The following is a 57671-nucleotide window of genomic DNA, read 5'->3' as shown; positions in this document are numbered from 1 at the left end:
AAGAAGGTGTCTATTATCCTTCCCATGAAGCTGTTGATTTTTATCATCATTATAAAGAAGATATTAAATTATTTGCTGAAATGGGCTTTAAATGCTTTAGAATGTCGATCGCTTGGTCAAGGATTTTTCCTAATGCTGATGATCGTGTAGCAAATGAAGAAGGCCTTCAATTCTATGACAACGTCTTTTCAGAATTGAAAAAATATAATATTGAACCTGTTGTAACGATTTCTCACTATGAAGCACCGTTTGCTTTAACTGAAAAATATAATGGCTGGGTATCTAGAGAGGTCATTGACCATTATGTGAAATATTGCAATACACTTTTCACACGTTATAAGGATGTAGTCAAGTATTGGATTACTTTTAATGAAATTAATAGTTTAATGGTTCCTGCTGGAGCATTTTTAGCTGGGGCATTATTAATAGATGACAGTGGGGCTTTTAATAATACAACTATTGATAGTTCCCAAATGCGATTCCAGGCCTTGCACCATCAATTGGTTGCTAGTGCAAAAGCAGTCGACTTGGCTCATAAAATAAATCCTAACTTTAAGGTTGGGTGTATGATTAATTACAGCTTGGGTTATGCAAGCACATGTAATCCTAAAGACATTGTCAAAGCTCAAAAGCATGACCAAATTAATAATATGATTTGTGGCGATGTCCATGTTCGTGGGGAGTATCCAGCTTTCACTAAACGTTATTTTGAGGAGAACAACATTAAAATTGAAACGGCTGAAGCAGATCAAGAAACACTAAAAAATGGCTGCGTGGACTTCTATACGTTCAGTTATTATAAGTCTCATGTAGTTGGGACGCGTCCCGAGGGTGATGAAACACAAGGTAATGTATTTGGTGGGTTTAAAAACCCTTATTTAAAGGCTACTGATTGGGGATGGCAAATCGATCCTGAAGGGCTACGATATGTACTTAATCATGTTTATGATCGTTATAAAATCCCAATGATGGTTGTTGAAAATGGCTTAGGTGCGGTTGATGTAGTGGAAAAGGATGGCACAATAAACGATGATTACAGAATAGAATATCTTAAAGGTCATATCGAGCAAATGAAGGAAGCCGTATATGATGGTGTAGAACTCATAGGATACACGCCATGGGGGTGTATTGATATAGTGAGTGCATCAACAGGAGAAATGAAGAAACGTTATGGTTTTATCTATGTCGATAAAGATAATGATGGCAAAGGTACTTTAAATAGATGGAAAAAGAAAAGCTTTGGCTGGTATCAGAAAGTGATAGCAACAAATGGAGAAGAATTGTAATCAATTTTTATCACAGATAACCGTCCGTCAAACATCCACCTCAGAATAGAGAGTAGGGCAAATCTATTTAGATGGGAGCTAACGGACGCTAGTGTCCTGATCCATTCAACTAACCATCGGTGGGCGAAGAACGAGAACGCTCACTGATGGTTAGTTTCGTTTTATCATGACTGTGCCCTAATCGCTACATAATTTGCTCTAAGCTAACCTCAGCTTCTGTCAGAAGAGAGGTTTGAGTGTGTCTTAACGACTATGAAATTAGTTGCGTTGATAGATGTCGTAGCTGCAAGGAATGACTACTTCAATAAAACGGGAACCTATATTCCTATTTGTTCGGACGGTGGGATCGTTCATGACTATCATATTACGCTGGCGTTAGCTATGGGAGCAGATTTTGTGATGATGGGGCGGTACTTTGCCCGATTTGATGAAAGTCCCACTCAAAAATTGAAAATTGGAAATAATTATGTGAAAGGATATTGGGCTGAAGGTTCTACCAGAGCTAGAAACTGGCAACGTTATGATATGGGAGGATCAAAGTCACTAGCATTTGAAGAAGGTGTAGACTCTTATGTCCCATACGCAGGTGGACTGCGCGAAAACCTTAATAATACTTTAAGTAAAATTAAATCAACAATGTGTACCTGTGGAAGTTCGATCATATCAGAGTTCCAGAATAAAGCAAGAATCACCCTTATATCATCTACTAGTTTAGTTGAAGGTGGGGCGCATGATGTCATAGTTAAAGAGAATAAATATCCAGGAGAGTAGTATGTGAGAACGACTTCACGGTAAATGCAAGTTAAACAAGGTGTCTGAGTTAGTGTCACCAACTCTTTACTCAATCGTTGATAGGCCATCGTCAAGTTCCGTTTTATTGAAAAATCGGTGATTTGTCTTTCATTTAATCATATAAAGAAGGACTCTCCAAATGGACAGTCCTTTAATGTTTTACGTTACTTACAAGTTTACCCTTTTATCAATGATGATTAGAGCTGCAATAATAAGGATAGAGATTACTGTTTTCAAGCCATCTTGCTTTGTTATTATCGCTGTGGAAGTAATCGGCAAAGATCCAGTGAAGCCACGTGCTGTCATAGCTTCATACATATGTTCAGAGCGTTCAAACGCCTTAACGAGAAGTGCGGCCATTAATTGACCATAAATCTTTAAGCTTTTGAAGCGAATCCCGCCATGGAACAAGCGCGATTTAATTGCTGTTAACATCCGCTGAACATCATCGAGAAGCAGAAAAACATACCGATAAGATAAGACTAAGATGGTGATTAGTGTTGGTGGAATATGGAATCCTAATAAACCACTCATTAATTGATCGAGCGTCTGCGTTTCTAAAATAATTGTCAAGACCGTCATCGATGTAAAAGCTTTTAATAAAAGTATTAACGCAAATATCGATTGTTGGTGTTGGAACGACCAAAACAACGGTACAGTCATTAATAAGAGAAAGGGACTGATAATTAAATACCTTTGAAGTAGTAGCTTTATAGGGATGTTCATTAAAAACAGTGTGGTTAATGCAAGTAAATAAGCAATGAAGATGGAAACGATATGTGTTAAACTTATCGCGGTAAATGTATAACTGATTGCAGCGATTAATTTAGAACGAGATTCCCAGCGTGTTGCCCAATCTGGAACGGAACTCCTTTTGTTCGCTTTAATGAGCATTGTTTGATTAATCAGTAGATGAATTTAAGTTTCTTTTGACAGCGACAAGGGTGATGGTTGAGCCAATCAATAAACCTACAATAAGCATGCCAATTAAAGCCCAAATGCTAGTGTCGATCTGTTCATCTTCATTGATGTCTAAAAGTAATGTTGAGGTGTGACTGATGCGGTCATAGTCGTCCTCATCAAGCACTCCTGCTTCTTCTAACACGACATTAGCTTTAATTAACCATTCGCCTGCTGAATCTAGTTCAATAGTAAAGTTACCATTTTGATCGGTTACTTCTTCTATCACTTCGTCTTCTGGTCCATAGGCCATTATGGTTGCTTCCTCTATAGCATGCTTATCAAGCTCGACGATCCCCTCTAATTTTCCAGAAGACAAGCTTGATAAATCAGTGGTTGGCACGATTTCTAAAGCTAAGCCAACAGGTGAATCGGCATGGGCCTCTCCATCACCAACAATGTGCACGGTTTTGGCCATATGACTGCTTAATTGTGTGAAATCTTGATCATCGGGTGAATATGTACCTAAAGCACGTTCTGCCCAAAAGATATATTCACCCTGATCTTGGATCGGCACGATCGCTCTTGCGTAAACACCGGCAGCTTCAAGATCCAGCTGATCCTGATTCCCATCTGGATAACGCACATATAATCGATAATCTTCGGGCTCTGATTCACTTACATTATCTCGAATATGTCCCCATTTAATATCGACTCTTAGTTCTTGACTGTCAGAAAGTTCTTTGACTTGAATAAATAACTCATGCGCAAATAAGGTAGGCGTTGTTATCAGAAAAAAAATAGCAAATACAAACAAACTAATTAAAACTTTTTTCATTGTTAGTCTCTCCTCTTTTTTCATTGTTTTTTTCTTTGGCTTCTTTATATTGATGTCGAAAACTAAAGAATGTGGCGATAAAAGTGAAGCAAGAAATACCAATCATGATCCGGATAAAAGCAGGGATTTCTTTTACTATATGTGTATCCTTTTCCATGGTTGAGGCACGGTGACCGAAGTTATCTTCAGCAATGAAACGGTGAATAGTGAGCGCGGGGTCATAAGTTAATTGCCCGTTTTTGTCTACCTGCTCTTCAAAGATTAGTTGTCCAGATTCATCAAAGGCTGATACTGTTGCATCGCTTGCCGTCGTTCCATCATCAAAGTAAACACCAAGTTGTCCTTTTTTTTCTATTTCTATCATTAAACGATGGGCTTTGATTGTTTCCATGTTATAAAGAAAGCCACTTATAAAGAAGGAAATGACGACAATAATATAAGTTGTTTTTTTAATAGTTCCCATCTTATTTCTCCTCTTTCATTAAATGCTTAACAAGCTGTGGTCTAATTAGTGAAAGATGTTTGATCGCAAAACCGGTCAGCACCCCTTCAATCAATGCCAGAGGGAGATATGCCATCCATACGAGTTGAATAACAGAAAAGGCTTGGTCATGGTAATAAGAACTAGTACTTATTAAAAGCAAGCAAAGTAAACCCACTCCAATTAAAACAGCGAGGCTACCAGACATCATACCTTTCCAAAATAGTGTTAGTGATTTCCTGTTGATAAACATATAGTGAACGAGCAATGCTGGGATGGACATTAATAACGTATTTGCCCCAAATGTGGTGATGCCTCCATGTTGAAACAATAGGGCTTGTAAGAGTAAAGCAACCAAAATAGCTAATGGTGCGCGCCTGCCTAATATTAAACCGATAAAGCCGCCTAATAATGGATGGATCGATGTGGGTCCAATTGGTATGTTGATTAATGATGCTACAAAAAAGCCACCAGCTAATAGACTAATTTTAGGGATTTCTTCTTCTTTGGTCCCTTTTAATGCATAAACAAAGATTCCAACAGCCCCAATTGTTGTCGTGATAGCAACAGGGAGACTTAATACACCATCGGCAACATGCATAAAAAACCCCCATTCTTGTAAATAGTCGATTTTTAATGTGTCATCTTAAAGAAATTAAAAAGCCGAGCTAACTAACTATATTAAAGAAAAAGGCAAAATATGAATCTTATTATAAAAATTTAACGAATGAACAATCACTTGATAAAAAGTGGTTAGCTACAGGTAGATAGATGTACTAAAGGGCTTAAAGTCGCTTTTTTGGTAATAGACCTGCCTGATGACCTTTATTAAAAATCGTAGGCGAGGACTTAATTTAAGATAAGTCCTCGCCTACTCGTTACTATAGAATATAAATTTTCAACTTATTGATAAAATGATCGATAAGATTCAAGCCGCTGTTCACTAACAGAGGTGTGTAACCACCCTTTTGGGTGTGTCCTTTTATAATCTTCTGATGGATAATGCATAATTTTTAATTTCTGATAAGCAACGCTATCTTCTGGAACATAAGCACAAATATTTCCCTTTGAAAGCGAGCGCTGTTGCCTAGCATTTTGAGTATCATCAGCTGTTCTCCAATTGCCTTGTTGTGGCACCATAGGATATGGATAAGGAAATGTCGGATGATGCGGCGTATATGCAGAATAATAATGCATTTGTTTTCCTCCTTACGATAATCACTTCTTTATAAGTGTATTCAAGCTACTCTAATTTGCTATTAACAATTAGACAATTTGAATGGCTGAAGGGGATGCACAAATCATTGGATAACGAATAAAATGCTGTATGGTTAAATCTATGACTAGGGTGATGTATATGATTCCAACTCATATTAACAACATTTTTGCCATTCGAATAAATAGTGCTGCCAATAACTCCGCGATGAACTATGGTAATTCAGCGCAAAAAGGTCATCAATCAAACATGAAATTAAATGTTGGCTACTGGCAACCAGGTGATGCTAATTTCAGTCCGTTACAGTTTAATAACTCTAACATTTCAAACGATCCAGATGTCCTTGATCAACCACAAGCCCAAATATGATCGATCTCAGTACCATAATTAGCAGGAGTACTTTTCTCTTGCTAATTATAGATCATAAAATGGAAGATATTTGATTGAATAAGAGGTAAGTGGAAAACAAGGAGGCAATAGAATGAGCCATACAAATAATATTTTTGGTATCCGAATTAATACAATTATGAACAATGGCTCGGTTAATTTTGGGAATGTATGGCACACGAAACATCAATCAAACGTTAAAATGAATGTGGGTTATTTGCATTCTGGTGATGCCATTGATAGTCCCTTACAATTTAATAATAAAAATTATGCCTATGACCCTGACATCGTTGATCAGTCTCAACAACAAATCTAAGCAGAAAGGCTGTCAGCTATGGATTTTAAAATTAATATAAGGAACATCAATGTGAGTTCAATTAGTACATTAGGTTCGATGAATATTGGTAAAATTTTTTTTGCTCATAATAGGTCTCAACTCATGAGACTACCTAAAGAACACTATCAAGAAGAGGAAATAGAAGAAAATGATTAAGCCTATTGAAATTAATGCTATGTACAAAAAATAGTTAAAAAGAGGTGGCCCTATGTATTATAAATGGTATAATGATCATCCATATTATAAGAACCCTCAATTGATTTATGGCGCCAAGGGTTTACCTTCTTATCATCCAATCGGGCAATTATCTTCACACCCGAGTCAAGGAAAGAATACGCATGCGAATGAAGTAGGGTATCAAACCTTATTAGCCCACCTAAATAAAATTTATCAAGAAATCAATGCTTTAAAAGAAGATAATAAGCAGTTGAAAGATGAACTTGCTAACAAAAAGACCATTAATGTAGAAAATATTACAAATAAGATTCAAGATTTAAATGTAGAAAATTTATCAGGCTCTTTACTGGTTGGTTTAAGTGCGTTAAGTGATGCAGAAGAATTGCAAAAATTCTTAGATGATAATGAAGCTGTTTTTTTAAACGATATTAATGCTGAGCAAGTGGCCAATAACCAGATGAAACAACATCAGGCAGAAGACATCGTTACTAATGATGATGAATCATGAGCTTGGCTATCTGTTTTTAATAAATATATTTCTCGTTACCCTTTAAGTATTTAAATAAAAACCGATAGGCCTCCTGTTCATTAATCGGTAATTTGTCATTAAGATTTGGGATCATTTTAAACGTTCTTGCGATAATGGGGAGATGTAATTTGGCTTTTTTTATGTAGGCTTCATTTATCAATAAGTCAGTTCCTCCAATGGCTAATAATTTTCCTTCTGTGAGTAAAATAACGATATCAGCCCAAGAGGCGGCGAAATTCACATCATGCGTCGATAATAAAATTGTTTTACCCATATAATTTAAGCCCTGAAGCAGACCAGCTATTTGATCTTGGCCAACAGGATCTAAAAATGCCATGGGCTCATCGAGAATGATTATGTCAGGTCTCATTGCTAAAATACCAGCAATGGCGACTCTCTTCTTCTCTCCATAGCTTAATTGATAGGGTGGTGTATCTTTATATTCTAGCATGCCAACATTACCCAAGGCTGCATGGCAGACAGCCTCTATTTCCCCTTGATCAAGTTGTAAGTTTCGCGGACCAAAAGTAACATCGTCCCAGACTGTCGCAGAAAAGACTTGATCATCAGGATCTTGAAATACTAATCCGACTTTTTTTCGAATCGCTTTTGCACTTTTTCGGGTAAGTGATTGTCCCATAATGCTAATCTCACCATGATCAGGCAACTTTAATCCGTTTAAATGATGTAAAAAGGTAGATTTACCCGCCCCGTTTGGTCCTAATAGTGCTACTTTCGCCCCGATTGGAATCGTTAAGCTTAGGTCTTTAAGAGCCGCTACACCATTTTCATAACAATAAGTCACATCGGATAGTTCGATGGCATACACGTTTTTCATCTCCCAGCTAGCTTATATGAAAGGCGTCCATATTTTGAGGACGCCTTTCATATAAGTTTATCACAGCTAACCGTTCGTAAAACCTCACCTCAAAATAGAGAGTAGAGCAAATCAATTGAGAGGGGTTATAACGGACGCTAATGTTCGGATCCACTCAACGAACCTGCAATCAATGGGAGAACAACGAAAATACCCACTGATTGAAGGTTCGTTTCATTTATACGATTATGATTAATTAAATTGTTTTCCGATCTTTCCTTCTCTAACCATTGTTGCTAAAACATCTGCAATCACACGTGTGCCTAATAATGCGGTTTGATCACTAACATCATAAGGTGGAGATACTTCAACAAGTTCCATTCCACACACACCTTGACTTGCAACACGGTCAATAAATTGGAGGCCTTCGCGTGGTAAGAACCCCCCTGGTTCTGGCCAGCCCGTACCGGGAACAAATCCACTATCGAATGAATCGATGTCAACACTTAAATAAACCGCTTTAGCCCCATGCCAAGCTTTTTCTAGGGCAATATCCGCAACTTGATCAATGCCTAGTCTTTCTATATCATCCATTGTGATAACGGTAGTATCAAATTTTCGAACGTTTTTGACCGCTTCTCTTGGTACTTGCCAACCGCCAATTCCAACTTGAACAAGGTTCGATGGTGGTGCATTTGGAATATTAGTGGCATGGAACCAAGGCGTTGTATGCATGCGTTCGTCCATATCTTTTTCTTGGAGATCTAAGTGGCGATCCATATGGATGATACCTACTTTGCCATCAACATGGTCAGCTATTGCTCTTAAACAAGGATAGCCAATTGAATGGTCACCTCCGAGCATAACGGGGAGCGTCCCTTGTGAGAAAACGTGGGATACTGCGCGATAAATTTGGTCAAAGCTTTTTTCAATATTAGCAATGGTGAAAATATCACCAACATCGCACATTTTCAATGATTCTTGTAAATCAACCCCTTTTTCATAACTATAAGGGGTATATAATTTTGATATCCGTCTCATTGCTTCAGGACCAAATCGCGTCCCAGCCCGGTAAGTGGTACCGATATCAAACGGAACACCGATAAAGGCAACATCAAACTCACCAACATGGCGCACATCTTCTAAAAAGGGTGTTCTTAAAAAAGTGGGAATCCCACCTTGAGGTGGTCTCCCTTCTCTAGAGAAGGTGGAAATGGTACGATCTCCAATTGATGGTGCCCCTTCTAGACCATATTTGAGTGAGCGCTCTATTTCTTTTTCTCGCTCGATTTCAGGGATTTTTGCCTCTTGTTCGGCATTTTCAATTCCCAATAAATCAGTGGTACGGTCACTTTCTAATGCTTTTTTTTGCCGATAACTTAAACCGTGATTATCAAAGAAACCCAACGAAACACCTCCTGATCGCTATAATCTAAATGTGGGCGTTCTCATTCGATTCATTATATTCAAGAAATTAAAGATCATGACTGGTATCTTTATTTTCTTCAAAATTTTTTATTGCTAATTTTTGTCGTGTTTCCTTTGATCGAATAAGTCTATGCAACCACACATATAAATAACCATCTTGATAAGCCGCTTCAATTTTGTCATGATGGGCAGGGTAGGGTAACTGAACTTTCCGGATAATTGGTCCTTGATAAAGTTCCATGTGAATCGGACTCAAGCCTTTATGATCAACGCTCACAGTACCGATGATTTCCAATGTTTTATCATAAACATCAATCTCAACATCTTCTAGGTTTAAACCGGGCGCCCGAAAAATACAAAGAAGTTGATTGTTGGACTCACAAATATTAACCTTTACGCTTGAACCATTGTTTTTGATTCGTTTCGGCTGATCAGTTTGATTTTCATTACTATTTGCTTCCTCTTCAATAAAGTCAAAGCTCGAAAAGAAATCTTCACCAAGAAAATTGGGGATTTTATCATGCCATTTTTTTGGCCAATATTTATTCAATATTCACTTCCCCTTTCCTCTCATTTATATTTAGTTTAATAAAAAAAGCAGATTTTGTGCTTGTCTTTGTCTGGGTGTTTTAGCATATAAAGTATGAATGGAACTGTTTTCTAGGAAATAGAGAAAGGAGTATCGTTGAGCTATGAAGGCAAAGCTTGATCAATTTGAAAGTCGCCTCATTCAAGTAGAGAAGCTGGTTAAAAAACTTGAAGAAGACTATCAAGTGATGGAATCAAATAAATCATTCGATTTAGCACGACAGCGGTCGACCCCAAATACGGATAAGATCAGTTATTTACAAGAAGTGAATGAGCACATGTTTCAGCAAAATAAAAGATTGCGTCTCTTTATCGAACAGTGTATTGATAAAGGCACAGTTCCCGAAAAAGCAACATATTATCAAGCATTAAAACCAGACGATAATGGAAAGTGTTAACTTTATGAAAATTTTTTAATCTATATCGTTAATCAAGGAGAGACAAGGTGGCTCAATTACTCAAAAAGAACAGAAAGAAAGTTATCAGGACATGTGTTTATGCAGCTTAACACTTCCAACGCAAAATAGAGCACGTTGACGAGTGCAAGTGCTCTGATTTGTATGTGTTTATGCTAATGTTCAAGAACCCTTAAGTAAACCACTAGCTTTGATGTTTAGGCCATTGTTGGATGGATATCATAATTGCATCGTGTATTTGATCGCCTTCCCAATAATTTTAGCTGGGTTGTCCTCGTTAATGACAATCGGATCATAGCTAGGATTATCCGGAACGAGAATTAATGTATCACCTTGCTTTTTTACACGCTTCAGCGTAGCTTCCGTTGCGCCATTAACAAGTACCGCAGCAACTTCACCACTTTCAACTTCAGGTTGTTCTCGAATCAAAACCACAGATCCGTGTGGAATGGTAGGTGACATGGATTCGCCAGCTGCCTCTAAGCAGATCAAATGACCGCTGGGCAACGTGTCAGGGGACTCATAATAATAGCCTTTTATATTCTCTTCAGCCGTAATTGGATCACCACACGCAATGGTACCAAGAATCGGGATCGCTACACTTTGTGCTGCAATCGGTGTAAGGTTATCTGGTAGGTCTTCTGTCAATTCGCTTCTCGTTGTTCCAAAATAATCTGCAAGACGTTGTAATTTGTCTGGTCTAGGGTACGTTTTTCCTTTGATCCAGTTAGAAACGGTCATTTCCGGTATATCTAAATCTCTAGCCATCATTGTTTGTGTGATCCCTTTTCGTGCTAATTGTTGCTTGAGTTGCTGTGCTAAAGTTTGTTTTAAGTCACTCATTTTTATCGCTCCTTTCCCTTTAATGGTACCTTTTTAAGTTAGTTTTGTAAAGTGATTATACCTTTAAAAAGTATGAATATGGGTTGACAGTACCTTTTTTAGGTATTATATTATAAAATATAGAGAAAACACAAAGAATATATATTTTTTTAATTTAAAGTACCTTTTAAAGGTACTTAATAATCCATGAAGGAGATTGGTATCGTGTATGACATTAAAGTAACAAAAGAAACATTTAAAAAAGTAGAGGCTGAATGGCGAAATTACCAGCAGACGCTAAGGGAAATTAAGCGATTAGAAGAGACTATTATCAATCCATATCAAGAAACGTGGCAACGCGATGATAATATTGGAGGTGGACATGCTAATATTATTCGTGATCCAACGCAGACGACAGCCCTGCAATTAGCGAAGCACAAACAGTTAGATTATTTAAAGCAAATTGTTCAAGCTATTGATACGGTTTATGAAAAGTTACCAGCCGAATATCAAGCATTAGTTAAAGTGAGATACTGGTCAAATCATAAATATACGTGGGATGCCATTGCTGATCAATGTTTTATTAGTAAACGACAAGCAATGCGTTGGCGAGATGAAATTATTCATGTCACGATTGAAGTGTTAGGTTGGAGATAGGCAATGTCACTCCCATGTCATTTTTTTAATCAAAAACCGTGCTATTATGGTAGTGTAGAAAATTAGAGCATAGCAACTGAAGGACGAGCAGTTGCTTTGTTTTATTTTTATCACAGATAATCGTCCGTAAATCGCCTGCTTCAAACTAGAGGGCATCGATTAAACTACTAAGGTGGGGCTAATTCCTGATTCACTCAACGCCCACCGATTGAAGTTTCGTTTTATACGTGAATCGATTTCATCATGCGGTAGTGTGTATAAAAATTTAGCAAAGAAGCAACGGTGAAAAGTGCAGTGAAATAGGCTAAGTCAATTAAATCAATTTTTGCGTTAAAACGGAGATAGCATACAGCTGAATCTTCGTTTTTTTGATGGCGATAAATTGAAGCCTTGACCTCAACACGTCAATAAAAGGTTGCACCAACAAACAAGGAGGTAGTGCTATGAATTATTCTCGATCACCAACGTATTGACCGATTAAAAACAATTGAAATCAATTACTTAAAAAATATTAGGGAGGAAATTAAAAATGTCAGAAACAGCTATTCAATCAGTATTGGAAGGAAAAAATAAAATTTTATTATTTAGAAAGTTAGCAGATCAGGAGAATCAAGCGGCCAAGCTTGTTTTTCAAACAAGCCATACCTTTAGCTATAGTCGTGAACTTGAGACGATTATTACGAAAGATGGCACCATTGTTAAACCAGGAGAACTAGAGTCTGAAGTTAGTATTGAAGCGATTCAAACGAAGAAAGATCCACTTGCAGCGATGTTAAGAGAGGCTGTAATTAAAGGAGAAAAGCTAGAAATCTGGGAAGTGACTGTTGATCAAGAACTAAAAAATGATGAAGAGAAGTACCCGGCTATTTATGCACAAGGTTACCTTGGTTCATGGGAAGATGTCTCTAGTGCGGAAGAGGATGCAACGATTTCAAGTACATTTACCGTTGAGATGGAGCCTCAATTCGGCTTTGCAACCTTAACAGAGGAACAAGAAGAAGCGATCCAATACTTGTTTAAAGACACGGTTGCAGAAGGTGAGGAAGGAAATGAGGGGGCATAATCGCCTTCTCCTTTTTCTTTACACGATTAATGAGAAATAAATGTCTTATCGCAAACGGATGAGGATGGAAAGCTACAAATTTGGTTATTAAAAATAGGAGGTTATGAAATGAAGTTTTATATTAAGGATAGAGAAGTTGAATTAAAGTTTGGATTAAAATTTTGCCGTGAGCTTGATCAAGTGTATAAAGTCGATTATCAAGGCCTCGAATTTGGGATGGGTGTTAACTTAGCTTATATGAATTTACAACAGGCTAATCCAGTAGCATTAACAGAGGTGATTAAAGCAACTACCGCCCACCTAGGTTTTGCAATGCATGAGATTGATCAGGCTATTGAAACGTATGCAGAAAAAGAAGGCGATTTAAGCAAACTATTTGAACAGATCGAAACTGAAATGGGGAAGTCAGCGACGGTCATTCACACGATCAAAACATTCAATCAACAGGCAAAAGCGAGCGAAAGTTAAACCAAGCGGTTGAAACCTATGAATCGATTATTCTCAATTGCTTTCGCTATTTGAATTGTCAATCGTTACGTGAGATTGAGTTGATGACTTTATATGAATATAAGATGAGAATGCGTGCCTTTCGATTACAACGTATCGATGATGAATATGATATGCATCTGCAAGCATGGCTCCATCAACAAGTGAAAGCAACTAAAGAAAAAGGAAAACGGCAAGTGCCAGTTTTTCAGAGTTTTAAACAATTTTATGACTATGACAAGCGAATTAAGGAAATAGAAAGGCCAATTCAAAAGAAAGTTAGTCTATCAACTAAACAAAAAAACATGGCAAAGGCAGCTTATGTTGCTAATTTAGGAAGGGAGGTTTAAATGTGTCAGAAGCTAATGATATTACGATTTTTTTACAAAGTACAGCTGGTGAAATAAAAAGTGTTATTGGTGTGATCGAAAAACAATTATCAAATAACCCGTTTACCGAACTAGCAGAGTCGGTTAATGAAATTGCCAAAGGCTTTGATAAATCAGCTGAACAGATTAATGGCTTTGCAGATCAAACCAAAGAATCTTTCAAAAAAATTTGGGAATCTGTTCAAGAGCTAAATAAAGCTTTTACCATTTGGGATAAGTTGATTGCCGCCAATAAATTTGTTATTTTCGCCACAGTATTGGCTACATTAGCAATGCTTTTCGTTGAGCTTTATCAAAATTCAGAGACCTTTCAAAATATTGTTAATCGTGTTTTTGAAGCTGTTCGGGATTTCGTTGTGCCAATTGTAGAGGAAATTGCTGATGTGGTTACGAATGTGTGGACGTTTATTACGGATTGGTGGGAAGAACATGGTCAAGTACTTCTTGAAAAAGCGCAAACCATCTTTGAATCGATCTGGGAAACGATTCAAGAAGCTATGAATCATGTTTGGGAGATTATCGAAACGGTTCTAGGAAAGGTGATCACGTTTATTCAAGAACAATTAGAAAAGATTCAGACGTTTTGGTTAGAACATGGTGAGACGATTATGGATGCCGTTGAAAACATCTTTAGTTTTATCTACGGTATTATAGAGACCGTTATGGATAAGGTGCAGGATATTATTGCATATGTCTTACCGATTATCCAAAACATCTTTGAACGCGTAATGCCAATTGTTAAACATATTATCGAAAAAACATGGGAGAGAATTCAGATTGTTATTGAAACGGTCATTAATGTCATTTTAGGCATTATTGAATTTTTTGCTTCCATGTTCACTGGTGATTTTGAAGGGATGAAAGAAGCGGTATTGAAGATCTGGAATTCCATTTGGGATGGTATTAAAGGCTTAGTGGACAATGCTTGGCAGACGGTCAAACCAGCTTTTACAGCGCTTTGGGATTCGATTAGTGGTTGGTTTACTGATCTATTTAACGATGCACTGGATTGGGGCGGCGATTTAATAAAAGGGTTCTGGGAAGGTATTAAAGGAATGGGAAGCTGGCTTTCGAGTAAGGTAGGAAATCTCATCTCTAAAGTGGTACCGGGACCGATTAAATCAGTATTAGGCATTGCCAGCCCGTCGAAGTTGATGAAAGAGTATGGTAGATATACAGGGCAAGGGTTGGAAATCGGCTTAAATCATTCACGGACGAAATTACGTCGTGCCTCTGAGGCAATGGCTCGTGTAATCGAACGCCCTATTTCAGATCTCGATGTAGCCGGTCAAGTAAATCATATTCATCGTGATTCCCAACTTTTTAGAAATCAAAGGCATCAGCATCAATTATCTAGTCAGAAACAATCTGCATTTATTAATGTCTCAATTGGAAACCAAGAATTCCGTCGCTTTGTTGAAGATATTAATCATGAACAAGATCGTATCCATCGGACAGAAAAATCATTTGCTTAGGAGGTGAGCGATATGTATCAATTTGTGGATACAACAGCAGGGAGCACATCGAGTGCTTCCTTATCATTAAATACGATGTTTAATGGTCATAATTTAGATCAATTATTAACAGACGATCAAGGTAGTTTTACAACGTTAACCGTAACGGGGCGTAGTCAAAGCGAACAATTAATTGAAACGATAAACATCATGGGGATGGATGGTTTACTAGAACAAGATCATCCTGATTTGACACATCGTCAAATTGAAGTCAAATACAAAATAACGGATAAAAGTAGTGCTGGACTTAGACAGCGTTTATCACGTTTAAATTATTTATTGGAAGGATCAAAAAAGCAGTTACAGTTTACTGATGAGGCTTTTCTATTTTATGCAACCATGCAAAGTCATATTTTACCGGAAGAAGAGAGCAATACGCTTATCGCAAGTATTGTTTTCCTATGTTCCGATCCTTATAAATATGGTGAGGAGAAAGAATCGGTTTTTTCGTCTAATACGCTCAAGGTGAACAATGAGGGAACGGCAACTGCTTATCCCACTTTTGAATTCGAGGTGCTAGCGCCGATTACTTTTGCGATGGTACAGAACCATTTAAACGAATATTTATTATTGGGTTATCCTGTTGATGAGGATGAAGGAACCATTGTGGATACTCGACAAACGATATTAGATGAGCGTGGTGAAGGCCTATCGAAATGGAACGATTCACCAACCGAAGTGGATCCTATTTCAGGTCATATATCGGAAGGGAGTTTTGCTTATGATGGGACTGGAATCATTGTTGCAGACTATGGAACCCCCTCTAGCGATTCAGATGTGAATGGTTATGGACCAGCAATTATTAAGGAATTACCAGAGCCTGTCCAAGACTTTGAGTTAACCGCTGTTTTCGATACACGTACAAATTTGGCCGAGGAAAACTTTAGAATTGAGATCCATCTGTTTGATGAAGGGTTAAATAATTTAGGTAAAATTGGTGTTCGTGACGGTAATCGAGACTTTCATAACCGCCGTGGCCTTGGCCGTGTAGGACATTATGTTGACGGAACAACGCGATATTTAGTAGGGTCTGGAAACTTTAATTACAATGATTTAGGGCGATCGTCAATGTTCTTTGTCCGCTGGCGTCGTGAAGGCAATCAAACAACGATGTATTTTGCTGAAGTGGTTAATGGTGTGCATGATAGTAACACATTAATTGAACGCCGTTTTATCGATATCGACAATGAATGGATCGGTGCTGTAAAATACGCACAAATTTATATCCGATCATGGCGTGATCGAAGAGCCCCTTACTTAGCCAGGGTCAATCGCTTAAAGATAGAAAAATTAGCGCAATCGACTGAAAATCAGATCCCTTATATGGCTTATCCGGGGGATATCATCACGTTTGATACAAAAAATCAAGAGATGCTCTTAAATGGTGCAGATGTAACGGCACTTAAAGACTTTGGTGCCCATTATTTCACCCTTAAAACAGGAGAAAATGAACTTATCCTGCACCCAGAAGAGCATTTTAATACAACTGTACGTTATCAAGAGCGCTTTAAATAGGAGGTGATAAAATGATACATGTTTTAAATGGACAGACAAATGTTATTTTAGACACAATTGATCAAGGAAGTGTTTTGCAGAATGAACATAGACGTTCACTCAAAGACTACCTAGAAACGTTTGAATTTACTGCTTTAGCTGATAAAAAGTTTGCTGAATATTTAACTGAACGAAACCGTATGATCATTCCTGCTGAAGAACAAGGCTACACTGAATTTATTATTGATGAAGTCGTTAAAACACGTGGCCCGAATGGTTTGGAAGTGCGGGTCTTAGCACTAGCTAGCTATTTAGAATTAAGAAAAGCTGCTGTTGTCGAACCACAAACATTAACAGGATACACACCGACAACAGCGGTGAGCTTTGCTACTAATGGTACAGAATGGCGTCCGGGAAGAATGGACAGTAATGCTACCGCTACGTTTAACATTGACAGCTATACCAATCCGTTTGCTTTTCTAAAACGTGCCGCAAACGAATTTGGTCTCGAGTTAAGCTTTAGAACAGAAACGGAAGGTGGCCGTATTGTTGGTCGTTATGTTGACTTATTAGAACGCGTCGGTGACTGGAAGGGCCGAGAAATCACGTTTGGTAAAGACTTAGAGGGGATTGTGCGTAAGGAAGATGTCAGTCAAGTCTACACCGCATTATTATGCTTAGGTCCGGAAAATGAAGATGGTGAACGTCTTGAAACCTTAGTGGAGAATGCTGACGCCTTACAAAGGTGGGGCAGACCAGATCCAGTGACAGGTGAATTAAAACATTTAGTCGATGTCTTTGAACCACAGTCAAACCAATCAGAGTTGACGTTAGAACAATTAGCGCAATATGGTCGCACAGAACTTGATAAACGTATTCATGCGTTTATTACCTATGAATGCGACATTGTTGATCTTGAAAACGTCCCTGACATGCAAAACAAGCAAATTCGATTCGGGGATACCATTCGCATCAAGGACCAAAAATTTAGTCCGCCATTGTATATTGAAGCACGTGTTTTTGAACAGCGCCGCGATATTTTTAATAAGTCAAATAAGCACATTGAGCTAGGGGACTTTATTGAGTTTACCGAGGAAGAGGTAACGAATATTTGGCGACAGTTGCAAGCACAAATCAATGCTAGAATTAGCTTTAATGAGTTGCAAGAATACACGTACAACAAAGAAGAAATTGAGGAACGTGATTTAACTGCTTACAACAACTCAACAAGCTATGCAGACACAGCGGTTGAAAACGTCGAGATAGACGATAGCAACTTTAAAGATGACACACCGCAAATACCACAAAATGTTGAAGCGGAGGGCTTTTTTAAGGTTATAGCGGTTAAGTGGTCTTATAACAATTCGTCAACGATTGCTGCATATGAAGTATATGCGTCACAAACGCCGGGATTTACGCCCGCCCTTAGCAATATGGTTTGGAGTGGTAAGGCCGGAAGTGTTATGTTTGAAGCGGAAACGAACGAAATGTGGTTTTTCAGAGTTAGGGCAGTTAATACAAGAGGAACTGCATCAGGATACTCGGTAGAGGTAAGTGCAGAGACCGTCAGAGTGCGGGATATTGACGTTGAAATGGGTGCTATTAATGCTGAAAAACTGGCTGACCTTGCTGTTACGGCTGGAAAACTAGCGGACGGCTCAGTTATTAAAGATAAATTAGCTGATAACGCAGTAGACGAGGAAAAACTAGCTAACGACTCTATATCTGCCATTAAAATTCAAAATGGCGCGATCAATAATGCTAAGTTAGATGACCTAGCGGTAACAGCTGAAAAGCTTGCAGAAGGTTCAGTTGAGACAGAAAAAATTGAAAATTACGCCATTACAAGTGCTAAAATCGCAGAGTTAGCAGTTGGTACAGCCGCTATACAAAACGGCGCTATAACTAACGCTAAAATTGATAATCTTGATGCCGAAAAAATAACGTCAGGTATTATTGCTACTGAGCGTATACAGATCGGTAGCGGGGTACAGTTTGATGATGGGTACGATCCGACTAAGATTGAGTTTGGTGGAAGAAATCTACTGTTAAACTCTACATTTAATGATGGGCGTAGCAATTGGCGACAAACTATACTGACTGAATGGTCAGTGATTCCACCTGAGGACGATAAGCCCAACAGCCATATATTACATGTCGAAAATTCTGTTGATCGCGCAACACCAATACGCAACGAAAAAGTAACAAAAGGTCAAGGATCGGGAACAAGACAATATATAGTCAGTTTTGATTTTAAAGTAGATTCCATTCCGGAATCTAGTCACACTGTAGTAACAATGAGACATTGGGATAACCCAGATCAGGACGGAGGTAATGGATCGGGGTCAGGGTTAACTTTTGTTGATACTGGCACTGGTAATATTACTTTTGCCAATATTAATACTAAATATAATATACAACCTGGCGTGTGGCAACATTGCGAATTCCTTCTTAATGAGAGTATTGGTAATAACTATTTTACATTTTGCTTTTACGTCCACGGGAGTCATGGTCACTATAAAATGCGCGAAATACAATTGGAGGAGGGCAACAAGTCCACAGATTGGTCGCCTGCACCAGAAGATCATCAAGCTTACGCAGACAATGCCCCGTTGAAATTGTGGGGCTACGAAGATACAACGTATATTGACGGAGGAAATATTTACGCTAACACTATTACAGCTAACGAGATAGCGACAGGTACTATAACGGCTGAGAGTGGGATAATAGCAGAGCTAGCAGTCGGAAATGCGGCTATCCAAAGTGGCGCTATTACTAACGCTAAAATTGCTAAGGCTGCAATCACAGAAGCTAAGATAGATGATTTAGCGGTTACTGATGCCAAGATTGCCAGTGTTACAGCAGATAAAATAGATGCGGCTAATCTTTCGGCAATCAGTGCTAATTTAGGTACAATAACGGCGGGTGATATAACTGGTGTTAATATAAATGGATCAACAATAACCCAAAAAGGCGAAGAAAACGATATCGTGCTAAACAATGAAGGCTTTTTTGTAATAAATAGAGATACTGGAATAGAAAGAATCTCAATAGAGACATTTTTCGAAGAAACAGACTTTGAAACCATAGCTCCATCACTTATCACTTTTGAAAAAGGATCTTCTCATGAGTTTGCAGTTGGAACTGGTGGTCCCGGAACAGGGTTGCCTGATTGGCACGTGGGGTTTAGCTGGGGAAGTAGTTGGGCGTGGGACAACGGAATATCCGAAATTGTTGGGGGGAACACTTTGCGGATCCATGCAAACGATACCTACTTTCCGGACGGTCAAATACATGTTGAAAGCGGATTGACGTTGCCAAACGCAGCTGCAGGTGCAGGTCGAGATAATGGTTTGATGTTTGGTGGATACAACGGGAATATCATTTCTATATATCGAAATGATTGGGTGTTTTATGGAAATCGGACAAATGGCTCCCCTTTTCATGTAAGGTCGCATGATTCGGGTAGTTCCTTTAGAAGTGACTTGTGGGTAGACCAAAGAGGCTACTTATACTCTCCAGCAACTTGGAATTTAACATCTAGTAATGCAACCAATGTGAGGATTTCTTTTGCTAGTAGTTCAAGTGAAGCTAGATTCTACCGAGTTACATCAGCCAAAAAATATAAAACAGAAATTGAATTAGCTAACGTAGACCCTTATAAAATATTGGAAATAAAACCTAAATCATGGTATGACAAAGGAGAGATCGAACGTAATGATAACAGTATAGATGGGCTTAAACGCTATTATGGAATTATTGCAGATGACTTTGAAGATGTAGGTTTACCTGAGTATGTGGACTACATTGGCGGGGAGATAGAAAATATTGTAGAACGGGCTTGGACGCTTTTGATTCCTATCGTTAAAGACCTAAAAGAAAAAGTAGATGATTTAGACACAAAAATAAAAAAATTGGAGGCTAAAGTATGAATCAAGATATTAATAAAATTATGGATGTTGTATCGATGGAATGGTCGAATCAATTAGCACAGGCAAATAAAAAAATTGCTGTGTTGGTAGAAGAAAACGAGCGATTAAAACAAGAGAATCAACAATCAAGTAATCAAGATCAACCAGTCGAATAGGCTTGTTTTTTTCATTAAAATGGATAAAATTTTAGCAAAACGACAGGAAGCAATGAAGTTAAACTATGTTGGTCCCAAGTTTAAGAAAAAACTAACTTATTTGCTATAGAACAAACGAATAGGGATTTTTGTAATGTCGTTGATTGCATGTTATCAGAGATAACCGTCCATAATACGCTCGCCTCAAAATAGAGAGTAGAGCTCATCTATTTAGACGGAAACTAATATCCTGATCCACGCAAAACCATCAGTGAGCGGGTAAGATCGTAGACAAAGAACGCCACGTCCTGTGGCAACGTCTGCATGACCTACACCCTGTAGGCCCACGCTCGCTGATTGAAGTTTCGGTTTATTCCAAATCTATTAAAGAAATAATCGCTAAGTGTTTAATGATACGGGTTGCTCTGGTGAACCGGTATCATTTCCTTATTTTAAAGGAGGGGAGGTATAGATGGGTGAGCGTGGTCAATGGTATACCAATAAGGAGTTGTTTGAACAGCTTAACCAGGTTCAAGTAGATTTTAATGAATTGCGCTTAGAAATGCGTGAAACGCGAAAGATGATTAACAAATATAATGGCTTGCGTGAGAAGCTAGGCTTTGTAGAAGAGAAGATTAATAAAATCGAAGCGAAGCGTGAGGGCAAGCAATTATTAGGTCAAACGATTCGTGAGTGGGGTGGTTGGCTGTTTGCTTTAATTACGTTAATTATTTTGATTTATCGGGGGTGAATAGATGTTAAATATCAAAGGTGTCAATAAACAAACGTGGGGGCGAATGATCGCCCTTTTTTTAATGTTGTTAAATCAGCTAGGTCTTTCTTTTTTTGACTTTAAACTTTTGCCTTTTACGGATGATGATATTTATCAAGGGGTATCTGTGTTGATTTCAATTATCGTGACCGTTTGGGCAAGTTGGAAGAATAATAGTTTCACTTTAGAAGCGCAACATGCAGACCAACACTTAAAAGGAGGTAAACAGGATGGTAAAAATATATCTTGATCCAGGTCATGGCGGGACCGATCCAGGGGCGGTTGCGGATGGTTTGCAGGAGAAAGATCTGGTATTAGATATTGCTCATGAAATAAATCGGTTATTACGTCGCTATCAAGGGGTAGATGTCCGAATGAGTCGTACCAGTGACCGAACAGTTCGTTTGCAGCAGCGGACGGATGACGCTAATCAGTGGGGTGCTGACTATTTTTTGAGTATTCATATTAACGCTGGTGGGGGAACGGGCTATGAAGATTTTATTTATAACCAACTCTCATCTGGATCTGATACCTCGGCAATGCGTGATGTGATGCATCAAAGTATCGTTGAGCGGATTGGCATGCGGAATCGAGGGAAAAAGACAGCTAACTTTCATGTGTTAAGGGCGTCACGTATGCCGGCGCTTTTAACGGAAAATGGCTTTATTGATCATGCAGATGATGCGGTTAACATGCGTGATCAAACGTGGATTAGACAAGTTGCTCAAGGACACGTCAATGGCTTAGTAGGTTTATTTCAACTCGAGCAACGACAGCAATCAGAAGCTAGTGAAGATGAAAAAACACGAACTTACCAAGGTAACAGTATTGTTGATTATTTGAATGCAATGGGAAAAGATCATTCATATCAAAATCGTAAAAAGTTGGCGGAAACGCATGGTATCACGAATTATCAAGGAACGGCTGAGCAAAATTTGTCGCTACTGAATAAGTTGCGTGATAATAATCAATCACAACAACCTGTATTATCATCAGATGCCACTGGTGATCTCGATACAACAAGTGTGGTTGATTATTTAAAAAGTATGGGTGAAGATGCTAGTTTTGCTCATCGAAAAGACTTGGCACAACAATTTGGCATTGCAAATTATCGTGGGACGGCTAGTCAAAACACGGAATTGTTGGCAAAGCTAAGACGTCAACAATGAGGAATAAGAGTGGAACCATTCTATATGTATACAAAGAGTGGTTCCTTCTATTATAATTGATAATGATATTCAATATCAATTATAATAGAAGGAAAGGAACATAATGATGATCAATAATAAACAGTTTCCAAAGCACAATTTTAATTGGAGTGCCGTCGGTTTTGTATTACATGATATTGAACAAAAGCAAGCAGGTGCTGTCGCGCATCGTTTAGCGACACAATATCAATTTATTATGATTAGAAGTGGAAAGGCACTTGTGCAAATTGACCAGCACGATATCCATTTAGCCACTGAGGGCATCTGCTTTATTCACCCGAATCAAGTGTATCAAATAACGTCAATTGACGACGATGTGTTTAATTATACAAAGATAAGCTTTCAGATCATTAATATCGATCAATCAGAGTATGTCCTTCCATATCAAGACTTTCCTCTCCAAGGCAGTTATTATTTAAACGATTCACAGAAAGTATTAAAACGCATCGATCAACTAGTCACACTTTCTAATCACGAGTGTTCACTTGATCAATTTAAAAAGCGATTAGTGTTTGAACAAATCATCGCATTATGTACTGATCAAGAGCAATCATTAGAAAATAAACGAACGGATCAATTGCTAGCAGAGACTAAGCATTACATTGATACGCATTTTGATCAACCGCTTTCTATGGCTTATTTAGCAAAAAAGACCGGATTGAGCCAGGCTTATTTTGCAGAAATGTTTAAAAAGGTTTATGGACAGAATGTGAGCGATTATATAACAAGGAAAAAAACGAATAAAACAAAACAGTTGTTAATTCAGACAGAAGATAAATTACGCTCGATTGCTAATCAAGTCGGCTACTCAGATGAATTCTATTTAAGTAAAAAATTTAAGCAAATCGTTGGGGTGTCTCCTTCTTTATATCGCAAGCAAAGAAAGCGGAAAATTGCTGCTTACGACTTATCATCAACGGGACATCTGTTGGCGTTAAATATTTATCCGTATGCAGCCCCGATTCATCCAAAGTGGACAGCATACTATTATCAAAAATACCGTTACGATATTCCCGTCCACTTAAGTGCATTTCAAATTAATAAAGATAGGTGGCATAATCTCCAACTGTTAAAAGCGAGTAAGCCAGACTTGATCATATGTAAAAGTGGACAAGCACCAGAAGAAATTGACCAACTATTAGCTATTGCCCCTGTGTTCTTTTATGATCAATCGCTATCTTGTATAGATCAAATAAGGGTGATTGCACAATACTTAGGTGAGGAACAAGAATATAGTGACTGGTTAATTCGCTATCAAGACGATCTTTACCATAGTAAACAAGCATTGCCTAATGATGTGAAACGAAGACGCTTTTTACCATTACGATTTTATAAAGGCACCTTGTACTTAGATTATTCGGCAACCATGCGGGAGCTTATTTTTGATCAACTATCATTTCAAACGGCTATGGCATTACCTATGGCAAATCAACAACCGCTTTCTTTAGAAAAACTATTAAACTTAAATCCAGATTGGATTTTATTAAATATTTGTCAAGAAACAGAGACGCTTGCGCAGTGGGCAGCTATGGAAGAGACATTGGTGTGGCAGGGATTAAAAGCGGTGCGCTATCAACAAGTCTTTCATATTGCTTCCGATCCTTGGCGTGAGTGTTCAGCTTATGCCTATCAACGTGTTTTAGCAGAATTAACAGCAAGATTCGAGAGTTTGTCAAAATAAAAACCTCAAATTCTACATGGACGAGATGTATAATGATCTTTATCATTGAAAATGAGAATCAATATCAACAATAAGTGGAAAGGAAGAAAACAATGATAAAAAAAAGATTAATCAAATATAGCCTATGGGCTTTCGTTTTTGCTCTATTGGTTGCATGTGGAGACCAAGATCAAGAAGAGGATCTAGAGGTTACAGCTGATCCAGAGCAAGAAGTCGTAGCAGACGATGATCAGGTCGAAGAAACATTAACGGAAGTGACTTATCTAGGAGAAACGTACCCTGTTGATGGTTTGATAGAGAGTCTTGTCATTACAGGAAGTATGGAGGCAATGGAAGATGCCTTATTACTCGAGGTCGAGCCAACAGGTGCGATTACGGTAGGTGGAGCATTTCCAGACTTGTATCAGTCAATCACAACACATGCTGAAGCTATCGGAGAAAAACAACAACCAAATGTTGAGACGATTTTACAACTTGATCCGGATTTAATTCTGAGTACTGCTAAATTCCCAGAGGATGTAGCAACAGACTTAGACAAAGTGGCAACAACGATTCCGGTTTCTCATATTGCGTCAAATTGGCAGGAAAACTTAAAATTACTGGCAGCGGTAACTGGTAAAACGAGTGAAGCAGAGTCTATCTTGGAAGATTATGCTCAAGATCTAGAAAGTGTGAAAGCGGATATAGCGGATGAATTGGCTGAAGAAGTGCTTGTAATGGTGCGGATTCGTAATGGCAATATTATGATTTATCCAGAGGATGTTTATTTTAACGATCTATTATATGATGATCTTGGCCTCGAAGCGCCTGAAGCCATTCAAGCTGCGGAAGCACAAGAAGTGATCTCACTAGAGATGTTTAGCGACCTTAACCCTGATTATGTATTCGTACAGATGGAAAAAAGCCAAAATCAAGATCAGCCAGACGTCATTGAAGAATTAGAAAATAACCCGATTTGGCAAAGTATTGAAGCGGTAAAAAATGATCAGGTTTATTTAAATAGCGTTGATCCACTTCTCGAAGGTGGAACCGCTTATAGTCGTATCACTTTTCTAGATGTAATTAATGAAAAAATAGTTGGAAATTAATCGAGACAAGGTTGAGTAATATGAAAAAGAAACGTACCATCCCTGTGCTAATCCTTATGGCCTCACCAATAATTATGATCATGGTAACCCTTTTATCTATTATCTATGGTGCGAAAGAAATTAGTTTAACCACGGTTGAACAAGCATTTTTTGCATTTGACGCAGAAAATGTTGATCATCAGATTATTTGGCATTCTCGGATGCCTAGAGCAATAGGATCATTGTTGATCGGTGGATTTTTAGCTATATCTGGTGCAATGATGCAGGGGGTAACAAGAAATTATCTTGCATCCCCTTCGATTATGGCTGTTACAGATGGATCTGTGTTTGCAATTACTTTAGCGATGATCTTCATTCCACAAACATCCTCGCTCCAGATGATTGGTTACTCATTAGTAGGCTCAGCTTTATCTGTCTTACTTGTTATCGGGCTTGCTTCGCGCCTGCTTAATGGTTTTTCTCCTGTTCAATTAGCGATTATTGGGACAGTAGTAGGGACCTTTTTAAGTAGCGTCTCTGCAGGGCTTGCTACTTACTTTCATATTTCACAAGATATTAGTTTTTGGTACAATGCACGGTTGCATCAACTGGACCCTGCTTTAATGAAATGGGCTATTCTATTTGGGGTGATCGGGATTGGCTTAGCTCTGGTGCTTTCCAGTGGAATCACCATTCTATCATTAGGAGAAGAGGTAGCTATTGGTTTAGGTCAAAAGACAGCGTATATCAAATGGCTTGCTATGTTGGCTGTTATTATATTGACAGGCATTTCTGCTGCGTTAGTTGGTCATATTGCATTTATTGGCCTAATCATTCCGCACCTGACGCGTTTTTTAGTTGGCAGTAATTATCGCTGGATCATCCCTTGTGCTGGTGTGATTGGGGCCATATTCTTAACCCTATCTGATCTGTTAAGTCGATTTATTAACTACCCGTTTGAAACGCCAATCAGTGTCGTCACATCACTAATCGGTGTGCCCTTTTTCCTCTACTTAATTCGAACACGGGGAGGAAAAGCAAGTGTCTAGTCAAAAACATAGCAGATTTTGGATAACATGTTTAGTGAGCTTTTTGTTGTTGATGATGATCGTATTTACCAGTTTAACACAAGGTAGTTTTCAAATATCAGTAAGTGAAGTGGTCAATACCCTTTTAGGGTTTGAAAATGATCCAGCCTTTAAATTGGTTGTCTTTGACTTTCGTTTGCCTCGAATTGTCGTTGCGATACTTGTTGGTTTTGGTCTAGGTGTTAGTGGAAACGTCCTTCAAGGTATGGCAAGAAATGAAATAGCAGATCCGGGTATTTTAGGAATTAATACAGGAGCAAGCGCAGCAATCATTTTGTTTATGTTTTTCTTTCAAGGCCAATTAACAGACGTTGGCTGGTCTGGAGCAATCATGATGCCACTATTCGGATGGGTGGGGGGGTTATTTACCGCCCTGTTTATTTACTTTTTTTCTCGAAAGCAAGGTCAACTTGATCCGCAACGGTTAATTTTAGTTGGAATAGCGATTAGTGCTGGACTCAGCGCGCTTATCTTGTTTGTTTCATTGAAAATGGCGCCACAAGATTTTGAAATGGCCACCATTTGGATCCGCGGAAGTGTGTCCAATGCCAATTGGCTTAATATTGCAATGATTCTACCATGGCTTATTTGCTGTGTTCCGCTTATTTTTCATAAGGCTACTGTGCTTGATTTGTTACAGTTAGGTGAAGAAAAAGCAATGGGATTAGGTGTCGCAGTGGAAAAAGAAAAGATCATCTTACTGTTAAGTAGTATCGGTGTCATAAGTGCTTCGGTTTCAATCTCTGGGAGTTTAGTATTTGTTGGCTTAATTGCACCACATATTAGTCGACAATTAATCGGTCGTCATCATCGATACAGTTTGCCAGTCAGTGGTTTGATGGGCATGTTGTTAGTTGTAGCAGCAGATCTGATTGCTAAAGTCATTTTTGCTCCAGCTGAACTTCCTGTTGGTATTGTTATTTCAATTATTGGCGTCCCATTTTTTATGTATTTATTATTTAAAAACTTTAACAAATCGTAGGTCGCGGAGGTGGAATTCATGGAAGACAGTTATACGATACCACATACTAAGCAGTTTACTTTAAGATCACAAACTAAGGAAAACTATCAGATCTTTATTTCGGTTCCAATTAGTGAGCCACCTGAAGACGGTTATCCGGTCTTGTATGTATTAGATGGTAATGCTTTTTTTGGCACCGTAGTGGAGGCTGTAAATGTTCAATCAAGAAAACCTGATAAGACAGGCGTCTGTCCGATCGTGGTTGTAGGGATTGGTTATCAAACCGATCAACCGTTCTCAGATCAACGGTTTTATGACTACACATTAGATGAGCATAATCAGTTTATGGCTAATCGTCCTGATGGGTCTCCGTGGCCGAAACAAGGTGGAGCACGTTTATTCTTAGATTTTATTGAACAGGAACTAAAACCAACCATTCAAGAAAGGTATTTTATCAACCTAAAACGTCAAACACTCTTCGGACATTCTTTAGGTGGATTATTTACATTATACGCATTGCTATCGATGTCGAGCACATTCAGTTATTTTGTCGCCGGCAGTCCGTCCATTCATTGGAATAACACCTCACTAGCAAACTATGAGCAACAATTTCAAGGACAAGATGAGCAACTTTTAATAACGGTAGGCGGACGAGAGCGAGAGCATCCAAGTGGGATGGTGGAGCATGCTGTTGCAATGGCTGAACAGTTACAAGACAAATTAGGTGTACATAGCTTTTTTAAACAGTTTGCAGGTGAGGGACATGCTTCTGTAGTGCTACCTCTTGTCAATGATGTATTACGTTTAGCCTCATCTTAGCTAGATTAATTTGTCACAATTCTGTCAAAAAGCTATACAATCATCGTTGAAAATAGTATGGTGAATATATCTATATTTTGGAGGCTGATGACAGTGACACAACATCAAAAAGTACTGTTCAATCAATTAGAGTCTTATCGGCATGATCTATTAGCAGTTGTGGAAGGCTTATCTAATCAACAGGCAAATATCATACCGCAAGGCTTTCATAATAATATACGGTGGAACTTAGGGCATGTGTATTTAGATCAGTTTCTTTGGATTGAAACATTAACAAAAGAAAGAACAGCAGTACCCGAACATTTTGCTCAATGGTTTGGCTTTGGTACTTCTCCAAAGGATTTTACTGAAGAGACACCAAGCTTTGAAGAACTGAAGCATTTATTAAAAACACAACCGTCATTTATAAAGAATACCTATCAATCACGTTTAGATGAAGTATTTGAACCGGTTGAGATGGGTATGCGAACGATTGAAGATGTCTTGGTACGGACGATTTTTCATGAAGGCATGCATGTCCAAGCGATTATGGATTTGCGAAAATTTATCACGGATAATCGCCCGTAAACCGCTTATCTTAAAATAGAGAGCAGAGGTAAATTTATAAAGGTGGACGAAATGTCGTGATTCGCTCAACGAACCTGCAATCAGTGGGCAAAGAACGAAAAGCCTCGCTAATTGCAGGTTTGCTTTATATAAGTCGGTATATGGTAAAACAAACAAAAGTGATAAGTAAAAGCTACAGTAAACCTTTAATTTATAACGTGAAATAAAGAAATTCTGTGGAATTTTAGGCTATTTGTGACAATTTGTTTACAATTAGATGATTAGCACATGTCAATTGGTGACATGTGCTTTTCTATTTCAACCAATCAAGGGTATACTGGGGAAAATATGCAGGGGGGATGAGTCATGAACATTGAAAGCTATCTTCAATATGATGCTGTTGGATTAGCCGAATTAGTCCGCAATAATCAAGTAACACCGAAGGAATTGCTCGATCTGGCTTTTGCGCGACTTGAACAAACCAATCCTACTTTAAATGCTGTTATACGGACACGCGAAGAAAGCGTTTATCAAGAGGCGAGTACATTAGAAAATAGCGGACAAGCGCTGTACGGTGTACCGATGTTATTAAAAGATATCTCACAAGCGATTGAGGGTGAGGTACTAAGTTCGGGATCAAAGTTATTAACTCAAAATATAGCCAAGCAGGATTCGCATTTCGTTGCAAAACTTCGTCAGGCAGGTTGTTTATTTCTAGGTCATACCAACACACCAGAATTCGGTTTGAAAAATATAACGGAACCCGCTTACTATGGAGCTACACGAAATCCATGGCATTCGGCATATTCACCCGGCGGATCGAGCGGAGGTGCAGCCGCCATGGTTGCTGCAGGCGTTGTCCCTGTTGCTGGAGCAAGTGATGGTGGAGGATCGATTCGAATACCAGCTGGTTTTACCGGCTTAATGGGTCTTAAGCCAACACGTGGTCGAACACCAGTTGGACCAGGTATCGGTCGACAATGGCAAGGCGCATCGATTGACTTTGTCCTTAGTCGTTCTGTTCGCGATAGTGCAACGTTCCTTGATTTGTTACAAACTGTTCAGCCTGAAGCTGCTTTTCAAACGCCTTTGTATCCGGGACGTTATCATGACATTGTCGAAAAACCTTATGATCAAAAATATCGAATTGCCTATTCCACAGCATCTCCTGTTCGAACAACGGTAAGTAATGATGCTAAACAAGCTGTTCAGCGCATGGTTAACTGGTTAGAAGACCAAGGTCACTCGGTAGAAGAAATGGAAGCACCAGTCAATGGCATCAATCTAATGAAGCACTACTATGTCATGAATAGTGGGGAGATCAATCGCGTGATTGAGCAGTTGGAGCGCCATTCAGGAAGGTCACTAACACCAGATGATGTTGATATTTTTACGTGGGTGCTACATATAGCAGGAAAAAATATCTCTGCAGCAGCATATAGCGAAAGCTTAAATGGTTGGGATCAGGCCGCAGCTCAAATGGCAGGCTTTCACGATCAGTATGACTTTTATTTAACGCCAACCAATGCAAGTGAACCACCGAAAATAGGCGAGTTAACACCATCTGAACTTCAAGTAAAAGAGTTGCTAAAGGTTGATCATTTGTCAACAACTGAACAACAACAGCTTATTTATGATATGTTTTTGCCGAGCTTAACTTACACCCCTTTTACTCAATTAGCTAATCTTACTGGTCAGCCGGCAATGAGTGTACCGACCCATCTCAGTAACCAAGGCTTGCCAATGGGTGTTCAATTTGTTGCATCAAAAGGAAGAGAAGATCTGCTGTTAAGTCTGGCGAGCTTAATTGAGCGCTCAAATCTCTGGGTGGATCATAAAGTTGTAAGCAAAGCTATGCGAATATAAACAATTAAAGCCGAACGTATTCATGTATTAGCTTATTAAGGGAATACGTTCGGTTTTTCTAACATGTTTGATAAGCATAGTATTGTCAAGAAAGAAATTATATTTATCACAAAAACCGTCTGTAAAACACCCGCCTCAAAATAGAGAGCAGGGCTCATCTATTTAGGTGGGAGATATAACGCATGCTTATCACGCAACGACTGTCAGTTGGAGAAGGTTCGTTTCATCCTAAAAAAAGGATAAAAAAACACTTTACAGGCGATGAGATAAATGGTTTAATGTAGGTGATGTTGTCTCGCTATATTTTTTTAACATAAAATGAAAGCGCTTGCGCTGAACGAGGACAGAACTGTGTTGTCTAAAGGATAATAATCAATAATACAACACAAATGATTTTAACAACACTTCACTTTAATAGATGGAGGTGAAATCACTAAGCGCAAGCGTATTGCACAAAACAAATAATGCTACAGTCAAAACAAATAACAAAGTCATAATGTTCTCATATTTTAAAAAAGGAGTGCAACTGATGAAGAAAAATTTAAAGTTACTGTTTTGTCTTGGTGTTATCTTTGTTTTTTTAGGTTATGGATGGCGTATGTCTGCACCTATTCTTGCACAAGCTGAAACAAGTGTTGAACCTAAAGCGATTGAAGCTAATCAATTGATGGATACAGACGATAGTGCTATTTTTCATGCTTGGAATTGGTCTTTTGATACCATTAGAGCCCACTTAGCGGACATTGCCGATGCTGGGTTTAATCGGATCCAAACGTCGCCAATTCAAGCTAATAAAGAACCGTTAAGAGCTGGTAGTCAATGGTGGATTCTTTATCAACCGATTAATTTTCAGATTGGTAATACACAATTAGGGGACAGAGCAGCATTTAGACAGCTGTGTGAAGCTGCGGAATCATATGGTATTGATATTATTGTTGACGTTATCCCAAATCACATGGCTAACGCTGGTGGTGGATCTCTGCAGTATACACCAAGTCCAAATGTCGATCCGGTTATTTTGAATAACGCTGATTTTTGGCGGGAGCCAAGAGGGGTAGAAGATTGGAATAATCGTTATCAAGTGACGCATTGGGGGATTGGGTTGCCTGATCTAAATACAGCCAATCAAGAATTACAAGACATGGTCATTGACTTCTTAAATGATGCAATTGAATTAGGGGCAGCTGGTTTTCGCTTTGATGCAGCGAAGCATATTGAATTACCGGATGATCAAGTAGGATCGAACTTCTGGCCTCGTGTACTTGGGAGGCTGAATAATAGGGAAGAGCTTTTTATTTATGGAGAAGTCCTTCAAGGTGGAGCTGATCGATTCTCAAGCTATGCCGAATATATGGATGTTACTCCTTCCCACTATGGTGATCGGGTAAGACATGCAGTTGGTTTTAATAGTAATCCAAATGTTCGTGACATGCAGCATTACGGTGTGAGTGTCGATCCGGGTAAATTGGTTACGTGGGTTGAATCTCACGATACCTATGCTAATGATTCAGAAGAATCTACGGCGATGACTGAGTGGCAACTGAGAATGGGGTGGGCACTGATTGCAAGTCGTGCTGAATCAACGCCACTTTATTTTAATCGTCCGGCAGGAAGTGGTAAGTTTGCTAATCAGCTAGGTCAAGCGGGAAATGATTGGTGGAAACATCGGGATGTTGTTGCTGTTAATCATTTTCGCCAGGCTATGGCAGGTACAGATGAGTATTTAAGGCCAGTGAGTAATGCCATTATGCTTATTGAGCGTGGACAAGCAGGTATGACCATTGTTAATCTTGGCGATCGGACGCAATTAAATACTTCAACTAATTTAGCAGATGGCACTTATATCAATCAAGCGAGTGGTAATGAAAGCTTTACTGTCTCGAACGGCAGAATTACTGGAACGATAGGTAGTAGAAGTATTGCTGTTTTACATGATGGTCAGGATAATGGGGGCAGCGACCCAGGCAATGAACTTGTCCCCGTTACTTTTCATATCGATCAAGCCACAACGAATATGGGACAAAATGTTTATATTGCAGGTAATATTGCTGAGCTTGGTAATTGGGCGCCGACCGAGGCGCTACCAGCCAATATTACCACGTATCCAAGTTGGCAAGCTACTGTTCAGTTACCTATTGGGACAACATTTGAGTATAAAGCAATCAAAAGAGACGGTAATCATGTTGTTTGGGAAAGTGGTAATAATCGGACCTATACTGTAAAAGATAGGGACAATGTGATACATTTCAATTTTAATAACTAAAAACGAAGCAAAGCGTTTATGTCTGTTGTCAAGCATAAACGCTTTGCCTTATTTATAAGTGGTAAATTAGAGACAGTAAAATGTGTAAAGTTAACTTATTCGCCGAAGAACGAAATAGCAGTTTCATGATCTGAGTGAAAAAAGGACATAACGAGGCTAAGAGGTATTAGAGTGGAAACTTAACTTGAATAAAATTATTCGACTATTTCGGTTTAATGAAATGAGAATTGAGGAAAATACATATAATAAGTAAATAAAACGAAAAAGGAGTGATAAGAGATGATGGATACGTTTAAAAAAGGGTTAGCATTAGGTTTAGGATTAGCTGCAACGAGTGTTGAACATGCGGAACGGGTAATTGATGATCTGGTTAAAAAAGGAGAAATGACGAAAGAAGAATCGAAGGCCTTTTTTAATGAGTATTATAAAAAAGGACAAGACACGCATCGTAATATTCTAGGTGAATTAAATGTAGCAACTAAAGATGATATTAATCGGTTACAGGCGCGTTTAGACAAATTAGAAGCTCAAATCAATCAAGAACAGTAATGTTGCTATATTATAGGGGGAGAAATGATGTTGGAAAAAAGAATGCGCCATTTGCAACGCTATAAAGATATTATAGTAGCTTTTTCTCGTAATGGTCTAGGTTTTTTACTAAAAGAATTAGGCTTAAGCGATTTACACCTGATTCCGAAACGTTTATATAAAGAACGGAATCCTAAAGCAGAACAAAAAACATTAGGTGAACGCATTCGTTTAATTCTTGAAGAGCTAGGGCCAACATTTATTAAATTTGGTCAAATTGCTAGTACACGACGTGATCTCTTTCCAGAAGATATTATTCGAGAGTTAGAAAAATTGCAAAATCATGTTCCCCCTATCTCTTATCAACACGTCCATGCCATCCTTGAGCAAGAGCTTAGGTCCTCCCCAGATCAACATTTTGCAGACATAGATAAAACCCCTTTAGCAGCTGCTTCAATTGGGCAAGTCCATTTGGCCACATTGAAGACAGGTGAGCGTGTAGCAGTGAAAGTACAACGCCCTGATATTGAAAAAAAAATTGAAACTGATTTTGAGATTTTAAAAGAAATGGCGACCTTAGCAGAGCTAAGGATGGAGTGGGCGGTACATTATCGTGCACGTGAAGTAGTTGAGGAATTTGCTAAAACCATTAGCGCTGAACTTGATTATATTAACGAGGCTAGGAATACCAATCGTATAGCTATACAGTTTAGTGATAATGAATCTGTCTATATTCCAAGTGTAAATAGTGAATTAACGACATCTAGAGTATTGGTAATGGAATATATCGATGGAATTAAACTAAAAGATTTAACTGAAGATCGAGTAACGGGGTATGACAAGAAGAAAATAGCTGAACATTTAACACGAGCGACTTTCCAGCAAGTATTAATAGATGGATTTTTTCATGCTGATCCGCATCCGGGTAATATTCTTATTTTACCAGATGAAAAGATTGCCTTGTTAGACTTCGGAATGGTGGGGCGATTAACAGAAGAGATGAAACAGCAATTTGGGACGTTGTTGATTGCACTGATGCAAGAGGATACGGGGAAAATGGTTGATGTTATGTTGGAAATGGGAGTAGCTCCAGAAGCAATTGATAAAGAGGCGTTAAAAGCAGATGTGGTTGTGTTAATGGATAAATATTATCGTGTTGCTTTAAGTGAGATTAGTTTAGCTGATGCGATTCGCGAGCTTTTTGAGGTTGCTTATAAACATAAAATAGAGTTATCAGCGGATTTTACCTTACTAGGTAAAACATTACTTACATTAGAAGGAACGATTGCGCAATTAGATCCTGAACTTAGCCTTGTTGAAATTGCTGAACCATTTGGACGTAAAATGTTGCGTGAGCGTTATCATCCGAAACGGATCATTCAAAATACAGTCGACCAACTGTGGGGGTTTAGTGAACTTTTTACTTCCTTGCCAAAGCAATTAAAGCAGTTATCCTCAGTGATTAAGAATGACAAGATCAGAATTGAGATTGCGCTCCCGGATTTAAAACTGTTATTAAAGAAGATGGATCGTATCAGTAACCAACTCTCTTTTGCCATTGTTTTATTGGCTTTTAGTATTATTATGGTTGGATTGATTATTGGATCAGCTTTAGCTGGACAAGGATCATTCATTTGGAGTCTTCCTGCGATTGAGATTGGATTCTTTGTAGCTGTATCGATGTTTGTCTGGTTATTATACTCGATCTTTAAGTCGGGTAGGTTTTAGTTTTGGAAAATGTCACAAACCATTTAGAAGATGAGGGTAGCCAGAGTCATTTTATCACAGATAAGCGTCCGTAAAACGCCCGAATAGAGAGTAGCGCTCATCTATTTAGGCGGAAGATAACGGACGCGAATGTCCTGATTCACTCAGCTAACAATTAGTGGAGAAGAGATCGTAGACTAAAACCGCCACATCTTTAAGAAGGATGACAGACTAAGATCGCCACGTCCTGTGGCAACGTCTGCATGACCTAAATCCTGTAGCCCTCCGCCCACTGATTGGAGGTTTGTTTTATGCTAATCTGGGCAGTTTTTTTATGTTTAAATTAAAGCAGTTTTTGAGCATAGATTATGCCTTTGATTAAACTAAAGTAAAAATCATTATTTATAACTCAACTTTCGCACACTGAGAATAGTCATTCAACCTTGATTGTGTTCAATAGACGCGGTATTCAATAGGCTTGTTGACTTTACTTCTGCATGGATGTGCCGCATACGTTTAGCACATTATGTCGTTCCGAAAAGCAAGGGATTCGCTTTTCGCGGGGCTGGCTTCAGCTCATCCTATTCCCGCAGAAGTCTCACCCCTTGCTTATCTCCACTTTGCCAAGTGATTTTGACTTGGCAAAGTTAGCTCAAGCCACGCCCACGGCTAGGGAGACACTGCGTTTACCAAGATGTCTCCCTTGTGCTTGGGAGAGTGAAAGCGGAACATAGCTCACCTGCGCCTCTAAAACGAAAGGTTTATAATCAATCGAAAATCTATATTCAAAGACAACCCCTATATTGAATATTAGGTCTACCCTTATGCTATCTTGGCTGAACCTGAGCATTTAGATGAGAAAGTTGAGTTATAAAAAATAAATTTATTTGGAAGGATTTTAACAATTAAAAGCGAATATTTATAATTAGTAAGTTGAATAAACAAAGTTTATCACAGATAACCGTCCTTAAAATATCCCTTCTAAAAAATAGAGAGTAGAGCTCAATCTAGTTAGCTAGGCACTGACGGGCACGCTAATGTTCGGATTCACTTAATTATCAAGCAGTGGAGAAGAAGGAAACTGTCCACTCATTGAAGGTTCGTTTTATTAACAATTCTTATTCATTTGTTTCATGCGAGTTCTTGGCAAGTGATAGAGGATTGCTATAAATGATAATATAAGCAGGAATAATGATGTGGTTAAAGTCTTCTAAGAAGTCAATAGTAAGACTATTATTAACGGGTTTAATTGTAGTAACGAGTCTTTCACTTTTCCCGAACACATCAAGTGCTGCTAGCTTTAGTTTTACCATTTCCCCACCGTTTGCTGGAAGTCTGGTGTCAAGCTCCTTGGTCACCAAAACGAGTACTTCAACACCTTATGTCAGTCCAAGTCATTCTGCCACACCAACACATTATTTTCTTTCACCACAGAGAGGCTCTTCTACTCAAGCAACAGGTCTAGTAACTAATATTTCTACTGCTGGAAGAAGAAATTTATCTTATTTGTCAGGCTATGGAGGCACGAATCAACGCTATTGCCTATCTGCTTATCCGTCGAACACTAGTTTTGTTCGTTATAGTGTGAGCGGTACTTGGGCGCCATAATCTGAAAAACAGGAGTACTCGCCTCCTGTTAATCTATCAAATGAGGTGCGTTTTATTGAAGTGGATACAAATTTTAAATTACATAGGTATATTGCTTCTGTTATTGGCTTGTCAGCGTAACGAAATAGATCATACGCCTCCTACTTCAAAAGAACTACCCGACCATCTAAAGCTGGATGTTAATGTTGAAGATGTTAACAAAGTTAGTGAGGCTAAAATATATACCGCTAATTTTATAGAGTTAGATCCTGAACATCTAGCTGATCAATTACTTCAAGAACCGATTGTAAATGAAGAGCTTTATCATTTGGTTTACAATACCAAACAGAAGGTGATGCTATCCAAGAGTACTTAACAGTTTATGATGGAGGCGCAGCATTTGGTGAAGCGGGAACATTAGATGGTGGGCTTGATTATACAAGGGTTATAGACAGTCATGCATTAAATTATGATTATATTATCTCTTTTTCTCCTGGCCCACCAGATTTAGATGCACAACTGGGCCAATATCGGTTAAATAACAAATTTGAAACAAATGTCGATTTAGCTTTTAAACCATACATCGAAGCAGTACAGGATATTATTCAGATATTAAGCTCTATAGGCATAGAAGATGTTGAAGTGGAAGTGGTGTATGCATTAGATGTTGAAACGATCAACAACCAATATGAACGCTATGTACAAGGTTCAGGTGACCAGGTTGATGACACGATACAATGGACGGAAGCAGAAGAGGCATATTTATTTCATTTTAGACAAGTGTTGGATGATATTCCGTTAAATAATCGAATTTGGCAAGAAGGGATGATGGATGCTAAAGAAGTAACTGAAACAGAAATATCTGCCTTATATCATAAAGATGGTTTAATTAGGCTAAGCATTACAGGATTTTATCAAATGATCGAATCAACGCAAGCAGAAAAATTGATTGATCAGACACAAGCTACACAAAAGCTGATTGATTATTATCATACAGTGATTCTAACATCAGAGACCGTCATTGATAAGATGGAGCTGAATTATATTGGTGTAATTGAAGGTCAAAATTACCGCTTGATCCCAGCATGGATCTTTCAAGTCGTGACGAGGGAACAAACAGAACCAACTGATCTTGAGCCTGCTCAAGCCTATGATGCCTATGGCTACCATGTGATTCATGCAATAACCGGTGAAAGAATAGTAGAATTTGGTGGTGAAACGGATTGAACAAATTTTTGAATTTACAACTGGGAAATTTTTTTCGTGCTATTTTATCTATTCGTTTTTTAATATGTAGTGTGGTTGTTTGTTTAATTGTAATCGCAACGATTATACCGATGTTCAATCACGAACAGGGGGCGATTGATTTGTTAGATTTAGGTTTGAGTGGTTCATTTGGAAATCTCATGTTAATATTAGCAACGATCCCACTTATTCCATTTACATTATCTTTTGCCAGTGAGCACCAGCAGAGAGCTGTTCTACCATGGGTGATACGTGCGGGTGTTAACCAATATGCAATCGGTAAACTATTATTCAGTTTATTATCGGCTTTTTTAACAACTGCTTTAGGCTTAGTACTTGTTGTGATCGTGCTATTAATCTGGTTACCTGTTTATCAATATGGTCATGGAGCGGAGGCCTATAGTGGTTATTTAGTTAATGGACAATGGATGCGTTACCTTCTATTTAATATTTCTCACCTTTCGCTTAGCTCTGTTTTATTTGCTGTGATTGCCTTTTGGGTGTCAACCATGATTCCGAATAAATTTGTTACGCTTGCTACTCCAGTTGTTTGTTATTATTTGTTGCATCGCTTAACAGCAACATTGACGATTCCGGTGTATTTTCAAGCGATGTACATTTTTGAAGCTACTTATGATGCTGGAACCCCATGGTCATCATTTCTACTTAAATTTGTGACCGTATTAGTCATTTCACTTCCTTTAGCCTATTTATCTGTCAGAAATATTAAGCGGAGGGTTTCATATGGCTAATTTTAAATCGATTTTACTTTGTGCTCAAATTAATATTAAAAAATGGCTTGTTAATCCGAGGATTTACACGATCTTCATCGCTACATTTGCGTTTTTGTTTTATCATACTTATGCACTTACTCGTTTTGCTGCAGAAGTAGGTCATGCGGTGACTCCATGGGTTTTCCCGCATTTATTTACGTCACCTGTCTTACAAGTATTTGCTTTTTTGATCGTTCTTTTATTTTGCGATGCTCCTTTTAAAGACCATCACACGCCATTTGTGACGATGAGAACAGGGCGTAAAAACTGGATTATAGGACAGTTGATCTATCTTATGCTCGCATCGTTTATCTTTACCGTCTTTACATTTATCACATCTATTATCGTCCTTTTGCCTCATCTTCAGGTTTCGCTAGAGTGGGGAATCGTAATGGAATCACTAGCAAATGATCCTGCCATTGCATCTGATAGGGTAACGATATTCTTTAATCCTGAATTACTTAACCGTTTATCCCCTTTAGCTGCAGCTGGATTTGGATTACTATATTTCTATTTGGTCACTTTATTCATTGGCAGTGTGATTCTGTGCTTTAACGTTTTGCTACAACGTACAGCTGGTATTGTTGTTGCTGGTATATTGATAGCTGTTTCACTGTTTGCGAATTACTTAGGCTTTTTTAGTTTTGGTTACTTGATTTATTACTTATCCCCAATTAGCTGGATGAGTATCTCAACACTTGATTGGGGGAGTGGCCAGTTACCATCTTTAAGCTATACATTGTCTACTTTAGTTATTGCAATGGTGTTGCTAAGCATCATTGCCACCTGTGTGTTTATTCATAAAGATATGGAATTGAAGGAAGGAGGTCTTTAAGATTGGTAACAAATTTGGTGGAAGTGGATCAAGCATTGAAAAAGTTTAAAGATGTGACGGCTTTAAATGATGTAACGATAAGCTTTGAAAAAGGTAAAATTCATGGCATTATTGGAAGAAATGGCTCTGGAAAAACGGTATTATTTAAAACAATTTGTGGATTTATGAAGCTTGATTCAGGTCAGATCCTGATTAATGGAAAAAAAGTCAAACCCTCGGCTGCACAAGATATTGGTTTAATTATTGAAGAGCCAGGGTTTATTGGTGGTTTAAGTGGTTTTAAGAATTTAAAATTGTTGGCCTCAATCAAGCGAAAAATAACTGATAAAGAGATAAAAAAAACAATAGAACAGGTCGGACTTGATCCAAAAAGCAAGCAACATGTAAGCAAGTATTCTTTGGGGATGCGCCATCGCTTGGCGATTGCCCAAGCAATCATGGAAAAGCCAGAGCTGCTTATTTTAGATGAACCGATGAACGGTCTTGATAAGTATGGTGTGAAAGAAATGCGGGAATTATTTAAACGGTTAAATGATCATGGAATGACGCTTATTTTATCCTCGCATTATGCCGAAGATATCGAAGCATTATGTGATACCGTGGCTGAGATGGATAATGGGAATTTAGAGGTTTTATTATAAAAGATAGAGATATTTAGAGAGTTGTTTAATAGGAGGGTAGCTGTAGTTTGAACACTCTTTTCAAGCGTTCTAACTACAGGTACCTTATTATTGATTATTATGACCTTGACATAAGTGCCAATTTAAGAGGAGGGTACGAGCATTTTTTTGTTAGATTAGTCATCAGAGATCATTCTTACTGACACATTAAGTTATCAATATGAACAATGTGTTATAGATCGTGCTTTCTATATTTAATGCAATTGAAAACAAGCAAAACCATACGGTGCAAGTTTAATTGTTGCATTTGCGTCAAAAGTCATTTCATCTCCAGAAAAGCATTCTTTTACACGTTTCCCATTCAACGCCGCTACAGCTATCGTTTTAGCTTTTGGATCATTGTTTAAAACAATAATAACTTTTTCTTGTTTGTTTTGCTTCTCATAAGCAATAACTTTTTCTTGGTCGTTTATTTGTAGAAAACGAAAAGTGCTTAAATTACCAAAGGCTGCTATTTCTTTTCGCATGGTTATTAACTGTTGAATAAACTGAAATAGTTCTTGATCTTGTTTGCTTTCATCCCATTCCATGCACTTCCGGCAATCGGGTTCTTCGCCACCGCTTAACCCTATTTCATCACCGTAATAGATGCATGGTGTGCCCATAAAAGAGAAGAGAAAAACATATATTAAGCGCATCCGTTCTTTATCTTCGTTTGCCAATGTTAGGATCCGTGCGGTGTCATGACTATCTAACAAGTTAAAAGCTACTTCACTTACAGGTTCTGGGTACATGTGCAATAGATCGGTGATCTGGTTAGCGAATTGAGTGGTCGTGATCTTGTCTTTAGCAAAAAAATCAATCACACTTGTTGTAAAGGGGTAATTCATTACTGCATCAAATTGATCTCCCTCTAGCCATGGCAGGGCGTCATGCCAAACTTCTCCTAATATATAGGCATCTGGTTTGACTGCTTTAACCACGCTTCGGAACTCGCGCCAGAAGCCATGATCAACTTCATTGGCTACATCTAAACGCCAACCATCAATATCAAATGCTTCAATCCAATAACGTGCAACTTCGAGTAAATAGTTTTTTACTTCGGGATTTTCAGTGTTCAACTTTGGCATGTTTGATACAAAACCAAAACAATCATAATTAGGTGAGGGCTTTGTTTGTACGGGGAAGTCCCATATGTGAAACCACTCTTTATATGGCGATGATTCCCCATTTTTCACAACATCTTGAAAAGGTTCAAAATAATAGCCGCTATGATTGAATACCGCATCAAGCATGACGCGAATACCTCGTTGGTGACATTGCTTAACGAGCTCTCGAAAAGTGGATTTATCCCCAAATTGTGGATCAATCTCCATGTAATCAATCGTATCATACTTATGATTAGAAGCTGCTTTGAAAATTGGACATAAATATATGCCTGTAATACCGAGTTTTTGCAAATAGTCCAGGTGATTGATAATCCCTTGAAAATCTCCCCCAAAGTAACTATCCTGTTTAGGTGTGATTGAACCCCATGGCAACGTATGCTCCGGACTAGTAGAAGGATCCCCATTTGCAAAGCGTTCAGGGAATATTTGATACCATACTGTTTCCTTCACCCATTCTGGCGCTTGAAATATATCTTTTTTGTGTAAATAAGGGAAACAGAAATAGCTCTGTATATTATTCGTTATTTCATTATGATAGCCTTTTTCTGTGACAATCACGACTTGGTTATGTTGATCGATGCAACGAAAACCATAGCGAAGCCTTCGGTGTTTTGGTGTAATGGTTAGCTTCCAATAGTCCTTTAATTTTGATTTACCTGTTTTTAGCAACGGTAACGTATGATATTGCCATTTATCTTCTACAAAGTCATAAGGATCACCAAATATTAATTCAACTGCTTTCATGTCATCACGACTTGTTTCTAGCATGATTTCAATGTCACTTTCATTTTTGCCATAAACATATGGCTGAATAGCTCTATGTTTAATACCTTCCATTAACAAATTACATTCTCCTTTTCTCCATTAAACAACCCCATTAATAGTTAATGGGGTTGTTTAGTTATTCAAACATTGCCTCTAGATTAGTTTTAGTTTCTCCATGTTGAAGTTAACGTATCTGTCCCATCAGTTGGCGTCTCGTAGGAGCGATTAGTCCCACTCTCCCAAACTACATTTCCTAGCGCATCTTTTTTAATGAATTTGTATTCCAGTGTAGAATCAGCCGGAACACTTATATCGTAGTACCATGTTGGATATTGTGCTATTATTTGATTGAAAAATGGGCCAATCGCTTTATCTGGATCCCAGTTGCCAAGTTCTTGTGTATTTCCAACAAGATAGACAGATGTACCATAATCAGTTACGGCCTCTTCAACGATAAACCGAACAGGTATTAATGTATTTGTTAAGATCTCAAAGCCTGAGTAAGGGTTACTTTCCTGATTATCATTTGTTACGACTTCAATGTTATAGTGATTACCAGGTATATCAGGAACATTGACTACTATTTCTGAATCTCCCCAAGATACAATACTCGCTTGATCACCGCCGAACAGTACTGTGCCTTGTCCTTCGCCAAAGCCTTCGCCGCTTATCGTAATTTCATTTCCAGCTTGCCCCACCATTGGGCCGACATGGCCAATTAATGGTGTGTTTGATTCGGCGGTTACTTCCCAAACCGCTACTTCATTTGCGTTTAATTCAAACGTGCTGGCTTGCCCTTTTTCATCTACCTGAAGAGCATCCCCACCCATTAAACCTTCTAATACATCGGGATGGGTACCTTTTAATAATGATGTCTGAAGATTATTAATGGTGTAACTTTGCTCACCACTATTTACAGCAGTAACCACGACATTGTCACCAAATTTTCTCTCAAATATATAGACGTCTTCATTAAGCCAACGTTCTGTTGTTGTACCATAACCTAAAGCTGGGTTTGATTGACGCAAATGTGCTAACTTACTTATTATTTGATAAGCTGTTGTTGTTCGATCAAAACTAGGCATGGGCTTTCTGTTTTCTGGATCAGATTCACCTGTTAAATAGTGTTCTGTACCATAATAAATCGTTGGGACACCTCGAGAAGTGAGGAGGACAGCCAAAGCCAAATCTGTATTTATCTGTGCACGATCTTCATGATGGAACCTACCCATATCATGATTATCAATAAATGTGACTTGATCAATGACTTCGTTATAGCTATTGGATGTATCTTCAATCATCGTATGAAAATCGGTCCAATCATCTTCTTTAGACATAAGTACGCCTCTAATTTGTTGTCCAAATTGAAAGTCTAGCAAACTCATACCACTCTCATTGGCAAAATAGTGATTTCTAGGATCGATTTCATTTTCACCTAAAAACCATTCACCGAATGTAAAGACAGGTTGATAGGAATAAATGTGATTGGTTAAGGTTTCTTGCCAGCCCTGTGACATATGCTTTACGGCATCCACTCTTATGCCATCAATCCCTTTGTCTAGCCACAACTCTATCGATTCTTTAAGATATTGATCGATGGTTTGATTTTGTAAATCATAATCAGCTAGATCATATAGATTTCGATAAATACCATCTTCATAAGATGAAAAATCCGTCCCACCGTTATGATGGAATAAATCCAAATCATTTGAGTAATTACCAATTAATGATCCATTGTCATAAATAGCTCCATTTTCTACATAATCACTATCCGTTTTCAAGGCTGGAGATGAGTGATTGGGTGTAAAATCCATAATTATTTTAATGCCATGGCTATGCGCCGTAGATATTAACTCATCAAAGTCATTAAAGCTCCCATAGAATGGATTGGTTTTCTTATAATCCCTAGCCCAATAACCATGATAAGAGGTATAGCCTTCAGGATGAACAGCATAAACATTCTCAACGGGTTGAGAAATCCATAATGCAGTAATCCCTAGATCAGAAAAGTAATGATCTTCTATCTTTTCTGTTATCCCTTTCCAATCACCCCCCATGTATTTATGCAAATCTGTTTCGCTATACAATGCGCCATCAGGGTTATTAGAAGGATCACCGTCAAGGAATCGATCTGTCACAATTTGATAAATGGTATCTCTGGAATAATTTACTTTATTTAGTTGGTTAGCGGCATACACATCATTTGCTAACGCTAAAAAAACCACAAATACAATACCGACAAACGCAATCGCTTTCATTTTTAGAAAAAATTTATTAAGCATATTGTTCACAACCTTTCAATTTTTGAAATAAATTGAACAGAAAACGGTCCTCCTTTCTCAAAAAAACAACCCCGGCTTTTAAAAAAAAAGCCGGGGTTGTTTGCAAGAATTGCAAAAGCAGCGCCCTCAATTTGCAAATTAAGTTATCACAAGGTTGTTACTCTCATTATTACAAGATCAATTGACAATGTCAATAACTATTATAGATTAATTTAAAATGATTGTGGTAAATACAAGGAAAATCGATTGCACTTTGAAAAGTAAGCTGAGCGAAATTTTTGCCTTTGTTGTGGCTTTGATATAGGAATAAGTAACAAACCTATTTATCATTGAGAAGTTTGATTGAATGAAAGCAATCAATAATGAATTTTTTAGCATGATCAATTATTGATCGATACATAATTTCGCCGCACCTCTAATATAATCTGACTAAACGAAAATAAAAGAGTCTTTATATGCTGTACGTTGACAACATAAAAAGTAAATAGCTCACCTGCTCAATCGTAACATCTCTCTTAATAATGGTTGTCTTTCAAGAGCTCATCAAGCGCCATTTCAATCCGTGGACGTCAGATTTACACGATGTAGATCATGAAGACATCGGCATTGCGTCTCAGCATAAGAAACTTCTTATTCAAGTCGTGTCACAGCTTCTTCGCTTTTTTTCGTGTGGTTGGGCTTACATATTCAGTATAACCCCAAGTAGAGATAAGCAAGGGGTAAGACTTCTGCGGGAATAGGATGAGCTGAAGATCCACTTTAGAAGTGCTCTTAGCTTCTAAAGTTAGCTGAAGCCAGACCCGCGAAAAGCGAATCCCTTGCTTTTCGGAACGACATAACGTTCTAAACGCAGGTGGAGCAGTAATGTCCACAAGCCTATTGAATACCGTGTCTATTGAACACGATCAAGATTGAATGACTATTCTCAGTGTGTGAAAGTTGAGTTATAAATTAATATTTTAAAATTTTATTTCAAAAAAACGCTTGCATAAATTAATTTTATTATATAAAATGATGGCACAACCTAGTTATTACTCAATTCTTAAATTGAGGGCGCTGCTTTTGCGATTATTGCAAACAACCCCGGCTTTTTTTAAAAAAAGTCGGGGTTGTTTTTTTGGGAAAGGAGGTTGTTTTGCTTTAGAGTGAAGATTTGTATGATAGCGTTTGCACAAAAATAAAAGGAGCGGTTATTTATGAGAAATAAAAGTATGTTTATTCTTTTGATCACAGTATTAATGACAATGCTTATATTAGGTGCATGTTCTCCTGACAGAGATGACACGACCAATGTAGATTCTGATTCAGAAAATACAAATGGTGAGGACGTAAACAAACCTGAAGAGTTAACAATCTGGGCCAATGATGAAGAAGAACAATTAGAAGCTATAGAAAAAATTGCTTTAGATTATGAAGAAGAGCAAGGCATTAAAGTTAATGTCGTTGCAAAATCAATGTTAGAACAGTTGTCTGAACTAGCTTTAGCTGGACCTGAAGGTCATGGACCCGATTTATTCTTTCAACCGCATAATCAAACAGGGGATATTGTCGCTCAAGGTCTAGCTCAGCCCCTAGATTTAACAGACGAGCAATTAGATAAATATAGCTCGACGTCTATTGAGTCGGTTCAATATGAATTCGAGGGTGTTAACGATATTTACGGTATTCCGGCTGTTATTGAAACTTATGGAATCTTTTATAACAAAGATATCATTGATGAGCCTCAAACCATTGATGATTTATTAGTAGCACTAGATGAACATACTGACCCGTCACAAGATCAATTTGGCTTTCTTATGAAACCAAATGATATATACTTTGCATACCCTTTCTTCAAAACACATGGGTCCTATATTTTTGGGGGAGAAACAGGGGATTATGATACGACAGATATTGGTCTTAATAATGAAGGAGCCATTGAGGGAGGAGAATTATTCCAATCCTTTTTTGAGAGAGGTAGAATCCCGTCATCTACGACTATTGACGTTATAGATGGACTGTTTACTGAAGGTAAAGTTGGCGCTGTAATTAATGGGCCATGGAGTATTCCGAGTTATACAGCAGCATTGGGTGATAGCCTTGGTTTTGCGCCATTTCCAGACATCAATGGTCAACCTGCCCAAACATTAGTAGGGACAAAGGCATGGATGGTATCTTATTATTCAGAAAATGCGGAATGGGCTACGGATCTAGCTTTGTTTATGACTAATCAAGAAAATCAAGAATACTATTCTGACATTGCTGGAGAATTACCGACAAATATAAATGCTCTAGAAGCCATTGAAGATCCGATTTTTTCTGCGTTTAGTGAACAAATTGCTAACGGCGTGCCTATGCCTAGTACGCCGCAAATGTCTCAAGTATGGGAACCCATGAATAATGCATTACAATTTTTAGCTGAAGGAGAGGATGTTTCCTCTGTTTTAGATGAAGCAGTAGAACACATTCATAATAACATAGAAGCAAGTGGCGCACAGTAAAATGAAACTTGCAGTACTGGAATGAAGCGTTTCGGTCTCACTGATCACACAGACTATTAAAGTGCCAACTATTTAAAAGGGGAGGAATACTATCCCTTCCCTCTTTTTCTTGATAAATATTGAACAGGGAGTCATCAAAATGGATAATACATTAATAAATAAAAGGGCGAATAAACATAATCCAACCATTGCGACTGTACTGTCAATCGTATTTGCAGGGCTAGGTCAGCTGTACAATCGCAGATTTATTAAAGGGATCATTTTTATTTTATTAGAAGTGGTTATTTTAATCACACTCATTGATACGCTTAACTATGGACTTTGGGGATTACGAACGTTAGGTACTATTCCTGGAGAAGATCATTCAATAAGGTTGCTCGTTTTTGGCGTTTTGTCGTTAATTGGAACCGTTATGTTGATAACGCTTTATGTCTTTAATGTAATAGATGCAAGAAATCAGGCGAGACAAATTAAAGCGGGATGGCTTCCGAAAGGATTTAAGGCGTCAATTATCAGTTTCTATGATCATTCTTTTCCTTATTTAATGACATTTCCAGGGTTGTTACTGATGATTTTTGTCGTCGTCTTCCCTTTGCTTTTTTCTGTGCTGTTAGCATTCACGAACTATAGTCTTTATAATTCGCCACCAAGAAGTCTAGTAGATTGGATAGGCATTGGAAATTTTAAAGAATTAGTTACTGTTCCCATTTGGCAGGATACGTTTGTGAGCGTTTTATCATGGACAGTTGTATGGACAATCGTAGCCACCACATTACAGATCGCCTTAGGGTTGATTTTGGCATTAATGGTTAATGACCCGAGGATAAAATTTAAAAAGCTTATTCGCACCATTTTAATTCTACCTTGGGCAGTCCCAGCGTTTGTTACGATTTTAATCTTTTCAGCTATGTTTAATGATGATTTCGGTGCCATTAACAGAGATATTATCATTCCGCTTTTCGGTGGCGATGGGATACCTTGGTTAAGTGATCCACTCTATGCGAGAACAGCAGTTATTTTAATCCAAACATGGTTAGGGTTTCCCTTCATTTTTGCTCTATTTACAGGTGTGCTACAAAGCATTTCTAGAGATTGGTATGAAGCGGCCGATGTGGATGGTGGATCGCGTTTTCAGAAATTCCGATTCATTACCTTTCCACATGTTATGTTTGCTACGGCTCCATTACTCATTATGCAATATGCTCAAAACTTTAATAATTTTAACATAATCTACTTGTTTAATGAAGGTGGACCTCCGGTAAGAGGGCAAAATGCAGGGGGGACCGATATTTTAATTTCATGGGTTTATAAATTGACCTTTGATACGAATAATTATGCTATGGCTGCGGCTATCTCATTGATTATGGGATTAATTATTTCATGCTTTGCTTTTTATCAATTTAGACAAACCAAATCCTTTAAAGAAGAAGGTGAATTGTAGTGAATCCCAAAAAAACTTCAATAGTAGAAGTAACAATTATGTATCTGTTTATAACCATTACTTCTATTGCCATTTTTTATCCGCTTATTTGGACGATCGGGATGTCCTTTAATCAAGGTATGAGCTTATATTCATCTTCCATCATCCCAGAAAATTTTTCTTTGGATCATTATAGATGGTTATTTAGTGTAAATAGTGATTATTTGCTCTGGTACAAAAATTCTTTAATTGTTTCGGTGTCAGTAACGGTTGGCAGTGTGATTATGACATCTTTAGTTGCATACGCTTTTTCTAGATATCAATTTGTAGGTAAAAAGAATGCACTTTATATCTTTCTGTTGCTGCAGATGTTCCCGGTTATGATGGCTATGGTTGCATTGTATGTATTCCTAAATATGATAGGAATGCTAGATACGCTGACTGGATTAATATTTGTTTATTTGGGTGGACAGATTCCTTTTAATGCTTGGTTAGTCAAAGGTTATATTGATACGATCCCGCGCGAACTTGATGAGGCTGCACGTATTGATGGCGCTGGGCATCTTAGAGTTTTTTGGAGTATCGTTCTTCCGCTTGCTAAGCCGATATTAGCGGTGGTTGGATTATTTAATTTTATGATGCCACTTTTTGATTTTTTGTTGCCATCTATTGTTCTATCAAGCAAGGAAAATTATACACTTGCAGTTGGATTATTCAATTTTATTAACGATCAGTTTGCTAATAACTTTACAAGATTTGCTGCTGGATCAATCTTAGTTGCTGTTCCTGTGGCGGCTGTCTATTTGTATTTACAAAGATATTTAATATCAGGTTTAACTGCTGGTGGAACGAAAGGTTAAATGGCGGGCATCTCAGTGACTGCTAATCAGTTACTTGGATGCTTGTTTTTTTAAAAAAATTTATACATTTCATTTTTATTAGTGTTGCATGAAAATATTGGATGGAAGTCAGGCAAAAAGAATGAGCCATGACGCCATGTCTTTCAGCATCGTTTAATGATGCTCCTTGATATTTGCCCAAAAAGTTTATGCAACGGTAATGTTATTTTTATAACACTAATGAATTAGGATGTTATTAAGTACTTAGAGGATGAATGGTTCATGGCGGTAACGATTAAAGACGTCGCAAAGAAAGCGAATGTGTCTCCTTCCACTGTTTCTCATGTCATTGCTGATCATTCACGGATTAGTTTAGATACTAAGAAGCGTGTACGAAGAGCGATGAAAGAATTAGGATATCACCCAAATGTCAATGCAAGAAGCTTAGCTGGTCGCTCTACTCAAGCAATCGGTGTGATCATGCCCCCTTCATCTGAAACTGGTTTCCAGAATTCATTTTTTTCTGAGGTATTACGTGGGGTAGGTTCTTTAGCCCATGAAGCAGGATATTCACTTTACGTATCTACTGGTGGGGATGAACAGCAATCTTTCGAAGAAGTTAAACGAATGGTTTACGGCAGTCACGTGGATGGAATCATATTACTTTATTCTCGTGTATCTGACCCTGTTGTGGATTTTCTCGTGACCACTCATTTTCCGTTTATTTTAGTAGGAAAACCGTATATAAATGAGAGTAAAATTACTTATGTTGATAATGATAATGTTGCCGCAAGCAAGGATATTACGAATCATTTAATCGATCTAGGACACCAGTATATTGGGTTTATTGGTGGTTCGACAGATCTAGTTGTTACAGTTGATCGTCTTCAAGGCTATCAACAAGCGATAAAACTCGCCAATTTGCCAACATTTCCTGATTACATCGTTCACGCAGAGTTTTTAAATTCAGGTGGACGGAAGACAGTGAAACGATTATTTTCATTAGAAATGCCTCCTACTGCTCTAGTGATTGCGGATGATATCATGAGTTTTGGCGTGATTAATATGCTAGAGGAAATAGGTATATCTTGTCCAGAAGATATTTCTATTACTGGTTTTAATAACTTATATTTATCAGAAATCACTAGACCTCTACTTACCACTGTAGATATACAAATATTTAACCTTGGTGTTCAAGCTGCAAAATGTTTAATTGAAAAAACAAAAGATAAAGAAGAACCGGCTAAACGCATTATTGTCCCCCACGAAATTATTTATCGAAACTCAACCAAGGCTCTCTTGAAACGCGTATAAAGTAAAGAAGAAACGTTGTGCTAAATTATCGCCTTTTTAGCGGTATGTAGTGTCGCAAATGGGGTTAAATAAATAACTCAACTTTCTCATCTGAATTTTTAGGTTCAGCAAAGTTAGCATAAGGGTAGACCTCATATTAAATATAAGCATTGCCTTTGAATATAGATTTTCGATTGATTATAAACCTTTCGTTTTAGAGGCGCAGGTGAGCTATGTTTCGCTTTCAGCGATCGCACGAAAAGTAAGAATTTCGCATGAAAGCGAGTTGCGATCGCATGAAAAGTAAGAATTTCGCATGAAAGCGAGTTGCGATCGCACGAAAAGTAAGAATTTCGCATGAAAGCGAGTTGCGATCGCACGAAAAGTGAGAAATTCGCATGAAAGCGAGTTGTGATCGCACGAAAAGTGAGAAATTCGCATGAAAACGAGGTGCGATCGCACGAAAAATGGAGAAATCGCCTTCAGTATGAATCCCCACCCAGTCTAAGTGGAGATAAGCAAGGGATGAGACTTCTGCGGGAATAGGATGAGCTGAAGATCCACTTTAGAAGCGCTCTTAGCTTCTAAAGTTAGCTGAAGCCACCCCCGCGAAAAGCGAACCCCTTGCTTTTCGGAACGACATAACGTGCTAAACGTATGCGGCACATCCATGCAGAAGTAAAGTCAACCATCCATCTCAAAATAGAGAACAGAGGTCAATCTATTGAGATGGGTGATAACGGACGCTCATGTTTGTTTTAAACAAAGGAAAAAATTTTATCGACTCATTACCATATCGGTAGTGAGTTTATTTATGTACATCATTGATAATTCAAATAGACATTTTCCTTAACTTAGTCACTAATAATTGTTGTATCTGATACAAAGGAAAGGTGTTTTAAAAATACGCTAAAAGATTTTAGTATTAAAATAGAATAGCTCAATTAAAGTAGCTTGGGCCATATTGTGAAAACGTTCACAAAATCGATTAGGAGGTTCTAATAATGTTGAAACATCTATTTTCTACAGGGAGAATAGGAACAATGGTTACACCAAACAGGATCGTTATGACCGCAATGGGAAACTATTTAGCAAATGATGACGGTAGCGTTTCTGAAAAGGATATTGCTTTTTACGAGGCAAGGGCAAAGGGCGGGGTAGGGACTATTATTACAGAGTGCGCCTTTGTAGATCAGGAAAGGGGACGAGGCAATTCGCATCAAATATCTGTGGCTGATGATAAATACATCCCTGGTCTTAAAAAATTATCAGATAAGATCCATCAACACGACGGAAAGGTGATTGTACAAATCTATCATCCAGGGAGACAGGGGATAAGTGCATTGAACCAAAACTTACCGATGATGGCACCGAGTGCTGTGGAATGTCCAGCAGTTCATCAGCCTGCTGTAGCTATGACAAAAGCTGAGATAGCAGAGATGGTAGAGAAGTTTGTTGATGCTGCTGTCAGATTGAATAAAGCTGACATTGATGGCGTAGAAGTACATGGTGCTCATGGCTATTTAATTCATGAATTTTTAAGCCCTCGCGCCAATAAAAGAGCAGATGAATATGGTGGAAGTTTAGAAAATAGAATGCGATTTTTAGAAGAAATAGTTATCGGTATAAGAGAGCGATGCGGAAAAGATTATCCTTTAATCGTGCGGCTATCTGTAGAAGAATTCACAAATACAGTAGGACATCCTGAAGATGGTTTGCAGTTGCCTGAAAGCGTCAGGATAGCGAAGCGCCTTGAGGAACTCGGAGTAGACGCAATTGATGTAAGTTCAGGGACGTATGAGACCATGAACACAGCTTGGGAACCTTCGTCTTTTGAGCAAGGCTGGAAAATTCATCTTTCAGAAACGATAAAAAAAGCAGTTAATATACCGGTTATTGGGGTGGCTGTTATTAGAGAGCCTGCGTATGCTGATCAGATTATTGCAGAAGGGAAAGTAGACTTCGTAGGTTCCGCAAGACAGCATTTTGCAGATGCAGAGTGGTCCAATAAAGCGAAAGACGGTCGGATAGATGAAATAAGAAAATGTATTTCCTGTCTTGTCTGTATGGAAACATTAATGGGAGCAGATCAATCTCAAGCGCCTTGTCAATGTGCCATTAATATTGAAGCAGGACGAGAATTAGAGTATAGCCGCTTAAAGGAAGATGGAGATGGTCGAATAGTGGCGGTATTAGGTGCGGGTCCTGCTGGATTAGAAGCCGCGAGACTATTAGCAAAGCGTAAATTTAAGCCAGTCGTTTTTGAGAAAAATGATCACATAGGTGGACAGTTAGAGTTAGCTAACAAACCACCAAATAAAGAAAAGATTACGTGGTTGATTGATTATTTAAAAGCTCAAACAGAAAAATTAGCAGTAGAAATAAGACTAAATACAGCACCAACTCTTGAAGAATTAAAAAAATTAAATCCATATGCCATATTTGTTGCTCAAGGCTCCACTCCCTTCATTCCAGGTTCGATTCCAGGTGCCAATGGGGAACAAGTGCTGAAACCAACTGATATTCTAAGTGGGAAAATCAAGCTGAAGGATAAAAAAGTAGGTGTAGTCGGATCAGGAATGACGGGTCTGGAAGTTGCTCATCTATTAGCAGAAGCGGGTAATGACGTTAGTATATTTGAGATGGAGGAGCATTTAGGCAACGGGATATACTTCCAAAATCTAATGGATGTGATGACCCATATTGGACAATTCGATGTTGCTATGTACCCTAAACATAAGCTAATCGGTCTTGATGAAGAGCATGTTAGTTTTGAAGCGCTAGAAACTGGAGAAATGAAAACGTTTCAATTTGATAATGTCGTGATTTCTCTTGGAACAAAATCTAATACGGAATTAGTAGACGAGATTCAATCAAGTTTTAAAAAGGTTAAAATACTTGGAGATGCCAAACATCCTGGAAGAATAAGAGATGCTATGGAAGCAGGTTACCTGAGTGCCTATAATCTTTAATATGAAAGAAGAGGAGTGATTGTCGTGAACAAATATACACAATTATGCCCTATCATTTTTGGGAACGGATCTATTCAATTAGTAGGTGAGGAAGCGAAGAACCTAGGTTGTAAAAAGGTGATGCTTGTTTCGGATGAAACGGTTTCTAAATTAGCGGGAAATACTGCCTGTAAAAAGAGTTTATTCGATTCAGGTATCGAAGTTGTCTCTTTTAATCAAGTCGTACCTGATCCGTCTGATTATATTGTAAACCAAGGTGGTGAGCTCGCTAAGACTGAACAAATAGATGGGATTGTTGCACTAGGTGGTGGGAGTGTAATGGATGTGGGAAAGGCAATAAATGTTTTAGTGAATAATCCTCTTCCAATTAATCAATATTTAGGGAATCCTGTTTACAAGCCAGGCGTTCCTTTGATCCTAATTCCAACAACAGCAGGAACTGGAAGTGAGAGCACGATAATGGGTGTGATAACCGATACGGTTCATAATGTGAAAAATGCTGTGCTTTGTCCTGCAACTTTAGGAATATTAGATCCAGAGGTGACGGTTAGTATGCCGCCTAGTATAACAGCTTATACGGGGATGGATGCATTTGCACAAGCTGCTGAGGCAATTACCACAAAGGATCCGAACCCTAAATCTGATCTCTTAGCATTTGAAGCGATAAAGAAAGTGACCACATATCTTCCAATTGCCGTTTCTAATGGAGAAAATATGAAAGCACGCGAAGAGCTCTTGTTGGCAAGCAATTTTGCTGGCATCGCATTTAATGATGCTCTCGTTCACCTTGGACATGCGATTTCTCATACAGTAGGTGCGGCATTCCATAAGACACATGGTGTTATTTGCGCCTTAGCGATACCAGAAGTGTTGAAGTATTCGGCGAAGGTTAGACCTGATAAAGTCCAACTAATAGGAGAGGCTATGGGTCTGTCATTTAAGGGGACAGAAGGTGATGATGAGATTGGGGAAATTGTCGCCGGTGCAATACGAGAGCTTATTAAAAATATTGGAATTCCTTCGATTAAGGATCTTGGTATTTCAAAGGATGAGCTCGTAACGTTAGCTCGTAAAGTCACGGAGGATGCTTGCTTTCAATATGTGCCAAGAGAGCCCTCAAAAGAAGAGCTAACTGGCATTTTAGAAACGATATACGAATGTTATTAACGGCATCACTATTTTGTTGTTTTAATGTTCACAATTAAATGCGCATTCTTTGTTAGGGGCCTGTATAATATTAGATACAGGCTCTTACTTTGTTTGAGGTGACGACATGGATATTGCGGAGTTAAAGTGTTTTTTAAAGGTATGTCAAACTAAAAATTTAACAAGGGCTGCAAAGGAACTTTTTATTACACAACAGGCCCTGAGTAGAACAATTAATAATATAGAAAAGCAATTAGGAATTCTATTATTTTATCGGAATTCCCGCGGGGTAACACTAACAGAATTTGGTGAGTATTTTTACGAAAAAGCAGAGAACATAATAGAACAGTTTGATGCGTTTCAAATGGATATATATGCTAAAATGGCAGGTGACAAAAGCAAACTAAAAATTGGGTTCTCTCCTGGAACATTAAGAATATTAGGAATTGAAGATATTATAAATTTAGCGAGAGATTACATGGGAATCAATCTCGACATTTTTGAATATGTTGATAAAGTGTGCGAATCAAATGTTTTAGAAGGGACACTTGATATGGCTATTACCGTTAACCCAAGTAATGAAGCGGATTTTTCTTATTTTCCCTTAATGAAACATCAACTCGTCGCAGTGGTTAATAAAGCGAATCCTATCTCTAAAAAAGAGAGTCTAACGTTTACCGATTTGAAAAATGAACAGCTTATTTTAATCGATGACACATTTCGTATGCCACAAGTTGTACATAAGCATTTTCAAGCGGAGGGCGTTACACCAAGGGTATACAGTAAACTTAGTCATGATTTAAATCTAGCCTACGACTTTGTTTCCTTAAATAAAGGGGTATTTATTTTTATTGGTAGCCTAACAGATATAAAACAATATAATACAATCGTCAGTATTCCTATTGATGTAGAAACTGCAGTATGGGAAGTTGGCTTTGTCGTGAGAAAAGATATGAAAGTAGATCAAACAATCATATCATTTATGCATTTGATTCAAACTTCATATCGATAAGTGCCCGACCGGCGTTTGTCGAACAGTAACATACCACAAAAAAAGTGCCAGTGTCTTCCCGAATAGGGGTGGCACTGGCATTTCTTTTGTTTTAGTTATTTATCACAACTAACGGACGCTCATGTCCGGATTCACTCAACTAACTATCAGTGGGCGGGTAAAATCGTAGACTAAAACCGCCACGTCTGCATGACCTAGATCCTGTAGTCCTCTGCGCACTAATTGAAGCTGCGTTTTATTCATTTGTTGCTAGCGCATCAGTTGCTGCATGTTCGCCACCTAATCGTCCAGATGTAAACGCATAGCCAACACCAACCCCATTACCAACGTAGGTATCATTGAACATGACACCTTCAGACTCTAAACCTACAGCATATAAACCTTTGATAGGAATTCGGCTGTCGTCTAGAACTTGGAAATTTTTATTGATTACTAGTCCGCCGACAGAACCTAAATTATTGACTTCAGCAGTAATCGCATAGTAAGGGCCTTCATCATATGAAAGCAAATAATCTTCAGATTTACCAAATTCGGTGTCTACCCCTGTTTCGGTTGCTTCTTCGTAAAGCGTGAATGTATCAGTAAATAGTTCAACATCCATTCCCGCATTTTCTGCTAACGCTTCGATGGTGTCCCCTTTAAATCCATCCCCATTTTCGACCATTTTATCAAAAACTTCTTGTGCGTCAGTCCAAGGGGTTTCCAATGTGAATTGATCAGCAAAATCAGCATAGAACTCTGGAGGCATCCCCGGAAGTACTGGTGCTTGTACCCCATTCATTCCATCGGCTGTTAATTTTTCAATTTGTGTCTTGGACAAAATAACATAATGATAAGCACCTTGGAAAGCACTTGTATTGGCAGCTGCCACTGCAGTTAATGTCGCTTCCTCATCTCTAAATCTTGCGCCAGATGGTCCAACATTCATAAAGTTTGGCAAATAAGTTAGCATTAATGGGTAGCTTGCTTGAAAAGGTTCATAATCTGCTTTTAAATCATGTGTTGCTTTTGCTAGTGTTTGATGGAGCATTTGTCCACCTAAATTAATCGGCACCTTAGCTCCAACATCCCAAGCCATGTGTAACCCTTCTCCAACGTTTTGACTTAAACCACCATTTGGACCCTCAAATTCAAAGTGTTCTTTAACCATTTCAGGATTTCCTGCGTATCCTCCTGTAGCCATCACGACACTATTGGCCTTAATTTCTAGTGTTGTCCCATCTTTTTTTTCAGCTATCACACCAACAACATTTCCATCTTGATCTGTAATGAGTTCCTTAGCTGTTGTCTCAGTTATAATTTGCCCATCATTTTTTTCAACGGAGTTAGCCAGCATGGCTCTTAACAATCCTTCACGTTCTTCATATGGAGGTAAGACATGAAGGGGTTCATTATTATAATTAAGGAAGCTTGTCTCATAGCCTTTTTCCTTTAACCAATCATAGGTTTCACCAGATTTGGTTACATATTCTCTAATGACAGAAGCATCTACTCGCCAATGATTATTTTCTATCCAATCAGAAATTTCTTTTTCAACATCAATTTCCACATCATTTTCTAGTGAGATAGAAGAATTATAGAATTTTCCTGCCCAAGAATAGTTACTTGCGCCACCAATAACGCCTGTTTTTTCAATTAAAATGACTTTAGCACCTTGATCTGCAGCAGAGATAGCTGCTGAGGTTCCAGAAGTCCCCGCGCCGATAACTGCTACGTCAGCCTCTAACGTTTCCGTTTCTTTCTCTGACTGATCATTTTTTAATGCTAATACATTACCATTCGCTTGAGTAACTGCGTCTTCCACAGCTTTCAATATCGCATCACTGGCAACTGTTGCTCCGGTCACGGTATCGACATCAAGTGATTGTTCTTCTACGACTAAACTTGCGATTGTTTCCATAGCGTCGTCGCCTAAACCTTCCGTTTCGGAATGCTCAACGATAGTTACGTTCTCTATTTTATCGGCAGAAAAAGTAACTTCCACTGTAATAGGACCGTTATTTCCATCTATTTCAGCTGTATAAGTGCCAGGCTCAAATGAAAT

The 57671-nt window shown here is 38.3% G+C and carries 51 protein-coding genes and 1 pseudogene (2 of these 52 only partly in view); 40 read left to right on the top strand and 12 right to left on the bottom strand.

The features are described from left to right. Positions 1-1286, top strand: partial view of a 6-phospho-beta-glucosidase gene (locus JOE23_RS13005; RefSeq protein WP_204438990.1) — the 3' portion only. 163 nt of this gene lie to the left of the window's left edge; 1286 of the gene's 1449 nt are visible here — the last part of the coding sequence; its start codon lies off the left edge, out of view; the stop codon is at positions 1284-1286. A 264-nt stretch (positions 1287-1550) separates the two neighbouring features. After that, a pseudogene (locus tag JOE23_RS13000) lies at positions 1551-2057 on the top strand (IMP dehydrogenase); the annotation flags it as partial. Between the two features lie 189 nt (positions 2058-2246). Here JOE23_RS13000 and cbiQ read toward each other — a convergent pair. The 5 genes from cbiQ to JOE23_RS12975 form a co-directional block, all read right to left on the bottom strand. Continuing rightward, positions 2247-2972 carry a cobalt ECF transporter T component CbiQ gene (gene cbiQ / locus JOE23_RS12995; protein WP_204438987.1) on the bottom strand — a complete coding sequence of 242 codons (726 nt, stop codon included), beginning with the start codon at positions 2970-2972 and terminating at the stop codon, positions 2247-2249. Between the two features lie 7 nt (positions 2973-2979). Further along, positions 2980-3816: a DUF4198 domain-containing protein gene (locus JOE23_RS12990; protein WP_204438985.1), complete on the bottom strand. Its 837-nt coding sequence runs from the start codon at positions 3814-3816 to the stop codon at positions 2980-2982. Then, positions 3797-4279: a hypothetical protein gene (locus JOE23_RS12985; protein ID WP_204438983.1), complete on the bottom strand. Its 483-nt coding sequence runs from the start codon at positions 4277-4279 to the stop codon at positions 3797-3799. Before JOE23_RS12985 ends, JOE23_RS12990 begins: the two co-directional genes overlap by 20 nt. Position 4280: 1 nt before the next feature. After that, positions 4281-4898, bottom strand: coding sequence for a CbiM family transporter (locus tag JOE23_RS12980; RefSeq protein ID WP_204438982.1), 618 nt, complete (start codon positions 4896-4898; stop codon positions 4281-4283). 302 nt (positions 4899-5200) lie between these two features. Then, a complete protein-coding gene (locus tag JOE23_RS12975; protein WP_204438981.1) occupies positions 5201-5494 on the bottom strand; it encodes a hypothetical protein in 294 nt (97 codons plus the stop codon). 160 nt (positions 5495-5654) lie between these two features. Between JOE23_RS12975 and JOE23_RS12970 the strand changes: the two genes are divergently transcribed. The 3 genes from JOE23_RS12970 to JOE23_RS12960 all read left to right on the top strand — a co-directional run bounded on the left by JOE23_RS12970 (position 5655) and on the right by JOE23_RS12960 (position 6922). Further along, positions 5655-5882 (top strand): spore germination protein, encoded by a 228-nt coding sequence (locus JOE23_RS12970; RefSeq protein WP_204438980.1) that lies wholly within the window; start codon positions 5655-5657, stop codon positions 5880-5882. A gap of 112 nt (positions 5883-5994) precedes the next feature. Further along, on the top strand, positions 5995-6216 hold the full coding sequence (locus JOE23_RS12965; RefSeq protein WP_204438979.1) for a spore germination protein: 222 nt from the start codon (positions 5995-5997) through the stop codon (positions 6214-6216). A gap of 229 nt (positions 6217-6445) precedes the next feature. Then, positions 6446-6922, top strand: a complete 477-nt coding sequence (locus tag JOE23_RS12960) for an SH3 domain-containing protein (RefSeq protein WP_204438978.1) — start codon at positions 6446-6448, stop codon at positions 6920-6922. Positions 6923-6938: 16 nt separating this feature from the next. On the opposite strand, the gene JOE23_RS12955 is transcribed toward JOE23_RS12960, so the two are convergent. The 3 genes from JOE23_RS12955 to JOE23_RS12945 form a co-directional block, all read right to left on the bottom strand. Next, positions 6939-7781 (bottom strand): ATP-binding cassette domain-containing protein, encoded by an 843-nt coding sequence (locus tag JOE23_RS12955; RefSeq protein WP_239585413.1) that lies wholly within the window; start codon positions 7779-7781, stop codon positions 6939-6941. Positions 7782-8012: 231 nt separating this feature from the next. Continuing rightward, positions 8013-9167: an agmatinase family protein gene (locus JOE23_RS12950; protein ID WP_204438974.1), complete on the bottom strand. Its 1155-nt coding sequence runs from the start codon at positions 9165-9167 to the stop codon at positions 8013-8015. A gap of 67 nt (positions 9168-9234) precedes the next feature. Continuing rightward, on the bottom strand, positions 9235-9738 hold the full coding sequence (locus tag JOE23_RS12945) for an Hsp20/alpha crystallin family protein (RefSeq protein WP_204438972.1): 504 nt from the start codon (positions 9736-9738) through the stop codon (positions 9235-9237). A 142-nt stretch (positions 9739-9880) separates the two neighbouring features. Between JOE23_RS12945 and JOE23_RS12940 the strand changes: the two genes are divergently transcribed. Further along, positions 9881-10174 (top strand): hypothetical protein, encoded by a 294-nt coding sequence (locus tag JOE23_RS12940; protein WP_204438970.1) that lies wholly within the window; start codon positions 9881-9883, stop codon positions 10172-10174. A gap of 237 nt (positions 10175-10411) precedes the next feature. On the opposite strand, the gene JOE23_RS12935 is transcribed toward JOE23_RS12940, so the two are convergent. Then, positions 10412-11035, bottom strand: a complete 624-nt coding sequence (locus JOE23_RS12935) for a LexA family protein (RefSeq protein WP_204438967.1) — start codon at positions 11033-11035, stop codon at positions 10412-10414. Positions 11036-11239: 204 nt separating this feature from the next. Between JOE23_RS12935 and JOE23_RS12930 the strand changes: the two genes are divergently transcribed. The 27 genes from JOE23_RS12930 (at position 11240) to JOE23_RS12800 (ending at position 40270) form a co-directional block, all read left to right on the top strand. Beyond that, a complete protein-coding gene (locus JOE23_RS12930) occupies positions 11240-11671 on the top strand; it encodes a transcriptional regulator (RefSeq protein ID WP_204438965.1) in 432 nt (143 codons plus the stop codon). A gap of 529 nt (positions 11672-12200) precedes the next feature. Next, the gene (locus JOE23_RS12925) at positions 12201-12734 is read left to right on the top strand and encodes a phage major tail protein, TP901-1 family (RefSeq protein WP_204438964.1); all 534 of its coding nucleotides are present in this window, start codon (positions 12201-12203) and stop codon (positions 12732-12734) included. Between the two features lie 108 nt (positions 12735-12842). Next, the gene (locus tag JOE23_RS12920; RefSeq protein ID WP_204438963.1) at positions 12843-13202 is read left to right on the top strand and encodes a tail assembly chaperone; all 360 of its coding nucleotides are present in this window, start codon (positions 12843-12845) and stop codon (positions 13200-13202) included. Between the two features lie 83 nt (positions 13203-13285). Further along, the gene (locus tag JOE23_RS12915; protein WP_204438962.1) at positions 13286-13570 is read left to right on the top strand and encodes a hypothetical protein; all 285 of its coding nucleotides are present in this window, start codon (positions 13286-13288) and stop codon (positions 13568-13570) included. A gap of 2 nt (positions 13571-13572) precedes the next feature. Next, complete coding sequence (locus JOE23_RS12910) at positions 13573-15084, top strand: phage tail protein (RefSeq protein ID WP_204438961.1); 1512 nt, start codon at positions 13573-13575, stop codon at positions 15082-15084. 12 nt (positions 15085-15096) lie between these two features. Next, on the top strand, positions 15097-16638 hold the full coding sequence (locus JOE23_RS12905) for a distal tail protein Dit (protein ID WP_204438960.1): 1542 nt from the start codon (positions 15097-15099) through the stop codon (positions 16636-16638). An 11-nt stretch (positions 16639-16649) separates the two neighbouring features. Next, positions 16650-20549, top strand: coding sequence for a phage tail spike protein (locus JOE23_RS12900; protein WP_204438958.1), 3900 nt, complete (start codon positions 16650-16652; stop codon positions 20547-20549). After that, the gene (locus tag JOE23_RS12895; RefSeq protein WP_204438956.1) at positions 20546-20704 is read left to right on the top strand and encodes a hypothetical protein; all 159 of its coding nucleotides are present in this window, start codon (positions 20546-20548) and stop codon (positions 20702-20704) included. Before JOE23_RS12900 ends, JOE23_RS12895 begins: the two co-directional genes overlap by 4 nt. 451 nt (positions 20705-21155) lie before the next feature. After that, positions 21156-21434, top strand: a complete 279-nt coding sequence (locus JOE23_RS12890) for a hypothetical protein (RefSeq protein ID WP_204438954.1) — start codon at positions 21156-21158, stop codon at positions 21432-21434. Positions 21435-21438: 4 nt separating this feature from the next. After that, the gene (locus tag JOE23_RS12885; RefSeq protein ID WP_204438953.1) at positions 21439-21705 is read left to right on the top strand and encodes an SPP1 phage holin family protein; all 267 of its coding nucleotides are present in this window, start codon (positions 21439-21441) and stop codon (positions 21703-21705) included. After that, complete coding sequence (locus JOE23_RS18310) at positions 21686-22624, top strand: N-acetylmuramoyl-L-alanine amidase (RefSeq protein WP_204438952.1); 939 nt, start codon at positions 21686-21688, stop codon at positions 22622-22624. The genes JOE23_RS12885 and JOE23_RS18310 overlap by 20 nt, the downstream gene beginning before the upstream one ends. A gap of 103 nt (positions 22625-22727) precedes the next feature. Then, the gene (locus tag JOE23_RS12875; RefSeq protein WP_204438951.1) at positions 22728-24344 is read left to right on the top strand and encodes an ABC transporter substrate-binding protein; all 1617 of its coding nucleotides are present in this window, start codon (positions 22728-22730) and stop codon (positions 24342-24344) included. A gap of 92 nt (positions 24345-24436) precedes the next feature. Then, a complete protein-coding gene (locus tag JOE23_RS12870) occupies positions 24437-25432 on the top strand; it encodes an ABC transporter substrate-binding protein (protein WP_204438950.1) in 996 nt (331 codons plus the stop codon). 20 nt (positions 25433-25452) lie between these two features. Then, a complete protein-coding gene (locus JOE23_RS12865) occupies positions 25453-26460 on the top strand; it encodes a FecCD family ABC transporter permease (RefSeq protein ID WP_204438948.1) in 1008 nt (335 codons plus the stop codon). Continuing rightward, positions 26453-27481 carry a FecCD family ABC transporter permease gene (locus JOE23_RS12860; protein ID WP_338021915.1) on the top strand — a complete coding sequence of 343 codons (1029 nt, stop codon included), beginning with the start codon at positions 26453-26455 and terminating at the stop codon, positions 27479-27481. Before JOE23_RS12865 ends, JOE23_RS12860 begins: the two co-directional genes overlap by 8 nt. 18 nt (positions 27482-27499) lie before the next feature. Continuing rightward, entirely contained in the window at positions 27500-28279 is a 780-nt protein-coding gene (locus tag JOE23_RS12855) for an alpha/beta hydrolase (protein WP_204438945.1), read from the top strand. Positions 28280-28372: 93 nt separating this feature from the next. After that, entirely contained in the window at positions 28373-28846 is a 474-nt protein-coding gene (locus JOE23_RS12850; RefSeq protein WP_204438943.1) for a DinB family protein, read from the top strand. 345 nt (positions 28847-29191) lie between these two features. Beyond that, the gene (locus tag JOE23_RS12845) at positions 29192-30691 is read left to right on the top strand and encodes an amidase (protein ID WP_204438941.1); all 1500 of its coding nucleotides are present in this window, start codon (positions 29192-29194) and stop codon (positions 30689-30691) included. Between the two features lie 529 nt (positions 30692-31220). Next, positions 31221-32954, top strand: a complete 1734-nt coding sequence (locus JOE23_RS12840) for a carbohydrate-binding module family 20 domain-containing protein (protein WP_204438939.1) — start codon at positions 31221-31223, stop codon at positions 32952-32954. Between the two features lie 279 nt (positions 32955-33233). Beyond that, positions 33234-33503, top strand: a complete 270-nt coding sequence (locus tag JOE23_RS12835; RefSeq protein ID WP_204438937.1) for a phasin family protein — start codon at positions 33234-33236, stop codon at positions 33501-33503. 27 nt (positions 33504-33530) lie between these two features. Beyond that, positions 33531-35210, top strand: coding sequence for an ABC1 kinase family protein (locus tag JOE23_RS12830; protein WP_204438935.1), 1680 nt, complete (start codon positions 33531-33533; stop codon positions 35208-35210). Positions 35211-36383: 1173 nt separating this feature from the next. Beyond that, positions 36384-36797, top strand: a complete 414-nt coding sequence (locus JOE23_RS12825; RefSeq protein WP_204438934.1) for a hypothetical protein — start codon at positions 36384-36386, stop codon at positions 36795-36797. Positions 36798-36852: 55 nt separating this feature from the next. Beyond that, positions 36853-37152 carry a hypothetical protein gene (locus JOE23_RS12820; protein ID WP_204438933.1) on the top strand — a complete coding sequence of 100 codons (300 nt, stop codon included), beginning with the start codon at positions 36853-36855 and terminating at the stop codon, positions 37150-37152. A 266-nt stretch (positions 37153-37418) separates the two neighbouring features. Continuing rightward, positions 37419-38003: a hypothetical protein gene (locus JOE23_RS12815; protein WP_204438932.1), complete on the top strand. Its 585-nt coding sequence runs from the start codon at positions 37419-37421 to the stop codon at positions 38001-38003. Next, the gene (locus JOE23_RS12810) at positions 38000-38773 is read left to right on the top strand and encodes a hypothetical protein (protein WP_204438931.1); all 774 of its coding nucleotides are present in this window, start codon (positions 38000-38002) and stop codon (positions 38771-38773) included. Before JOE23_RS12815 ends, JOE23_RS12810 begins: the two co-directional genes overlap by 4 nt. Continuing rightward, a complete protein-coding gene (locus tag JOE23_RS12805) occupies positions 38766-39629 on the top strand; it encodes a hypothetical protein (protein WP_204438929.1) in 864 nt (287 codons plus the stop codon). Before JOE23_RS12810 ends, JOE23_RS12805 begins: the two co-directional genes overlap by 8 nt. 2 nt (positions 39630-39631) lie before the next feature. Continuing rightward, a complete protein-coding gene (locus JOE23_RS12800; RefSeq protein WP_204438927.1) occupies positions 39632-40270 on the top strand; it encodes an ABC transporter ATP-binding protein in 639 nt (212 codons plus the stop codon). Between the two features lie 233 nt (positions 40271-40503). On the opposite strand, the gene JOE23_RS12795 is transcribed toward JOE23_RS12800, so the two are convergent. Both JOE23_RS12795 and JOE23_RS12790 read right to left on the bottom strand, forming a co-directional pair. Continuing rightward, entirely contained in the window at positions 40504-42261 is a 1758-nt protein-coding gene (locus JOE23_RS12795; protein ID WP_204438925.1) for an alpha-glycosidase, read from the bottom strand. A gap of 86 nt (positions 42262-42347) precedes the next feature. Further along, positions 42348-44465, bottom strand: a complete 2118-nt coding sequence (locus tag JOE23_RS12790) for an alpha-amylase family glycosyl hydrolase (RefSeq protein WP_204438922.1) — start codon at positions 44463-44465, stop codon at positions 42348-42350. A 1196-nt stretch (positions 44466-45661) separates the two neighbouring features. On the opposite strand from JOE23_RS12790, the gene JOE23_RS12785 reads away from it, so the two are divergent. The 7 genes from JOE23_RS12785 (at position 45662) to JOE23_RS12755 (ending at position 55627) form a co-directional block, all read left to right on the top strand. After that, entirely contained in the window at positions 45662-46945 is a 1284-nt protein-coding gene (locus JOE23_RS12785; protein WP_204438920.1) for a sugar ABC transporter substrate-binding protein, read from the top strand. Between the two features lie 139 nt (positions 46946-47084). After that, a complete protein-coding gene (locus tag JOE23_RS12780; protein WP_204438919.1) occupies positions 47085-48386 on the top strand; it encodes a carbohydrate ABC transporter permease in 1302 nt (433 codons plus the stop codon). Further along, positions 48386-49225 carry an ABC transporter permease subunit gene (locus JOE23_RS12775; RefSeq protein WP_204438918.1) on the top strand — a complete coding sequence of 280 codons (840 nt, stop codon included), beginning with the start codon at positions 48386-48388 and terminating at the stop codon, positions 49223-49225. Before JOE23_RS12780 ends, JOE23_RS12775 begins: the two co-directional genes overlap by 1 nt. Positions 49226-49486: 261 nt before the next feature. After that, a complete protein-coding gene (locus JOE23_RS12770) occupies positions 49487-50518 on the top strand; it encodes a LacI family DNA-binding transcriptional regulator (protein ID WP_204438917.1) in 1032 nt (343 codons plus the stop codon). Between the two features lie 983 nt (positions 50519-51501). Continuing rightward, entirely contained in the window at positions 51502-53469 is a 1968-nt protein-coding gene (locus tag JOE23_RS12765; RefSeq protein WP_204438916.1) for an oxidoreductase, read from the top strand. Between the two features lie 24 nt (positions 53470-53493). Next, positions 53494-54636, top strand: coding sequence for an iron-containing alcohol dehydrogenase (locus JOE23_RS12760; RefSeq protein ID WP_204438915.1), 1143 nt, complete (start codon positions 53494-53496; stop codon positions 54634-54636). Positions 54637-54742: 106 nt separating this feature from the next. Further along, the gene (locus JOE23_RS12755; protein ID WP_204438913.1) at positions 54743-55627 is read left to right on the top strand and encodes a LysR family transcriptional regulator; all 885 of its coding nucleotides are present in this window, start codon (positions 54743-54745) and stop codon (positions 55625-55627) included. Positions 55628-55862: 235 nt separating this feature from the next. On the opposite strand, the gene JOE23_RS12750 is transcribed toward JOE23_RS12755, so the two are convergent. After that, positions 55863-57671, bottom strand: partial view of an FAD-dependent oxidoreductase gene (locus tag JOE23_RS12750; protein WP_204438912.1) — the 3' portion only. Its footprint extends 108 nt past the window's final position; 1809 of the gene's 1917 nt are visible here — the last part of the coding sequence; the start codon falls outside the window, past its right edge; its stop codon occupies positions 55863-55865.

This window comes from Amphibacillus cookii (assembly GCF_016908375.1).
Lineage (GTDB): Bacteria > Bacillota > Bacilli > Bacillales > Amphibacillaceae > Amphibacillus_C > Amphibacillus_C cookii.
The sequence above is the reverse complement of the archived record's forward strand: the minus strand, read 5'-3'. Positions and strand labels throughout refer to the sequence as shown.

Bases quoted from the DNA above. Each gene is read 5' to 3' on its own strand.
- JOE23_RS12990 (WP_204438985.1), bottom strand. From the start codon at position 3,816: ATGAAAAAAGTTTTAATTAGTTTGTTTGTATTTGCTATTTTTTTTCTG.
- JOE23_RS12925 (WP_204438964.1), top strand. From the start codon at position 12,201: ATGTCAGAAACAGCTATTCAATCAGTATTGGAAGGAAAAAATAAAATT.
- JOE23_RS12905 (WP_204438960.1), top strand. From the start codon at position 15,097: ATGTATCAATTTGTGGATACAACAGCAGGGAGCACATCGAGTGCTTCC.
- JOE23_RS12970 (WP_204438980.1), top strand. From the start codon at position 5,655: ATGATTCCAACTCATATTAACAACATTTTTGCCATTCGAATAAATAGT.
- JOE23_RS12805 (WP_204438929.1), top strand. From the start codon at position 38,766: ATGGCTAATTTTAAATCGATTTTACTTTGTGCTCAAATTAATATTAAA.
- JOE23_RS12915 (WP_204438962.1), top strand. From the start codon at position 13,286: ATGACTTTATATGAATATAAGATGAGAATGCGTGCCTTTCGATTACAA.
- JOE23_RS12875 (WP_204438951.1), top strand. From the start codon at position 22,728: ATGATGATCAATAATAAACAGTTTCCAAAGCACAATTTTAATTGGAGT.
- JOE23_RS12885 (WP_204438953.1), top strand. From the start codon at position 21,439: ATGTTAAATATCAAAGGTGTCAATAAACAAACGTGGGGGCGAATGATC.
- JOE23_RS12980 (WP_204438982.1), bottom strand. From the start codon at position 4,898: ATGCATGTTGCCGATGGTGTATTAAGTCTCCCTGTTGCTATCACGACA.
- cbiQ (WP_204438987.1), bottom strand. From the start codon at position 2,972: ATGCTCATTAAAGCGAACAAAAGGAGTTCCGTTCCAGATTGGGCAACA.
- JOE23_RS12835 (WP_204438937.1), top strand. From the start codon at position 33,234: ATGATGGATACGTTTAAAAAAGGGTTAGCATTAGGTTTAGGATTAGCT.
- JOE23_RS12840 (WP_204438939.1), top strand. From the start codon at position 31,221: ATGAAGAAAAATTTAAAGTTACTGTTTTGTCTTGGTGTTATCTTTGTT.
- JOE23_RS12845 (WP_204438941.1), top strand. From the start codon at position 29,192: ATGAACATTGAAAGCTATCTTCAATATGATGCTGTTGGATTAGCCGAA.
- JOE23_RS12865 (WP_204438948.1), top strand. From the start codon at position 25,453: ATGAAAAAGAAACGTACCATCCCTGTGCTAATCCTTATGGCCTCACCA.
- JOE23_RS12890 (WP_204438954.1), top strand. From the start codon at position 21,156: ATGGGTGAGCGTGGTCAATGGTATACCAATAAGGAGTTGTTTGAACAG.
- JOE23_RS12960 (WP_204438978.1), top strand. From the start codon at position 6,446: ATGTATTATAAATGGTATAATGATCATCCATATTATAAGAACCCTCAA.
- JOE23_RS12955 (WP_239585413.1), bottom strand. From the start codon at position 7,781: ATGAAAAACGTGTATGCCATCGAACTATCCGATGTGACTTATTGTTAT.
- JOE23_RS12825 (WP_204438934.1), top strand. From the start codon at position 36,384: ATGTGGTTAAAGTCTTCTAAGAAGTCAATAGTAAGACTATTATTAACG.
- JOE23_RS12780 (WP_204438919.1), top strand. From the start codon at position 47,085: ATGGATAATACATTAATAAATAAAAGGGCGAATAAACATAATCCAACC.
- JOE23_RS12900 (WP_204438958.1), top strand. From the start codon at position 16,650: ATGATACATGTTTTAAATGGACAGACAAATGTTATTTTAGACACAATT.
- JOE23_RS12855 (WP_204438945.1), top strand. From the start codon at position 27,500: ATGGAAGACAGTTATACGATACCACATACTAAGCAGTTTACTTTAAGA.
- JOE23_RS12765 (WP_204438916.1), top strand. From the start codon at position 51,502: ATGTTGAAACATCTATTTTCTACAGGGAGAATAGGAACAATGGTTACA.
- JOE23_RS12830 (WP_204438935.1), top strand. From the start codon at position 33,531: ATGTTGGAAAAAAGAATGCGCCATTTGCAACGCTATAAAGATATTATA.
- JOE23_RS12895 (WP_204438956.1), top strand. From the start codon at position 20,546: ATGAATCAAGATATTAATAAAATTATGGATGTTGTATCGATGGAATGG.
- JOE23_RS12935 (WP_204438967.1), bottom strand. From the start codon at position 11,035: ATGAGTGACTTAAAACAAACTTTAGCACAGCAACTCAAGCAACAATTA.
- JOE23_RS18310 (WP_204438952.1), top strand. From the start codon at position 21,686: ATGGTAAAAATATATCTTGATCCAGGTCATGGCGGGACCGATCCAGGG.
- JOE23_RS12770 (WP_204438917.1), top strand. From the start codon at position 49,487: ATGGCGGTAACGATTAAAGACGTCGCAAAGAAAGCGAATGTGTCTCCT.
- JOE23_RS12940 (WP_204438970.1), top strand. From the start codon at position 9,881: ATGAAGGCAAAGCTTGATCAATTTGAAAGTCGCCTCATTCAAGTAGAG.
- JOE23_RS12975 (WP_204438981.1), bottom strand. From the start codon at position 5,494: ATGCATTATTATTCTGCATATACGCCGCATCATCCGACATTTCCTTAT.
- JOE23_RS12920 (WP_204438963.1), top strand. From the start codon at position 12,843: ATGAAGTTTTATATTAAGGATAGAGAAGTTGAATTAAAGTTTGGATTA.
- JOE23_RS12755 (WP_204438913.1), top strand. From the start codon at position 54,743: ATGGATATTGCGGAGTTAAAGTGTTTTTTAAAGGTATGTCAAACTAAA.
- JOE23_RS12985 (WP_204438983.1), bottom strand. From the start codon at position 4,279: ATGGGAACTATTAAAAAAACAACTTATATTATTGTCGTCATTTCCTTC.
- JOE23_RS12965 (WP_204438979.1), top strand. From the start codon at position 5,995: ATGAGCCATACAAATAATATTTTTGGTATCCGAATTAATACAATTATG.
- JOE23_RS12790 (WP_204438922.1), bottom strand. From the start codon at position 44,465: ATGCTTAATAAATTTTTTCTAAAAATGAAAGCGATTGCGTTTGTCGGT.
- JOE23_RS12870 (WP_204438950.1), top strand. From the start codon at position 24,437: ATGATAAAAAAAAGATTAATCAAATATAGCCTATGGGCTTTCGTTTTT.
- JOE23_RS12785 (WP_204438920.1), top strand. From the start codon at position 45,662: ATGAGAAATAAAAGTATGTTTATTCTTTTGATCACAGTATTAATGACA.